The 57671-nt window shown below is 60.8% G+C and carries 33 protein-coding genes, 2 tRNA genes, 4 rRNA genes and 1 pseudogene (1 of these 40 cut by a window edge); 13 read left to right on the top strand and 27 right to left on the bottom strand.

Annotation, left to right across the window (positions count from 1 at the left end; genetic code table 11):
- The 5 genes from C4K39_RS00770 to C4K39_RS00750 all read right to left on the bottom strand — a co-directional run.
- Window positions 1–230, bottom strand: partial view of a type II toxin-antitoxin system RelE family toxin gene (locus tag C4K39_RS00770; RefSeq protein WP_124345436.1) — the 5' portion only. Its footprint begins 52 nt before the window's first position; only the first 230 of its 282 coding nucleotides appear in the window; the start codon lies at window positions 228–230; the stop codon falls past the left edge of the window.
- Window positions 220–465, bottom strand: coding sequence for a type II toxin-antitoxin system prevent-host-death family antitoxin (locus tag C4K39_RS00765; protein WP_085598199.1), 246 nt, complete (start codon window positions 463–465; stop codon window positions 220–222). The genes C4K39_RS00770 and C4K39_RS00765 overlap by 11 nt, the downstream gene beginning before the upstream one ends.
- Window positions 466–526: 61 nt before the next feature.
- The gene (locus tag C4K39_RS00760) at window positions 527–775 is read right to left on the bottom strand and encodes a DUF2789 domain-containing protein (RefSeq protein ID WP_124345435.1); all 249 of its coding nucleotides are present in this window, start codon (window positions 773–775) and stop codon (window positions 527–529) included.
- Window positions 776–789: 14 nt separating this feature from the next.
- Window positions 790–1251, bottom strand: a complete 462-nt coding sequence (locus tag C4K39_RS00755; RefSeq protein ID WP_068576252.1) for an aminoacyl-tRNA deacylase — start codon at window positions 1249–1251, stop codon at window positions 790–792.
- A 148-nt stretch (window positions 1252–1399) separates the two neighbouring features.
- Window positions 1400–2983, bottom strand: coding sequence for a glycosyltransferase family 39 protein (locus C4K39_RS00750; protein ID WP_124345434.1), 1584 nt, complete (start codon window positions 2981–2983; stop codon window positions 1400–1402).
- Window positions 2984–3247: 264 nt separating this feature from the next.
- Here C4K39_RS00750 and C4K39_RS00745 point away from each other — a divergent pair, with 264 nt between their 5' ends.
- Both C4K39_RS00745 and C4K39_RS00740 read left to right on the top strand, forming a co-directional pair.
- The gene (locus C4K39_RS00745) at window positions 3248–5464 is read left to right on the top strand and encodes a PA5441 family protein (RefSeq protein WP_124345433.1); all 2217 of its coding nucleotides are present in this window, start codon (window positions 3248–3250) and stop codon (window positions 5462–5464) included.
- Window positions 5434–6180, top strand: a complete 747-nt coding sequence (locus C4K39_RS00740) for a DUF3142 domain-containing protein (RefSeq protein WP_068576259.1) — start codon at window positions 5434–5436, stop codon at window positions 6178–6180. Before C4K39_RS00745 ends, C4K39_RS00740 begins: the two co-directional genes overlap by 31 nt.
- Before the next feature lie 47 nt (window positions 6181–6227).
- Here the strand turns inward: C4K39_RS00740 and C4K39_RS00735 are convergent, their stop codons facing one another.
- The 10 genes from C4K39_RS00735 to C4K39_RS00690 form a co-directional block, all read right to left on the bottom strand.
- Entirely contained in the window at window positions 6228–8693 is a 2466-nt protein-coding gene (locus C4K39_RS00735) for a TonB-dependent siderophore receptor (RefSeq protein WP_124345432.1), read from the bottom strand.
- 94 nt (window positions 8694–8787) lie between these two features.
- Complete coding sequence (locus C4K39_RS00730) at window positions 8788–9735, bottom strand: FecR domain-containing protein (RefSeq protein ID WP_124345431.1); 948 nt, start codon at window positions 9733–9735, stop codon at window positions 8788–8790.
- Entirely contained in the window at window positions 9732–10241 is a 510-nt protein-coding gene (locus C4K39_RS00725; RefSeq protein ID WP_068576265.1) for a sigma-70 family RNA polymerase sigma factor, read from the bottom strand. The genes C4K39_RS00730 and C4K39_RS00725 overlap by 4 nt, the downstream gene beginning before the upstream one ends.
- A gap of 71 nt (window positions 10242–10312) precedes the next feature.
- Window positions 10313–11794 (bottom strand): efflux transporter outer membrane subunit, encoded by a 1482-nt coding sequence (locus tag C4K39_RS00720; protein WP_124345430.1) that lies wholly within the window; start codon window positions 11792–11794, stop codon window positions 10313–10315.
- On the bottom strand, window positions 11791–12861 hold the full coding sequence (locus C4K39_RS00715) for an HlyD family secretion protein (RefSeq protein ID WP_068576269.1): 1071 nt from the start codon (window positions 12859–12861) through the stop codon (window positions 11791–11793). The genes C4K39_RS00720 and C4K39_RS00715 overlap by 4 nt, the downstream gene beginning before the upstream one ends.
- 26 nt (window positions 12862–12887) lie before the next feature.
- Window positions 12888–14432 carry an MFS transporter gene (locus tag C4K39_RS00710; protein WP_124345429.1) on the bottom strand — a complete coding sequence of 515 codons (1545 nt, stop codon included), beginning with the start codon at window positions 14430–14432 and terminating at the stop codon, window positions 12888–12890.
- Between the two features lie 114 nt (window positions 14433–14546).
- Complete coding sequence (locus C4K39_RS00705) at window positions 14547–15470, bottom strand: LysR family transcriptional regulator (protein WP_068576273.1); 924 nt, start codon at window positions 15468–15470, stop codon at window positions 14547–14549.
- Between the two features lie 151 nt (window positions 15471–15621).
- Complete coding sequence (locus C4K39_RS00700) at window positions 15622–16989, bottom strand: HlyD family type I secretion periplasmic adaptor subunit (protein WP_068576275.1); 1368 nt, start codon at window positions 16987–16989, stop codon at window positions 15622–15624.
- Complete coding sequence (locus C4K39_RS00695; protein WP_124345428.1) at window positions 16979–19135, bottom strand: type I secretion system permease/ATPase; 2157 nt, start codon at window positions 19133–19135, stop codon at window positions 16979–16981. Before C4K39_RS00695 ends, C4K39_RS00700 begins: the two co-directional genes overlap by 11 nt.
- 38 nt (window positions 19136–19173) lie before the next feature.
- Complete coding sequence (locus C4K39_RS00690) at window positions 19174–20526, bottom strand: TolC family outer membrane protein (protein ID WP_068576279.1); 1353 nt, start codon at window positions 20524–20526, stop codon at window positions 19174–19176.
- A 364-nt stretch (window positions 20527–20890) separates the two neighbouring features.
- Here C4K39_RS00690 and C4K39_RS00685 point away from each other — a divergent pair, with 364 nt between their 5' ends.
- Window positions 20891–35053, top strand: a complete 14163-nt coding sequence (locus tag C4K39_RS00685) for a retention module-containing protein (RefSeq protein WP_124345427.1) — start codon at window positions 20891–20893, stop codon at window positions 35051–35053.
- Between the two features lie 160 nt (window positions 35054–35213).
- The gene (locus C4K39_RS00680) at window positions 35214–35552 is read left to right on the top strand and encodes a tryptophan synthase subunit beta (protein ID WP_068575493.1); all 339 of its coding nucleotides are present in this window, start codon (window positions 35214–35216) and stop codon (window positions 35550–35552) included.
- A gap of 40 nt (window positions 35553–35592) precedes the next feature.
- On the opposite strand, the gene lapD is transcribed toward C4K39_RS00680, so the two are convergent.
- Both lapD and lapG read right to left on the bottom strand, forming a co-directional pair.
- Window positions 35593–37539, bottom strand: a complete 1947-nt coding sequence (gene lapD, locus C4K39_RS00675; protein ID WP_068575492.1) for a cyclic di-GMP receptor LapD — start codon at window positions 37537–37539, stop codon at window positions 35593–35595.
- 14 nt (window positions 37540–37553) lie between these two features.
- The gene (gene lapG / locus C4K39_RS00670; protein WP_068575491.1) at window positions 37554–38246 is read right to left on the bottom strand and encodes a cysteine protease LapG; all 693 of its coding nucleotides are present in this window, start codon (window positions 38244–38246) and stop codon (window positions 37554–37556) included.
- A gap of 286 nt (window positions 38247–38532) precedes the next feature.
- On the opposite strand from lapG, the gene C4K39_RS00665 reads away from it, so the two are divergent.
- On the top strand, window positions 38533–39297 hold the full coding sequence (locus tag C4K39_RS00665; RefSeq protein ID WP_068575490.1) for a thioesterase II family protein: 765 nt from the start codon (window positions 38533–38535) through the stop codon (window positions 39295–39297).
- Between the two features lie 69 nt (window positions 39298–39366).
- Here the strand turns inward: C4K39_RS00665 and C4K39_RS32100 are convergent, their stop codons facing one another.
- The 10 genes and pseudogenes from C4K39_RS32100 to C4K39_RS00615 all read right to left on the bottom strand — a co-directional run bounded on the left by C4K39_RS32100 (window position 39367) and on the right by C4K39_RS00615 (window position 50052).
- Window positions 39367–40152, bottom strand: coding sequence for a methyl-accepting chemotaxis protein (locus tag C4K39_RS32100; protein ID WP_416220667.1), 786 nt, complete (start codon window positions 40150–40152; stop codon window positions 39367–39369).
- 69 nt (window positions 40153–40221) lie between these two features.
- Window positions 40222–41247: pseudogene (locus C4K39_RS32095) on the bottom strand (HAMP domain-containing protein); the annotation flags it as partial.
- A gap of 331 nt (window positions 41248–41578) precedes the next feature.
- Window positions 41579–41694: ribosomal RNA gene (gene rrf, locus C4K39_RS00655) — 5S ribosomal RNA — on the bottom strand.
- A gap of 111 nt (window positions 41695–41805) precedes the next feature.
- A 5S ribosomal RNA gene (gene rrf, locus C4K39_RS00650) occupies window positions 41806–41921 on the bottom strand.
- 135 nt (window positions 41922–42056) lie between these two features.
- Window positions 42057–44948: ribosomal RNA gene (locus tag C4K39_RS00645) — 23S ribosomal RNA — on the bottom strand.
- A 219-nt stretch (window positions 44949–45167) separates the two neighbouring features.
- A tRNA-Ala gene (locus tag C4K39_RS00640) sits at window positions 45168–45243 on the bottom strand.
- Between the two features lie 10 nt (window positions 45244–45253).
- Window positions 45254–45330, bottom strand: a tRNA-Ile gene (locus tag C4K39_RS00635).
- A 123-nt stretch (window positions 45331–45453) separates the two neighbouring features.
- Window positions 45454–46990 (bottom strand): 16S ribosomal RNA (locus C4K39_RS00630).
- The 16S, 23S and 5S rRNA genes sit together here with 2 tRNA genes alongside, the layout of an rRNA operon.
- A gap of 646 nt (window positions 46991–47636) precedes the next feature.
- Window positions 47637–48857, bottom strand: coding sequence for a CaiB/BaiF CoA transferase family protein (locus C4K39_RS00620; RefSeq protein WP_124345425.1), 1221 nt, complete (start codon window positions 48855–48857; stop codon window positions 47637–47639).
- Window positions 48858–48870: 13 nt separating this feature from the next.
- Complete coding sequence (locus tag C4K39_RS00615) at window positions 48871–50052, bottom strand: acyl-CoA dehydrogenase (protein WP_068584271.1); 1182 nt, start codon at window positions 50050–50052, stop codon at window positions 48871–48873.
- Window positions 50053–50209: 157 nt separating this feature from the next.
- Here C4K39_RS00615 and C4K39_RS00610 point away from each other — a divergent pair, with 157 nt between their 5' ends.
- From C4K39_RS00610 to C4K39_RS00575, 8 genes are all read left to right on the top strand, one after another.
- Window positions 50210–51109, top strand: a complete 900-nt coding sequence (locus C4K39_RS00610; RefSeq protein WP_068584268.1) for a LysR family transcriptional regulator — start codon at window positions 50210–50212, stop codon at window positions 51107–51109.
- Window positions 51110–51556: 447 nt separating this feature from the next.
- Window positions 51557–52678 carry a Re/Si-specific NAD(P)(+) transhydrogenase subunit alpha gene (locus C4K39_RS00605; protein WP_124345424.1) on the top strand — a complete coding sequence of 374 codons (1122 nt, stop codon included), beginning with the start codon at window positions 51557–51559 and terminating at the stop codon, window positions 52676–52678.
- 15 nt (window positions 52679–52693) lie between these two features.
- A complete protein-coding gene (locus C4K39_RS00600; RefSeq protein ID WP_003233786.1) occupies window positions 52694–53014 on the top strand; it encodes an NAD(P) transhydrogenase subunit alpha part 2 in 321 nt (106 codons plus the stop codon).
- Window positions 53014–54450, top strand: coding sequence for an NAD(P)(+) transhydrogenase (Re/Si-specific) subunit beta (locus C4K39_RS00595; protein WP_068584260.1), 1437 nt, complete (start codon window positions 53014–53016; stop codon window positions 54448–54450). The genes C4K39_RS00600 and C4K39_RS00595 overlap by 1 nt, the downstream gene beginning before the upstream one ends.
- Before the next feature lie 179 nt (window positions 54451–54629).
- Window positions 54630–56123 (top strand): succinyl-CoA:acetate CoA-transferase ScpC, encoded by a 1494-nt coding sequence (gene scpC / locus C4K39_RS00590; RefSeq protein WP_068584257.1) that lies wholly within the window; start codon window positions 54630–54632, stop codon window positions 56121–56123.
- Between the two features lie 320 nt (window positions 56124–56443).
- A complete protein-coding gene (locus C4K39_RS00585) occupies window positions 56444–56659 on the top strand; it encodes a DUF1127 domain-containing protein (protein WP_068589259.1) in 216 nt (71 codons plus the stop codon).
- 278 nt (window positions 56660–56937) lie between these two features.
- Window positions 56938–57126, top strand: coding sequence for a DUF1127 domain-containing protein (locus C4K39_RS31740; protein WP_083235705.1), 189 nt, complete (start codon window positions 56938–56940; stop codon window positions 57124–57126).
- 159 nt (window positions 57127–57285) lie between these two features.
- Window positions 57286–57606 carry a DUF2388 domain-containing protein gene (locus tag C4K39_RS00575; RefSeq protein WP_068575365.1) on the top strand — a complete coding sequence of 107 codons (321 nt, stop codon included), beginning with the start codon at window positions 57286–57288 and terminating at the stop codon, window positions 57604–57606.
- Window positions 57607–57671 lie beyond the last annotated feature (65 nt).

Below are 57671 nucleotides of genomic sequence, written 5' to 3'. Positions count from 1 at the left end.
GCGACAACAGCCACCACAACGCGCTGCTCGATAACCTTATAGACCAGCCGATAACCCGAGGCCTTGAGCTTAATCTTGTAGCAGTCGGGTAAACCGTACAGGGCATCTGCTGGGACTTGGGGCATTTGCAGCCGTTGCGCGAGCTTCTTCTTGAATTGCTCGCGAAGCGTATGGCCCAGCTTGTTCCACTCCTTGAGCGCCGAAGGCAGGAACTCGAGTTTATAAGTCATCCAGACTGACCGGGACGGGAGTCTCCTGACTACGCGCCCGAACGATCTCGGCCAGTTCCAGATCGTCCAAACGCTCCATCAACGCTTCGAAAACTTCGGCAGGAATCATGTAGCCCATGACCCGGTTGTGGTTCAACACAGCCACCGGGCCACCTTGAGCGCCGTTCAATACCGCTGAAGGATTCTTCTTCAACTCAGATACGCTGACGGCTTTGTCAGCCAGGATACTTTGCATTTTCATGACCTCAATTCAGGTCATGATTCTGGTCTAAATTATCGCTCCCAACAACCACAGCTCATCCTCCTCCCCGCCCCTTCCTCAACAACACATCCAGTTGGTCCACCACCTCGGCCCAGTCGGCATCGTCGAGGATTTCATCGCGCAAGAAATCCGCCTGGCTCTTGCTCCAGAAAAACGCATCCGCCAGGTGCAGTTCCGGTTTCAGCGGGGAATGGGAGGCGATGAAACGCTCGATGCTCACCGGGTCATCGGCCAGCCCCAGTTGCTTGAACAGCGCTGGCAGGGTGTGGGTCGGTGATTCCATGGGACAACTCCTGATCAGTGACAGACTTCGCAAACCTCGGCATTGGGCACCATGCGCAGGTACTCGGCCATGCTCATGTGCACCAGGCTGTGGTGGTTGCCGGCCTCCAGGTAGATGTCCTTCTGCCGGGTCAGCAATGGGTCGATGACCACGTCCAGCCCGTAGGACTCGCCCAGGGCCGGCACCGCTCCACGCTCGCAGTCGTTGAACAGATACGCCAGGGTGCTTTCCCGGGTGACCCGCCACTGCTCGCTGCCGCGTACCTTGCCCAGGTCCAGGTGGCGGCTGGCCGGCAGCACCGCCATCAGGTAGCGGCCGTGCTGGTCGTCGAGGATCACCGACTTGGCCAGGCGCTCCGCCGGCACCCCCGCCACCCGTGCCGTTTCCAGGCTGCTGGCCGAGTGGGGATGGGTTACCAGATCGAACTGGCAATGGGCTTGTTCCAGACTGTGTTGCACGGTTCTCGCCATACGCATGATGCACCTCGTTACCCCGGTCCCCGGGGACAGGACTGTGACTCCCAGGTGCAAGTCTAGGCCGGGTACCGACAGCTGCCGGACAAACTTCCAAACGGTGGCTCCTGGCCCGGCATCGACTTATCCACAGCCTGCCGCGCGCACTCGGTCAGCGCCCCGGGCAAGCGCCGCAGGTCTCGTACAGGACCGCCTGGGTATCGCCACCGGCATGCTGGTCGAGCTTTCGCCAATGACCGGGAATCGACGGGAACTCATCCGGATCGACCCGGCTCATTACCAGCCAGACCCGACCGTTACCAAGGGGCAAGTCCTCCAGGCGGTCGAGGTAGACCCCGGCATTCTCATCGATCAAGGTGCCAAAGCCGTAGCGGTTGGGGCGGGTCGACACACCAGCCGCTGTCGGCGGCGTGTACAGCCGGGGCGCGGTATGGCTGCGGTCGTAGTAGCCCCAGGTCAGGTACCAGAACATGTCCCCCAGCACCACCTGGTCACCGTCCAGGGTGTGGTGGTTCATGTACTCGACCATGTTGTCGAACTGGTCGTCGGCGTCCACGGTGTAGTTGTTCTTCAAGCCCACCCCGAACACCGCCAGCACCACCAGCAACAAGGCCACGGCCAGGCCCTTGGAGCGCTGCGCCAGCCAGTCGATGGCCAGGGCCAGGCACAATGGCAGCCCGAGCGCAGGCACCGTCAGGTAGCGCTCGATGAACACCGGGGAAATGAACGACACCGCGAACACCAACAGCAGCGGCACGACGCTATAGACCACCAGCAAGGTCGGCAGGCGGGAGCGGCTGCGGTCGGTCCAGGCCAGGTACGCCAGCACCACCGTCAGCAACACCGGCAGGCTGACGAACAACCAGCCGGGCATGCCTTCACCATCGTCCTGGGCCAGCAGTTGCCAGATCATCGAAGGCAATGAGCGCAGGGTGACCGGCGGCTCCCAGCCGACATCACCACCCGCCTTCAACGCCTCCATATGCAACACCAGGTCCACCAGCCCCGGCAGCCAGGGCAGGAACAGCAGCACGATGGCGACGTTGGCCCACCACCAGCTCCGGCGCCGCAGGAAATGCCGCGCCGATTCATCCTGGGGCCGGGCCAGGGCCAGGTAGAGCCAGTGCGAGACCACGCAGAACGCCGTGAAGTAGTGGGTATAGAAACCGGCCGCCATCAGCACGGCGTAGATCGCCAGGTAGCGCCGGCGCTGGGGCGCGCGCACCCAGTAGACCAGCGCCAGGGTCGCTCCCAGCAGCCACACGCCCAACAGCGAATACATGCGCACTTCCTGGCTGTAACGCACCGCTGTCGGCAGCAGCGCCAGCAGCAGGCAGGCCAGCAGCGTGGCCCGCCGACCGGCCACCAGGTGCATCAACCAGGTCCCGAGGAATACCGCGAGCGCCCCAGGCAACGCACTCATCAGGCGGATCGACAGGATCGAGTCGCCGAACAGCCCTATCCAGCCATGCAGCAGAACGAAATACAGCGGCGGATGGACATCGTAGGCGGCATGCGCCCAGATGCCGGACAACGGGAACTGGGCCAACAAAACACTGGAACCCTCGTCGCCCCAGATCGCCGCCGCCGTCAGCTCATAGAAGCGCTGGGCCAGGGCCAACAGCAGCAGGGGCACCAGCCAGGGTTCGCGAAGCAATCGCGCCAGGGGCTGCGAATGCGTGACAGCCTGGCGATACAGTCCCTTGGCCGCTTGATCAGTACTCGGTACGCCCATCACCACCCTCTGCCGATAGATCTTCGCTCCCACCCGAGAGCCATGACGCGCTGATTGTAGGCCAGAACCCCCGCGGCTTGTCCGGGACTTATGGTTGCGCGCCCGTCGATAAATCACCCGCCTTCGCTACGCGCACATCCACGCTGTCGATCGGCGCACAACAGATCCGGGCAGATCGCCATATAATCCGCGCATCGGGCCGTCCACCTCACTCATCAACAGCTGAAGGCTTGTCCTGATGGCCTCCTGAATTAGGGACAATTCATGCGCATCGCACTCCTCTCATCGCTGATCCTGGCCACTCTCTGCACCAGCCAGGCCCAGGCCAGCTCCGACGACTTCTGTGCACCGACCTGGAAGCTCTACTCCCACCGACTGGACGGCTGCAGCAACCTGCCCTTCCTCAGCCCAGGTAACGACAGCCGGATCAACCTGCGCCTGTTGATGGCCGACCAGGGCAGCCTGGCGCTGGTGCCCCGTGCGCTGACCAAAGATGACCTGAGCCTGGGTTTCGGCCCCGTGCCCTTCCCGACATACCGCTTGCGGCCACTGGACCCGGCGGACGAGCACGACGGCGACAGCGCCAAGGCAAGCCTGTCTCCCGCTGCCACCGAGCTCAACAGCCGGCTGCAGGCCCTGGGCATCTCCCGCGACAACCAGAAGACCGCCGGAGACAACTTCATCGAGGGCGAAGGCAGCCGCTGCCGCAGCAACTCGGACGCCAGCGCCCTGGCCTTCGTCGCTCAACTGGACAACCCGCAACTGAGTCCCGCTGACCGCCAGGCCCTGGCCCAGGCCCGGATCAAACTGCTGGGAGCCTGTTCCTGGGAAGCCAACCCGCTGACCGACCTTCTGCCGGCAAACCTGGCTTCTGCCCCGGCTCGCGACCTGGCCAGCTATCTGCAGGCCAGCGTCCAGTTCTATGACGGTCACTTCGATGACGCGACCAGGGGCTTCACCAGCCTCAAGGACAACGCCCTGCCCTGGCTGGCCGAGACGGCCACCTACATGCTGGCGCGCACCGCTCTCAACCAGGCCCAGCAGAGCGCCCTGGACGAATGGGGCACGGTCAACCTCAAGCTTGTGGATAAGTCGGCGCTGCAACAAGCCGGGGCAGGCTTCGATGCCTACCTGAAAACTTATCCACAAGGGCTCTATGCCGTGTCCGCCAAGGGGCTGATCCGCCGTGTGCACTGGCTGCAAGGCGATACCCGGACCCTGGCCGATGACTACGGCCAGCAACTGACCCGGAGATCGGACAACTCCGACGACAAGCGCCAGGACGACCTGGTGGCGGAGATCGACTACAAGCTGCTGGACAATCCCGACGCCGATATCCGGGTCCCACTGCTGCTGGCGGTCCGGGACCTGATGGACATGCGCAAAGATCCATCGTCCAGGCTGACCCGCGAAGCCTTAACGCAACACAAGGCCCTGTTCAGCGAGCAACCGGCCTTGTACGACTATCTGCAAGCGGCCTTCATCTTGTTTGTCGAGCAGCAGCCAGCAACAGCGCTCAAGCAATTGCCGACGCAGATTCCAGCCCAACTGGACTACCTGGCCTTCAGCCAACAGACCCTGCGCGGCCTGGCCATGCAGGCCCAGCAAGACTGGAAGGGCGCAACGCAGCTGTGGCTGCAACTGCTACCCCTGGCCAAGCAACCGTTGCAACGCGAACAACTGGAGCTGGCCCTGGCCTACACCTACGAACGCAGCGGCCAACTGGCCAAGGTGTTCGCCGCCGACTCGCCGATCGAGTCCGCCCAGGTGCGCGCCATCCTCCTGCGCCACGTGGCCTCGCCCGAGCTACTGCGCCAGCAAGCTCGCCAGGCCGATTCGCTCGAGGAACGCAACACCGCGTACTTCGTCCTGCTGTACAAGAGCCTGACCCGTGGCCGGTACGCCGCCTTCACCGAAGACTTGCACAGCGTCAACCAGGGCCTGGATACGAGCCAGGGCAAGGGCGTCCTGTCCAACGACAACATCGGCAACTACCTGGGCTACATCTACGCCGACGGCCCTTCGCTGCAGGTGTTCAACTGGAATGGCCAGGGCGAGGCGGGCGAGAGCGCCAACTACACATGCCCGGGCATTGCCGAAACCGCAGCGACCTTGCAGAAGAACCCCAAGTCCCCGTCGGGCCTGTTGTGCCTGGCGGAATTCATACGGCTGAACAACTTCGACCAGATGCCCCTGGATACCAAGCCCGAGGCCGATCGGCTGGGCGGCACCCCGGACCAGTTCCCGGGCAGTACCTACTCGCGACTCGACAGCTACCAGCAAGTGATCGACAACCCCAAGGCCAGCCGCGATGAACGGGCCTTCGCCCTGTACCGGGGGATCTACTGCTACGCCTCCTCGGGCAACAATCGTTGTGGCGGCAAGGGTGTCGAGCCGGATGTGCGCAAGGCCTGGTTCCGCCAGCTGAAGACCAAGCTGGGGGACACTCAATGGGCCCAGTCGCTGCGTTACTACTGGTGAGGAACTACCTGGGCTGCTGCCTGCTGCCGCTCTGGCTGTGCTGGGCATTCCCGGCAGCCGCCGCCGTAGACGCGACCGACCACGATGCCTTCTGGCTATGGAGCGGGGTCAGGACTCAACCGGTATTGGCCCAGGCCAAGGTCCTGTACATCCTCCAGGGCCAGGTCAGTCGCTCGCGGCGCCACCCTGGACGTGGCGTCGAGCTGATCGCCCAGGGCCTGCCGGTGTCGCGCCTGAGCCAGGACCAGGTCTGGGTGGTCTATCGCGCCCATACCCTGGCCTGGCCGGAAACGATCTACAGCCAGTTGCTCGGCCAGGTGCAACGCTGGCAAGACAGCGGCACCCAGGTGGTGGGCGTGCAGATCGACTTCGACAGCAGCACCGGCGAACTGGAGCGCTACGGGCACTTCCTGAGCGACCTGCGCCAGCGCCTGCCCTCGCGATACCGCTTGAGCATCACCGGCCTGATGGACTGGAGCAGCAACGGCGACCCGCAAGCCATCAGCCAGCTCAAGGGCGTGGTGGACGAGGTGGTGGTGCAGACTTACCAGGGCCGCTACAGCATTCCCAACTATGCCTCCTATCTGCCGCGCCTGGATCGCATGGGCCTGCCCTACAAGGTCGGCCTGATCCAGGGTGGCGACTGGCAAGAGCCCCAGGCGCTGCGCGACAGCCCCTGGTTCAGGGGATACGTGGTGTTCCTGCAGAATCCATGAGCCAGCAGGCCCCTCGTCGAGAGGCCAATGCCTGGCCTCATGGCCTTTTACCAGTCGTAGGTCAGGCTCGAGACCATGGTGCGCCCCTCACCGTAGTAGCAGTCCCAGTCGCTGGTGCAATTGGCCACGTAGGTCTTGTCGGTGACGTTCTTCACGTTCAGCGCCAGCTTCACGCCCTTCCACTGCAGGGGTGATTTCTCCAGGTCATAGGACAGGCTGGCATCGAACACGGTGTAGGAAGGAATTTGGAACGCCCCTTCGTAATCGGTGCCATAGCTGCTTTTGACGTAGCGCGTCCCCACGCCCGCCCCGAGACCCGCCAGGGGCGTGTCACCGAGCAGGGTGTAGTTGAGCCACAGCGAGGCGGTCAAAGGAGGCATGCCCGCCGGGTGCCGCCCTTCGCGCCCATCATTGTCCTTGGTGTACTTGATGTCGTTGCGTGACGCCGAGGCGGTGATATCCAGCGACTCGCTGAGGCTGGCCTTGGCTTCGAACTCGATGCCCCGGGAGCGAATCGAGCCGGTCTGGACATTGAACCCGGGGTTGGCCAGGTCGACGCTGAGCATGTTCTCCTGGTCCAGCTGATAGACCGACACTTGCACGAAGCTGTCCTGGCCCGGCGGCTGGTACTTGATACCCACCTCGTACTGCTTGCCGTTGGACGGTTCGAACACGCTGTTATGCACATCGGTGCCGCTCAATGGCAGGAAGGATTCCGAGTAGCTGACAAAGGGCGCCAGGCCATTGTCGAACAGGTACACCAACCCGGCACGGCCAGTGAAGGCCTGGTCCCTGGCATTGGTATGGCTACCACCGAGCGGCGCCTTGTTGTCGGTCTCAGCCCAATCCTTGCGACCGCCCAGCACCAGCACCCATTTCTCGTACTTGATCTGGTCCTGCAGGTACAGGCCGGTCTGGATGATGGTGTTGTCCCACTGGTAAGGACGCGCGAAATTCAGCGACTGCCCATAGGTGGGCGTGAAGAGGTCGATGATCGGCGGGTTGAAGTCGTACTTGCCATCGAACTTCGAGTTGGAATGGTAGTAGTCCAGGCCCATCACCAGGGTATGGCGCAAAGGCCCGGTATCGAATTCGGCCTGGGCGATGCTGTCCACGCCGTAGACCTTGTTGTGCTGCTTCCAGTCCACTCCGTAGCGGGTGCTGTAGCGCTGGTCGTCGAGCCCGGTCCTGGGGTTGGTGACGAACCTGTAGCCATGCAGCGGGGCACGATAATGGTCATCCACATCGGCATAGCGAGCGTTCTGCTTGAGGGTCCAGACGTCGTTCAAGCGATGGGAAAATTCATAGCCCAATACATACTGCTGGCGGTCATAGGCATTGACCCCAGGCTCGCCAAGGAACAGGTCGCGATCGATCTTGCCATTGGGGTTGCGAAACACCGTGCCGACGCTCGGCAGGCCCTGGGCCTCGGGTACGTCGTTGTCCTTCTGGAACTGGGCGAACAGCGTCAGCTGGGTATCGTCGTCAGGCCGCCAGGTCAGGCTGGGAGCGATGAACTGGCGCTGCTGCTGGACGTAGTCGATTTCCGCCTGGCTGTCGTTGGCCAGACCGGTCAGGCGATAGAGGAACTGCCCCTGCTCATCCAGCGGGCCGCCCAGGTCCAGGGCGATGCTCTTGTGGTCGTAGCTGCCGGCCTCCAGGACCAACTGATGCAGAGGCGTGGCAGTGGGTCGCTTGCTGACCATGTTGACGATACCGCCTGGCTGGTTCTGCCCGTACAGCACCGAAGCCGGTCCCTTGAGCACCTCGATGCGCTCCAGGGAGTACGGCTCGATCTGCAGGGCGCCGCCGGTACTGCCACCGCCATAGGGCAGGTGCAGGCCGTCCAGGTACATGGGGATAGGAGCGAAGCCCCGGGAGGTGGGTTCGTCGAAGATTTTCACCCGATCGGCGAAACCGCCACCGGTCATGCCTGGCGTGTACAGCAGCGCCTCGGTCACGCTGTGGGCGCCGCGGACCTTGATTTCCTTGGCGCCGACCACGTTGATGGTCTGCGGGATCTCCACCAGTGCCGAATCGGTCTTGCTGCCCGTGGCGCTGCGCTTGGCCACCAGCCCCGGCACCGCGCCCCAGGCATCCTCATCGAATTGGGTAGCGCCTACCCGCGTGGGAGACAGTTGCAGCCCCCCATCCTGGGGCAAAGGTTGCAGGCTCCAGCTGGAACCGCTCTGCACCGCCTGCAAGCCACTCCCGGCCAGCAACGCTTGCAAGCCCTGGGCGACCTCGTAGCGGCCCTGCAGGCCAGCACTGTGCTTGCCGGCGGTCAGGCTCGCATCCACCGACAGGAGGATTCCCGAGGCGCTGGCAAAACTGTTCAGTACCTGGTCGAGACTGCCTGCAGCGATCTGATAATCACGCGCCTGGCTGTGGCTGGCGCTATCGGCCAGGGCCAGGCCTGGCATCACCGGAGCGATGGCCAGCAGGGCGATGAGGGCTCGGCGTCGGGCAGCAGGGCCCGGGGTCAAGATGGATGCGACGGTCTGGTAAGGCATTCCTGAACTCCCCATGAGAATGCGTCTTGATCGGTTTCATGGGGTATCCCGGACAGCTCGAGAATATCGACAACCACCAGCACAACTTTTTTCTTCAGGCGCGCGGCTTGAGGGTCACCCAGTAGCGGGTCACCCTGTGCACCTGCACTGGCAACGATCGCTCCAGGGCTGCGAGCACTTCGTCGCTGTCCGCCAGGGGAAAGACACCTGTGAGCAGCAAGCCGGCCACTTGCTCGTCGCAGCGCAGTATCCCCGGGCGATACCGCGCCAGCTCGGCCACGAACTGCCCCAGCGGTTGGCGCTCGGCCACCAGGCGGCCCTGGCTCCAGCTGCTGGCATTGAGTTGCGCCGGCTGCCTGGCCGAGACCTGGTTGGCGCGGAACCACAGGCGTTCACCGGCATTGAGTTGCAACGCCGGGGCGTGCCTGGGGCTGACACGCAACGCCCCCTCGTACAGGTCGATGCGGGTGCCACCGTCCAGCTCGCGGACGGCAAAGCGCGTGCCCAGGGCCTGGATGTCGCCTGCGGGGGTTTCGACGATCAGCGGCCTCGGGTCGTGGCCGCTGGTCAACAGGATTTCTCCCTGGACCAGGCGGATACGTCTTTCGCTGGCACTGAACAGGACATCGACGGCACTGGCGCTGTTGAGCTCCAGGAGACTGCCATCGTCCAGGGTCAGGTGGCGGATCTCGCCAGTGGCGGTACGTTGTCCAGCGAAGGCCACACGCCAGGGCTGGCTGCCTTGCACCAGGTAACCGCTGCCACCGGCCACCAATAGCAGGCCAAGCACCTTGAGCGCCGCGCGGCGCTGGTGGTCCACGGGCTGGGCCAGCAGCACATGAGAACTATGCTCCGGCACGCTGCCCAGGGTCCGTTGCAATTGCTGCAGGCGCTGCCAGGCCCGGCGATGCTCAGAATCGGCTTGCTGCCAGGCAGCAAAGGCCTCGCGCTGCGCTGCATCGAGCTCGCCGTTCCAATGCAGCATCAGCCACTCACTGGCCTGCTCGACCACCGCAGGATCGATCGGTGCCTGGTCCTTCATTCTTCGTAGAGCACCTGATAACAGGCCTGGATCGCCCGGATCATGTACTTCTGCACCGAGCTGACGGACACCTCCAGGCGCTCGGCGATCTGGGCGTACCCCAGCCCTTCGAACTGCGACATGACAAAGGCCTGGCGGACCTTGTCAGGCATCCGATCGAGCATGGCGTCGATCTGCATCAGGGTTTCAAGAATCAGCGCGCGGCTTTCCAGCGAAGGTGTCTGCGGTTCCGGCAGGTGGGCGATGCTTTCCAGGTAGGCACGCTCGATGCGCATGCGGCGCCATTGATCGATCACCAGGTTGCGCGCGATCTGCGCCAGGTAGCTGCGACCCTCCTGGTGACCTGGAAGACGCCCGGAAAGCAAAAGGCGCAGGAAAGTATCCTGCGCCACGTCGGCTGCATGCTCGCGATCGCCCAGGCGCTTGCGCAACCAACCCTGCAACCAGCCGTGATGATCCTGATACAGGCGATGGACCTGCGCTTTGCCGTCAGTCGTTGCATCCATGAATGGAACCGCGCACATGATTGAGAGCAATTATCATTACACTTTTTGCAACATCCAGGCAAAGCGCGTTTTCACCGGGCCGGGGCAGACGCCTGGAGTGGATACACCGACTCCCAGCCACCGCCCAGTGCCTTGTACAGGCCGACCATGGCCAGGGACACTCCGGCCGAGCTTTCCACCCATTGCTCCTGGGTGGCCAGCAAGGCGCCCTGCACGGTCAGGACGTTGACGAAGTCCACCACCCCCTCGACGTACTGCTGCTGCGCGGTACGCAGGGCAATCTGGTTCTGCCGCACCGCCTCGGCGAGGCTGTCGCGCCGCAGCTGGCTGGCGTTGTAGCGGGTCAGTTGGTCGTCGATCTCATGCCAGGCCCGCAGTACGGTCTGCTGATAGGCCACACCCGCCTCCTGTTGCTGGGCTTCACGCAGCTCAAGCATGCCGCGCAAGCGACCACCGTCGAACAGCGGCAGGCTGAACTGCGGGCCGATGGCGTACTGCCGGGAGTTCCAGGAACCAAAGTCCGCCAGTTGCAAAGCCTGGGAGCCGAAGTTGCCGGACAAGGTGATGCGCGGATAGAAATCCCCCTTGGCCACACCGATGCTGGCCGTTGCCGCATGCAGGCGCGCCTCGGCCTGGCGGATGTCCGGGCGGCGCTCGGCCAACTGCGACGGCAGGCCGATGGCCAGTCGGACCGGCGCTTGCGGTACGGGGGCATCGCTGGCCAGCTCCTTCTGCAAGGCCTGGGGTGGCTCGCCCAGGAGCAGGCTCAGGGCATTGATCAACTGCGCCTGGCGCTGTTGCAACTCCGGCAGGCGGGCTTCGATGGTGGCGACCTGGGCCGCGGCTTCGGCCACATCCAGGTCGGTGGCCACGCCATCGGCCAGGCGCAATTGCGAAAGCTTCAGGCTGTGGCGCGCGACCTCCAGGTTCTGTTCGGTAACGGCCCGGGTGCTCTGCACGCCCCGCAACTGGATATAGTCCTGGGCGGTTTCGGCCAGCACCGACAGCAGCACTGCGCGCCGGTCGTTCTCGGCCACTTCCAGGTTGGCGTCGGCGGCTTCGGTCTCGCGCCGCACCCGGCCCCAGAAATCCAGCTCCCAGGAGGCCGAGAACCCGGCCTCCCAGAGGTTGAAGTCGGCCTTGCCCTGATGCCCGGAAGGGTCGTTGAGGCCCTGGCTACTGTTGCGCTTGCGCCCGTAGCCACCGTTGGCCGAAGTACCGGGGTAGCGCTGGGCGGTGATCACCTGGCGCGCCGCCCGGCTCTGTTGCAGGCGGCTGGTAGCCAACTGCAGGTCGAGGTTATCGGTCAGTACCCGGCGGCTCAGGGCCGACAATTGTGGATCATTGAACGCTTCCCACCAGCGCTCTTGCAGGGCCCCTTCCGCCGCCTGGCTGGCAGCCGCCTGGGCCGGGACGGGCCAGGCCTGGAGCTGGGTGGCCTGGGGGCGCTGGAAGTCCGGGCCGACATTGCACGCGGCCAGCGACAAGAAACTCACCGCCAGCAGCGGCAGGCCTGCACGCCAGGCCAATGACTGCTCTTGTGGGCGACTCATCGCTGGGTCACCTCGCGGGCACTGGTGGCGGAGCTGCGGGTATCGACGCTGGCTTCCACCGACATCCCCACCCGCAGGCGCTCGGCCATGGGCTGGTTGGGCTCCAGGAGGATCTTCACCGGGATGCGCTGCACCACCTTGGTGAAGTTGCCCGTGGCGTTGTCCGGCTTCACTGCGGCGAAGGTCACGCCGGTGGCCGGGGCCAGGCTTTCGACACGGCCATGCAGGGTCTCGCCGCCGAGGCTGTCGACACGCACCTCGACCACCTGCCCGGCGTGCATGGCGGTGAGCTGGGTTTCCTGGAAGTTGGCCACCACATAGGCCTGTTGCAGCGGCACCACGGCGAGGATCTTGCTGCCGGGGGTGACGTAGGCACCGACCCGCACCGCGCGCTCGCCGACCATGCCATCGACTGGCGCGACGATACGGGTGTAGGACAGCTCGTAGCTGGCCATTTCCAGCGCGGCCTGGGCCCGCTTCAGGCCACCTTCGGCGGCATCGCGCTGGGCGGTGAGGATCTCCACCTGCTTGCGTTCCGCCGCCAGGGCCGCGGTGGTCGTCGCCAGCCGGGCACTGGCCTGGTCGATGCGGGTACGTGCTTGCTGGGCGTTCTGCACGGTGCCGGCGCCGACCCCGGCCAGGTGGTTGTAGCGGTTGAGTTCATGCTGGGCGAAATCCATCTCGGCCCGGGCGGCCACCACCGCGGCCTGGGCCTGGGCGATCACCGAACTCTGGCGGTCCAGGGTCGCCCGGGCGTTCTGCAGCTGCGCCTTGGCCACCAGGGTCTCGGCGTCCGCCGCCTGCGCCGCGGCCCGCAGGTCGCGATCATCGATCAGCGCCAGCAGTTGCCCGGCCTTGACCTGCTGGTTATCTTCCACCAGCACCTCCTTGATGAACCCCGCCACGCGGGGCGCCACCAGGGTGTAGTCGGCGGCGATGAAGGCATCGTTGGTGCTCTGTTCGCTGGAGCGGCCGAACAGCCCCGGCGCCACCAGGTAGGCCAGCACGCCGAGGGCCGCTACCGCCGCCACCGCGACGGCGATCTTGTCTTTGCTTGCAATAGTCATGGGAATTCTTCCGTATCGATCAGCGTTCAAACAGGCGCCCGCGGTGGATAGATCCGCGTCGGCAACCAGAAAATCAGCAGGATCAGCGCAGCGGCCACCCCTGCCATGCAGAAATAGAGGTCGGCTGAGGTTAGGACCACCGCCTGCTGGTGCAGGCGCGCGGCCAGGCCGGGCACCCGGTCGTCCACCAGGGGCGAGTTGCCCAGGCTGTCCACCAGCATGGTGGAGTGCAGGTGCAGGCGGTGGGTGGTCAGTACATCCAGCACGCCGGTAGCAATCACTGCCGCCAGGCCTTTCACGGTGTTGAACCAGGACGACGCGAATGGCCCTTCTACCGGCGCGATACTGCCGGTGGAGAGCATCAGCAACGGCAGCACCGCCATCGGCTGGCCGAAGATCTGCAGCAATTGCAGTACGTAGAAATCATCACGGATCCACACCGAAGTCAGGTGCGTCCCCCCCAGGCAGGACAAGGTCAGCATGCCCAGGCCGATCCCCAGCACCCAGCGGCAGTCGACCCAGCGCAGGTTGCACAGGGCCGCCACCAGCGGCAGGGCGATCAGCTGTGGCAGGGCCATCACCAGCATCACCGGCGCCGTCTGCAACGGCCGGTAGCCCTGGACCTGGGCCAGGTAGGAGGACGGAATGATGATCACGGCGGTAAGCACCACCAACACCCCAGCCAGGGTCACCAGGGAGAACGACAGGTTGCGGATACCGAGCATCTGCAGCTTGAAGAAGGGAATCGGCTGCGACCACTCGTTGATCATGAACAGCACCAGCAGGATCAGGCCGCCACCCAGCAGCACGGTGATCAGAGGCGACTCGAACCAGTCCAGGCGGTTGCCCTGCAGGATGCCGATCACCAGCATGCAGATCGCCGGGAAACCCAGCAGCAGGCCACGCCAGTTGAACTGCTTGAAACGCTCCAGGCGCAGCGGGTCCTGGGGCAGGCCATAGGCGACGGCAGCCATGGCCAGCAAGCAGGGTGCCACGATCTGCCAGAACGCCCAGCGCCAGCCTACGTACTCGGTCCAGAACGCCGCCAGGGGCGTGCCCAGGCTCGGGCCGAAAGTGGCGGTCAGGGCGTAGCCGGCCAAGCCATAGAGCTTGATATTCGCCGGCAGGAAACGCAGGGCCACGGTCATCAGCATCGGTGGCAGGGCACCACCGGCCAGGCCTTGCAGGGTGCGCAGCAACAACAGGCTTTCGTAGTTCGGGGCGAAGGGACACAGGATCCCCAGCAGGGTGAACATCGCGATGGCGCACAGGGTGAAGCGTCGCAGGGAGAAGGTCACCGAACACCAGGGGGCGAATGCCATGGCCGCCACCGAGGTAGCGGTGTAGCAGGCCACCAGCCAGGTGCCCTCGTCGTAGCCGATGAACAGCGCACCACGGATATCCGCCAGGGCGATCTTGGTCACCATCTCATTGAGACCGGAGACCAGCACCGCCAGCAACACACCCACCAGGCCGATGACGATCCGCAGCCCGAAGGTTTGCGCAGGCATGGCTGCCGGCTTGCTGGCGGCTTCGACCGAAGCAGGCGCAGCGACAGCGAGGGAACTCATGGACGTACCGCTCCAGTTAAAGAAACACCAGAGCAGTTTAAGAACAGGTGATGCTGACGAAAACTGACTTATTGGAACTTAATAAATGCACCAGACGCAATTATCGATCTCCAGTTACGTCGGTGGCTGGGCTTCCGTCCAGGTTTCCAGGCAGCAAGTACGCACCACCTCACGAAACCATTTGTGTGCCTGGTCCTGGTCATAGCGCGGGTGCCAGGCCTGGGTCAGGATCAAGGTCGGCAGGGAGATGGGCAGCACGAAGGAGCGCAGGCGCAGTCCCAGGCGCCGGACGCTGAACTGGGACTCCTTGGGCACCGGCAGGATCAGGTCCGAGTCCGGCAGCATGAACATCGCGGCATGGAAGCCCGGGGCGATCATCGGCACACGGCGCTTGAGACCCTGTTCGGCCAGCGCCGTGTCGATCGGACCGCGGGCGATACCACGGCGGGACATGCTGATGTGGGGATAGGCGGCAAAGCGTTCGGCGGTGATCTCTTCGGCCAGCAGCGGATGATCTTCGCGTACCAGGCCCACAAAGTTGGTGGTGAACAGGTTCTGCACCTTCACCTCCGGGCTCAGGGGCCGGGTGTTACTGATGCGCAGATCGATCCGCCCTTCGCGCAGGGCTTCATCGTCACCATCGCCCTCGGGGACGAAGCGCAGCTCGCATAACGGCGCCTGGCGCTCCAGGGTGTCGATCAGGCGGCCGCCGTAGACACCGACGAAGAAGTCGTTGGCGCGCACGTTGAAACGCCGCTGCAACGACGACAGGTCGATCCGGTCCGCGGAACGGAACACCATGGCCGCCTGCTCCACCAGGTCACGCACCTGGCCCTGCAACTCCAGGGCCTTGGGGGTGGGCACCAGACCACGCCCCGCGCGCACCAGCACCGGATCGCCGAGGGCGTCGCGAATTCGCGTCAGGGTGCGGCTCATGGCCGCCGGGCTGAGATTCATGCGGCGCGCGGCGCCCACTACGCTGCCCTCATCCAGCAGGACATCGAGGGCTAACAGCAGGTTCATGTCCGGGAGTTGCATAGCAAGCACTCATCACCGATCGATAGTGATCAGGATGCAATGCTAGCAGGGTTGCCCGGGGCAATCGTGAGGGAAATCAACAAGCACGCCCGGCCACACGCGCAAGCAGCGTGTGGCCGGGGTGCAGTGAGTGCGAAGGTGAACGCGACGATCAGCGCTCGTGCAGGGCTTCGGCGCGGGCGCGGATGATGGGTTTGAGCAGGTAGCTGAGGATGCTCTTCTTGCCGGTGATGATGTCCACGGAAGCCACCATCCCGGGGATGATCAGCAGTGGCTTGTCATCGGTGCCCAGGTGGCTACGCTCGGTGCGCAGCTTGATCATGTAGTAGGTGGTCTTCTTGTCTTCGTCGGTGATGGTGTCCGCACCGATCTGTTCCAGGCGGGCCTTGAGGCCGCCGTAGATGGTGTAGTCATAGGCACTGAACTTGACGATCGCCTCCTGCCCCGGGTGCAGGAAGGCGATGTCCTGGGGACGAATCTTGGCTTCGACCAACAGGGTGTCGTCCAGCGGGACGATTTCCACCATGTCGCTGCCCGGCTGGATCACACCGCCGATGGTGTTGACCATCAATTGCTTGACGATGCCGCGCACCGGCGTGGTGACCAGGGTCCGGCTGACGCGGTCTTCCAGGGCCTTGCCAGTGGCACTGGCCTTGTTCAGTTCGGTACGGGCCTCATTGAGCTGGGTCAGGGCCTCGCTGCGGAATTTGCCGCGGGTTTCATCGATCTTGCGTTGCACTTCCTTGATGGCCGACTCGGCGCGGGGAATCGCCAGCGTCGTGGCATCCAGCTGGCCGCGGGTCTCGACCTCGGCACGCTTGAGCCGCAGCACTTCCACCGGCGATACCGCCCCTTGGGCCACCAGCGGCTCGGACATGTTGATTTCCTGGCGTTGCAAGCCCAGTTGCTGGCGGTACTGCGCCTGCTTGGAATTGAACTCGCGCAGTTCCTGCTGCTTCTGGATCAGTTGCTCCTGCAGGCCACCGATCTCGTCGTGCAACTGCTGGCGGCGGCTTTCATACAGCGATCGCTCGCTGGCGGCCTGGCCGGGCGCATCGCGCAGCGCATCCTCGGAAAAGCTCAACGGCCGCTCTTCAACTTCGGCACTCAAGCGCTCGACTCGCAGCAGCATGGACAGGCGCACGGTCTCGGTCTCGCCGACATTGGACTGGAAGCGCGTGTCGTCCAGTCGGATCAGCGGCGCACCGGCCTCCACCACCTGGCCTTCCTTGACGTACAGCTCGGCAACGATCCCACCTTCCAGGTTCTGGATCTTCTGCACCTTGGACGATGGAATGGCCTTGCCCTCGCCCTTGGTCACCTCATCGATCACGGCGAAGTTGGCCCATAGCACCATGAACAGGAAGAACGCGATGATGCCCCAGATGGTCAGGCGGATAACCCGCGGCGCATCTTCGATCAGGGCCTTGTTGACCTCCGGCAGCGGTTGCCCCTGGAGGGAATCGGTACCTTTGAAATAACGGCGGATCGAGTCCTTGAATCCCGACTTAAGCAACACTGATCTGCCCCTTCTTCAACGCTTCCATGACCACAGCTTTCGGGCCATCGGCCAGGATCTGCCCACGATCCACCACCAGCAGCCGGTCGACCAGCGACAACAGCGACGCCCGGTGGGTGACCAGGACCACGGTCTTGCTCTGCACGACGGCTTCCAGGCGCTTCTTCAGGCGCTCCTCGCCAGTGTTGTCCATGGCGCTGGTGGGTTCGTCGAGCAGCAGGATCTGCGGATTGAGCAACAAGGCGCGGGCCAGGGCGACGTTCTGGCGCTGGCCGCCGGACAGGTTCTGCCCGCGCTCGCCGACCTGCAGTTCGTAGCCTTGCGGGTGCAGCCGGGCGAATTCATGGACCCCCGCCAGTTCGGCGGCTTGCAGCACCAGCTCGTCCTCGACGTAGCGGGCACCTGAGGTCAGGTTGTCACGCAGGGTACCGGCCAGCAATTGGATGTCCTGGGGCACATAGCCGATGTTGTGGCGCAGCTCGCTGACGTCGATCTGGCGGATATCCACGCCGTCTACCAGCAGGGCCCCCGAGTCCGGCTGGTAGAGCCCCACCAGCAACTTGGCCAGGGAACTCTTGCCCGAACCGCTGCGCCCGATGATGCCGACCTTTTCGCCCGGCTTGATCACCAGGTTGATGTTCTTCAGCGCGGGGTTCTGCTGGCCCGGGTAGGTGAAGCTCAACTGCCGGCACTCGATGGCGCCCTGCAGCACGCTGCGGCTCAACGGGCGCTCGTCGAAATTGCGCTCCTGGGGCAGCTCCATCATCTGGTCTACCGAAGTCATGGTGACGCGAGCCTGCTGGTAGCGGGTCAGCAGGCCGGACAATGAGGCGAGCGGGCTCAGAGCCCGGCCGCTGAGCATGTAGCAGGCGATCAGGCCACCCATGCTGAGGTTGCCGTCGATGATCTGGTACACGCCGAAGATGATCATCACCACCCCGGCCAACTGCTGGATCAGCAGGGTGATGTTCATCGCCAGGCTGGACAGCATCTTCACTCGCAGCTCGAGGCGGCTGAGGGTGCCGATGGTCTGTTCCCACTGGTACTGGCGCTCGCTCTCGGCGTTGTTGACCTTGACCGCATCCAGCCCGGCCAGGGTCTCGATCAGGCTCGACTGGCGCTCGGCGCCCAGGGCCATGGTCTTCTCCATGGTCGCCACCAGCGGTTTCTGCAGGGCGTAGCCGATCCCCAGGGCGAGCGGGAACGCCAGCACCGGGATCCACACCAGGTGTCCGCCAAGGATGGCGATCACCAGGAAGATCAGCAGGGTGAACGGCAGGTCGATGAGGCTGGTGAGGGTCAGCGAAGCGAGGAAGTCCCGCAGGCTCTGGAACTCATGGATGTTCTGGGCAAAGCTGCCGACCCGAGGCGGGCGGTACTTCATGGCCATGCCGACGATGCGTTCGAACAGCGTGGCGGAGATGATCAGGTCGGTCTTTTTCCCGGCAAGGTCCAGGCACAGGCTGCGCAGGCCCTTGAGGATCAGGTCGAAGACGTAGGCGCCGATGATGCCAATGGATAGCACCCACAGGGTCGAGGTGGCCTGGTTGGGGACGACCCGGTCGTAGACGTTCATCACGAACAGCGGCGCGGCCATGGCGATGATGTTGATCAACAGGCTCGCGGCAATGGCATCGGCATACAGCCAGCGCGAGCGCTTGAGGGTATCGCGAAACCAGGAGCGGGCCCGGGGAATCAGCGAGCCGTGGTTGACGTCGAACTTGTGCTGGGGCTGGGCGAAGAACACCTGCCCGCTGTAGTCGTCGGCCAACAGTTGCCGGCTGACACAGACTTCGCCGCCGTCGCTCTCGCTGAGCAGCAGTCGTGCCTGGTCATCCCCCTGCCAGCCCAACAGTACGGCGCTACGCCCATCCTTGAGCAACAGCAAGGCAGGCATGGCGATCGCCGGGATCTGTTCGAGCTGGCGCCGCAGGACGCGGCCCTGAAGCCCCGCCCGGGCCGCTGCGCGAGGCAGCAGCGCGGCACTCAGGCGCTGGGATGGCAATGGCAGACCGGTGGTCAGCATCGCCGCGCTGGCAGGCTTCTGGTGAAGGAAGCAGAGGGTCAGCAAACCATCCAATAAAGGGTCGTCATGCATGCCGCGTGGATCATTATTGAGTTGCACTCGACTGACTTCTGATTCCACGCTCGACACTCTATGACTGGCTATTGGATGAAATTAGCTCAATTCATCCCAGGCAGCTGGACCTTGGGCTTCACGTCGTTCTGTACGACGGAGGCCATCGGAGCGACCACTCCCTGGCTCTTGAGCAACTCGCCCATGGTCGCCTTGATTCGATACTGAGTAAATAACTGAATGTTCTTGATCTCCGCCAAGCGACGGGAAGCGGTGAACAATTCGTTTTCACTGTCGAGCAGGTCCAGCAGGGTACGCTCGCCCAGGCTGAACTGTTTCTGGTAGGCAGTGCGCACGGCAGTACTGCGGTCGACATATTCCTGGGCGATCGGTACCTGGGAATTGGCGTTGTTCATGGCGTTCCAGGCCAGGCCCAGTTCTTCGTTCAGCACTCGCAGGGCGTTGTTGCGGATGTCCAGGGCCTGGTTCGATTGGTAGGCCTTGGACTCCAGGTCGGCCTTGTTGCTGCCGCCGGCGAACAGGTTGAAGCGCATGCGCAACATGGCCTGCCACTCGTTGTTATGACCGTTCTGGCCATCCAGGTCGTTATCGGCGGTACGCCCAAGCTCCGCATCGAAGCGTGGGTAGAAGGCCGACTTGGCTGCTTCGTACTGTTTCTCGGCAGCCACGATATCGGACTCGGCGGAGCGCAGGATCGGGCTGTTCTCCAGCATCTGGCGCCGGGCTTCATCGAGATTGGCCGGCATCATCGCCATGAAGCTGGCTGGGCGCTCCAACTGGTCCGGCAGTTGCCCGACGGCGCTGAGGTAGTTGGTCTGGGAGTCGGCCAGGTTGGTCTGCTCGGTGATCAGGTTGTTACGGGCCTGTGCCAGGCGCGCCTCAGCCTGATCGAGGTCGGCACCACTGCCTACGCCACGCTGGGTGCGCAACTTGATCTGGTCGTAGATGCGCTCGTGATTGCGCAGGTTGTCTTCGGCCAGTTGCACGAATTGACGACGGGTCAGCACATCCAGGTACACCTGGGCCACGGTCAGGCCGGTGCGTTCGGAGGTACCCAACAGGGAATACGCCCGGGAGTTAACGGTGGCTTGTTGACGCCCAACCTCACTGGAGGTTGCAAAACCGTCAAAAACCATCTGTTGGAGACGTAAACTTGACTCTCCGCGAGTCATGGTCTCCCAGTGATTGCTACCGCTTCCCGCACGAGTCGTGGGGTTATCGGTGCCTTCACGGCCATAACCGGCCAACATGTCGACTCGTGGCAAGTAGCCACCTTTCGCCGCCTTCAGTTGATAGTCAGCAGCCAGACGGCTGTTCACACCGGCTTGGATTTCCGGGTGCACATCCAGTGCTTTCTGCATGGCTTCAGGAAGTGTTTGAGCCTGCACGAAGCTGGCTGCAAGAGCGAAGGGCAAGGCCTTGAACAGGTGAAAACGCATGGTAAGAAGTTCCCTCGGACAGCATGTCCAGTATCACGTCAGAATGTGGCACCACATCGAATGACTACAACCACAACGACCGTCCGTCGGAAAGTTCAAACTAAGAACTGGTTCACATACTTCAAGTCAGGTTACCGCGTGAATATCAATGTGACATTAATTCAGCGATTGTTTAGGATGGCACCCATAAGGTCAATAGTTTGGCATAAAGTTAATCTCGAAGAAATATAGCCAAATTTTTGACAAAGCATTCTGTCAATTAGCCGTTCCCCCATTACATAGCAATGTACGTCCAGACTGAGTTGCGGCCAGCGCCCAAGCCGGTACATGGAAGTCGACTGAGCGGTACACCGGAGAGTCCCCAATGAGCAGTGTTGTTGCCATCGTCAAAAGCATTGTCGGTCAAGTTTTCGTGGTATCCCCGGAAGGGATCCGACGCATACTCATCGAAGGCGATCGCCTGTTCGTGGGTGATCAGGTGGACACCGGCACGGCCGGGGCCGTCAGCCTGGAACTGACCGATGGACGCACACTCGACCTGGGCCGCGACACCCAATGGAGCGGTGCCGCACCCGACTCCGGTAGCGACCTGGCCCAAGCCGCTGCCCAGGCCGCGCCTTCGGTTGCCGAGCTGCAGCAAGCCATCGCTGCCGGCGTCGACCCGACCACCGACCTGGAAGCCACTGCCGCCGGCCCGACCGCAACAGGCCCTGGAGGCGCCGCGGGTGGCGGTCACAGCTTCGTCCAGCTGGAAGAAACCGCTGGCCGGGTCGACCCCACCATCGGCTTCCCAACTGCCGGCCTGGGGCGCACCACTTCGGCCCTGGACAATACATTCGGCGGCCAGGACAACAATGGCCTGACCAACAACGGCAACGGCAGCGATAGCCTGCGGCCGTCCACCCTCACCCTGAGTGCGACCCCAAGCATTACCGAGGCAGGCGGCACGCTGGTGTACACCGCCACCCTGACCCAGGCGCCACTGACCGACCTGACCGTGACCCTGTCCAATGGCGCGGTAATCGTGATCAACGCCGGCCAGCTGACGGGCACCGTGCAGGTGCCCATGGCGCCGCAGGACAACGTCTATATCGATCCGGGCCAGATCAGCGTCAACGTAACCGGCACCACGGGCGGCAGCGGCCTGATCGTCACCGTCGACCCGAACCCGGCGGTGACCCAGATCACCGATACCATCGACACCACCACTGTCACCCTGACCGCCGATAGCAGCGTCAGCGAAGGCGGGCAGATCACCTACACCGCCACCCTGACCAACCCGGCACAGACACCGGTGACCATCACCTTGTCCAACGGTTCGGTGATCACCATCGAGGCGGGCAAGTCCAGCGGCTCGGTAGACGTAGCGGCACCAGCCAACGACGTCTACAAGAATGGCAGTACGGTAGAAGTCGGTATCACCAAGGCCGACGGCGGCAACTTCGAAAACCTGGTCGCCAACCCGGGCAAGGCGGTAACCACCGTTACCGATACCATCGACGATACCGGCTTGAGCCTGACCGCTACCGGTACCGTGGCCGAAGGCGGCACCATCGTTTATACCGCGACCCTGACCAACCCGGCGGGCACGCCCCTGACCGTGACCCTGTCCAACGGCGCGGTGATCACCATTGCCGCCGGTGCCAGCACCGGCAGCATCAGCGTACCGGCACCCGCCGATGACGTTTACAAGGATGCGGGCAAGGTCGAGGTGAGCATCACCAAGACCGAGGGTGGCAACTTCGAGAACCTGGTGCCGAACACCACGCCGGCCGTCACGGACGTCACCGACACCATCGACACCTCCACCATCAGCCTGACCGCGACCCCAAGCGTCGCCGAGGGCGGTACCGTGGTGTATACCGCATCGGTCACCGCCCCCGTCACCGGGTCGCCTGTCGTGGTGACCCTGTCCAACGGCCAGACCATCACCATTGCGGTCGGCGAGTCTTCCGGCTCGGTCAACTTCACCGCGCCTAACGATGCCCTGGCCGGCGGCAGCTCCCTGAGCACCAGCATTACCAAGGCTGAAGGTGGCAACTACGAAAAACTCGAGGTCAATGGCAACCCTGCACAAACCACGGTTACCGATACCATCGATGATACTGGCCTGACCCTGTCCGCCACCGGCTCCGTGGCAGAAGGTGGCCAGATCAGCTACACCGCTACCCTGACCAACCCGGCGGGTACTCCCGTTACCGTGACTCTGTCCAACGGCGCCGTCATCACCATCGAAGCAGGCAAAACCTCCGGCACCGTGACCGTTCCGGCTCCGGCTGACGACGTTTATAAAGATGCCGGTAAGGTTGAAGTCACCATTACCAAGACCGAAGGCGGCAACTTCGAAAACCTGGTGACCAACCCAGCACCTGCCGTTACTGATGTGACTGACACCATCGATGACTCGACCGTGTCATTGAAGGCCACGCCTTCGGCAGCCGAAGGTGGGCAGATCACTTACACCGTGACCGTCACCGCTCCAGTGACTGGCTCACCTGTGGTCGTCACCCTGGCCAATGGCGAGAAGATCACCATTCCAGTCGGCGAAACCACCGCCTCGATCAACGTCACTGCACCGAACGATGCGTTGGTCGGCCACAGCTCCGTCACCAACTCCATCACCGATGTGAGCGGCGGCAACTACGAGAACCTCGTAGCGGACAAAACTCCCGTCAACACCAATGTCACTGATACCGTCGACGATACCGGCCTGAGTCTCAGCGCTACTGGCACCGTAGCTGAAGGTGGCCAGATCACTTACACCGCGACACTGACTAATGCTGCGGGCACCCCGGTGACTGTGACTCTGTCCAACGGCGCCGTGATCACCATCGAAGCCGGTAAAACCACCGGTACCGTGACCGTTCCAGCTCCGGCTGACGACGTTTATAAAGATGCCGGCAAGGTTGAAGTCACCATTACCAAGACCGAAGGCGGCAACTTCGAAAACCTGGTGACCAACCCAGCGCCAGCCGTTACTAACGTCACTGACACCATCGATGACTCGACCGTGTCCTTGAAGGCCACGCCTTCGGCAGCCGAAGGCGGGCAGATCACCTACACCGTGACCGTCACCGCTCCAGTGACGGGTTCGCCTGTGGTCGTCACCCTGGCCAATGGCGAGAAGATCACCATCCCAGTCGGCGAAACCACCGCCTCGATCAACGTCACCGCACCGAACGATGCCCTGGTAGGCCACAGCTCCGTCACCAACTCCATCACCGATGTGAGTGGCGGTAATTACGAGAACCTCGTAGCGGACAAAACTCCCGTCAACACCAATGTCACTGATACCGTCGACGATACCGGCCTGAGTCTCAGCGCTACTGGCACCGTAGCTGAAGGTGGCCAGATCACTTACACCGCGACACTGACTAATGCTGCGGGCACCCCGGTCACCGTGACTCTGTCCAACGGCGCCGTGATCACCATCGAAGCCGGTAAAACCACCGGTACCGTGACCGTTCCAGCTCCGGCTGACGACGTTTATAAAGATGCCGGCAAGGTTGAAGTCACCATTACCAAGACCGAAGGCGGTAACTTCGAGAACCTGGTGACCAACCCAGCACCTGCCGTTACTGATGTGACTGACACCATCGATGATTCGACCGTGTCGCTCAAAGCGACTCCGTCGGCAGCCGAAGGTGGACAGATCACCTACACCGTGACTGTCACTGCCCCTGTGACAGGCTCTCCAGTCGTGGTGACCTTGGCCAACGGTGAAAAAATCACCATCCCGGTTGGTGAAACCACTGCTTCGATCAACACCACCGCACCAAACGATGCCCTGGTTGGCCACACTTCGGTGACCAACTCCATTACCGATGTGAGTGGCGGTAACTACGAGAACCTCGTAGCGGACAAAACTCCCGTCAACACCAATGTCACCGACACCGTTGATGACACCGGCTTGACCCTGTCCGCCACGGGCACCGTGGCAGAAGGCGGTTCCATTGTTTACACCGCCACCCTGACCAATGCCGCTGGTACGCCAGTGACTGTGACCTTGAGTAATGGTGCAGTCATCACCATCGAAGCAGGCAAAACCTCCGGCACCGTGACCGTCCCTGCTCCGGCTGACGATGTCTACAAAGATGCCGGTAAGGTTGAAGCCACCATCACCAAGGCTGAAGGCGGCAATTTCGAAAACCTGGTGACCAACCCAGCACCTGCCGTTACTAACGTCACTGACACCATCGATGACTCGACTGTGTCGCTCAAAGCAACCCCATCGGCGGCTGAAGGCGGGCAGATCACCTATACCGTGACCGTCACCGCTCCAGTGACTGGCTCGCCGGTTGTAGTGACCCTGGCTAATGGCGAGAAGATCACCATCCCGGTTGGTGAAACCACCGCCTCGATCAACGTCACCGCACCGAACGATGCGTTGGTCGGCCACAGCTCCGTCACCAATTCGATCACTGATGTGAGCGGTGGCAATTACGAAAACCTCGTAGCCGATAAAACGCCGGTCAACACCAATGTCACCGACACCGTTGATGACACCGGCTTGAGCTTGTCCGCTACCGGCACCGTGGCTGAGGGTGGCCAAATCACCTACACCGCGACCTTGACCAACGCCGCTGGTACGCCAGTGACTGTGACCTTGAGTAATGGTGCAGTCATCACCATCGAAGCAGGCAAAACCACCGGTACCGTTACGGTTCCAGCGCCAGCAGACGACGTCTACAAAGATGCCGGTAAAGTTGAAGCGACTATCACCAAGGCTGAAGGCGGTAACTTCGAGAACTTGGTGACTAACCCTGCACCAGCCGTTACTAACGTCACCGACACCATCGACGACTCGACTGTGTCGCTCAAAGCAACCCCATCGGCGGCTGAAGGCGGGCAGATCACCTACACCGTGACCGTCACCGCTCCAGTGACTGGCTCACCGGTTGTAGTGACCCTGGCCAATGGCGAGAAGATCACCATCCCAGTCGGCGAAACCACTGCCTCGATCAACGTCACCGCACCGAACGATGCCCTGGTAGGCCACAGCTCCGTCACCAACTCCATCACTGATGTGAGCGGTGGCAACTACGAGAACCTCGTAGCCGATAAGACTCCGGTTAACACCAACGTCACCGACACCGTCGATGACACTGGCCTGAGCCTCAGCGCTACTGGCACCGTGGCTGAGGGTGGCCAGATCACCTACACCGCTACCCTGACCAACGCCGCCGGTAGCCCGGTCACCGTAACGCTGTCCAACGGTGCTGTAATCACCATCGAAGCGGGCAAGACTACCGGTACTGTCACTGTTCCTGCGCCTGCCGATGATGTGTACAAGGATGCCGGCAAGGTCGAAGCGACCATCACCAAAGCCGAAGGTGGCAACTTCGAAAATCTGGTAACCAATCCAGCGCCAGCTGTCACCAACGTCACTGACACCATCGACGACTCCACCGTGTCGCTCAAAGCAACCCCATCGGCGGCTGAAGGCGGGCAGATCACCTATACCGTGACCGTCACCGCTCCAGTGACTGGCTCGCCGGTTGTAGTGACCCTGGCTAATGGCGAGAAGATCACGATCCCAGTCGGCGAAACCACTGCTTCGATCAACATTACTGCTCCAAACGATGCCCTGGTTGGCCACACTTCGGTGACCAATTCCATTACCGATGTGAGTGGCGGTAACTACGAGAACCTCGTAGCGGACAAAACTCCCGTCAACACCAATGTCACCGACACCGTTGACGATACCGGCCTGAGCCTCAGCGCTACTGGTACTGTGGCTGAAGGTGGTTCCATTGTTTATACCGCCACCCTGACCAACGCTGCCGGTACTCCGGTCACCGTGACCCTGTCTAACGGCGCAGTCATCACCATCGAAGCCGGTAAAACCACCGGTACCGTTACGGTTCCAGCGCCAGCAGACGACGTCTACAAAGATGCCGGTAAAGTTGAAGCGACTATCACCAAGGCTGAAGGCGGTAACTTCGAGAACTTGGTGACTAACCCTGCACCAGCCGTTACTGATGTGACTGACACCATCGACGACTCGACTGTGTCGCTCAAAGCAACCCCATCGGCAGCTGAAGGCGGGCAGATCACCTACACCGTGACCGTCACCGCTCCAGTGACTGGCTCGCCGGTTGTAGTGACCCTGGCTAATGGCGAGAAGATCACCATCCCGGTTGGTGAAACTACTGCTTCGATCAACATCACCGCACCGAACGATGCGTTGGTCGGCCACAGCTCCGTCACCAACTCCATCACCGATGTGAGCGGTGGCAACTACGAGAACCTCGTAGCTGATAAGACACCAGTCAATACCAATGTGACCGATACCGTCGATGACACTGGCCTGAGCCTCTCCGCCACTGGAACTGTGGCAGAAGGCGGTTCCATTGTTTACACCGCCACCCTGACCAACGCTGCCGGCACCCCGGTCACCGTGACGCTGTCAAACGGCGCCGTAATCACCATCGAAGCCGGTAAAACCTCTGGCACCGTGACCGTTCCAGCTCCGGCTGACGATGTCTACAAAGATGCCGGCAAAGTCGAAGCGACCATCACCAAGGCTGAAGGCGGCAATTTCGAAAACCTGGTGACCAACCCAGCGCCTGCCGTTACTGATGTGACTGACACCATCGACGACTCCACCGTGTCGTTGAAAGCAACCCCTTCGGCAGCCGAAGGTGGGCAGATCACCTATACCGTGACTGTCACAGCCCCTGTGACTGGCTCGCCTGTGGTCGTCACTCTGGCCAACGGTGAAAAAATCACCATCCCGGTTGGTGAAACCACTGCTTCGATCAACATCACCGCACCGAACGATGCCCTGGTTGGCCACAGCTCCGTCACCAACTCCATCACTGATGTGAGCGGCGGCAACTACGAGAACCTTGTAGCCGACAAGACACCAGTCAATACCAACGTCACCGACACCGTCGATGACACTGGCCTGAGCTTGAGTGCTACTGGAACTGTGGCTGAAGGTGGCTCCATTGTTTACACCGCCACCCTGACCAACGCTGCCGGTACTCCGGTCACCGTGACTCTGTCCAACGGCGCCGTGATCACCATCGAAGCCGGTAAAACCTCCGGCACCGTTACGGTTCCAGCGCCAGCAGACGACGTTTATAAAGACGCCGGCAAGGTTGAAGCCACCATTACCAAGGCTGAAGGCGGTAACTTCGAAAATCTGGTAACCAATCCAGCGCCAGCTGTCACCAACGTCACTGACACCATCGACGACTCCACCGTGTCGCTCAAAGCAACCCCATCGGCGGCTGAAGGCGGGCAGATCACCTATACCGTGACCGTCACCGCTCCAGTGACTGGCTCGCCGGTTGTAGTGACCCTGGCTAATGGCGAGAAGATCACGATCCCAGTCGGCGAAACCACCGCCTCGATCAACATCACCGCACCAAACGATGCACTGGTCGGCCACAGCTCCGTCACCAACTCCATTACCGATGTGAGCGGCGGCAACTACGAGAACCTCGTAGCGGACAAAACTCCCGTCAACACCAATGTGACCGATACCGTCGACGATACAGGCCTGAGCCTCAGCGCTACTGGTACCGTGGCTGAGGGTGGTCAGATCATCTACACCGCGACCTTGACCAACGCTGCGGGTACTCCGGTCACCGTGACCCTGTCTAACGGCGCAGTCATCAGCATTGAGGCGGGTAAAACCTCCGGTACTGTCACTGTTCCGGCTCCAGCAGACGACGTCTACAAAGACGCCGGTAAGGTTGAAGCGACCATCACCAAGGCTGAAGGTGGCAACTTCGAGAACCTGGTGACCAACCCGGCACCAGCGGTCACCAACGTCACCGACACCATCGATGACTCGACTGTGTCGCTCAAAGCAACTCCGTCGGCGGCTGAAGGCGGCCAGATCACCTACACCGTGACCGTCACCGCTCCAGTGACGGGTTCGCCTGTGGTCGTCACCCTGGCCAATGGCGAGAAGATCACCATCCCAGTCGGCGAAACCACTGCTTCGATCAACATCACCGCACCAAACGATGCCCTGGTTGGCCACACTTCGGTGACCAACTCCATTACCGATGTAAGTGGCGGTAACTACGAGAACCTGGTCGCCGATAAGACTCCGGTTAACACCAACGTCACCGACACTGTCGATGACACTGGCCTAAGCCTCAGCGCTACTGGCACCGTGGCTGAGGGTGGCCAGATCACCTACACCGCTACCCTGACCAACGCCGCCGGTACCCCGGTCACCGTGACTCTGTCCAATGGCGCGGTGATCACCATCGAAGCCGGTAAAACCACCGGTACCGTCACCGTCCCAGCTCCGGCTGACGACGTTTATAAAGACGCCGGTAAGGTTGAAGCCACCATCACCAAGGCTGAAGGCGGTAACTTCGAGAACCTGGTGACTAACCCTGCGCCAGCGGTCACCAACGTCACCGATACCATCGACGACTCGACTGTGTCGTTGAAAGCAACCCCATCGGCAGCCGAAGGCGGACAGATCACCTATACCGTGACTGTCACCGCTCCAGTGACTGGCTCACCGGTTGTAGTCACCCTGGCCAATGGCGAGAAGATCACCATCCCGGTCGGTGAAACCACCGCCTCGATCAACGTCACTGCTCCAAACGATGCACTGGTTGGTCACTCCTCCGTCACCAACTCCATCACCGATGTGAGCGGTGGCAACTACGAGAACCTCGTAGCGGACAAAACTCCAGTCAACACCAATGTCACCGATACCGTTGATGACACTGGTTTGAGCCTGTCTGCCACGGGCACCGTGGCTGAAGGTGGCCAGATCACCTACACCGCGACCTTGACCAACGCTGCTGGTACTCCGGTGACCGTGACCCTGAGCAACGGCGCCGTAATCACCATCGAAGCGGGCAAGACTACCGGTACTGTCACTGTTCCTGCGCCTGCCGATGATGTGTACAAGGATGCCGGCAAGGTCGAAGCGACCATCACCAAGGCTGAAGGCGGCAATTTCGAAAACCTGGTGACCAACCCAGCGCCTGCCGTTACTGATGTGACTGACACCATCGATGACTCGACCGTGTCCTTGAAGGCCACGCCTTCGGCAGCCGAAGGCGGGCAGATCACCTACACCGTGACTGTCACTGCCCCAGTCACCGGCTCGCCTGTGGTCGTTACCCTGGCCAACGGTGAAAAAATCACCATTCCGGTTGGTGAAACCACTGCTTCGATCAACGTCACTGCTCCAAACGACGTACTGGTTGGCCACTCCGCCGTGACCAACTCCATCACCAACGTCAGCGGCGGTAACTACGAAAACCTGGTCGCTGATAAAACACCGGTCAGCACCACCGTGACCGACACCATCGACACCACCAACCTGTCGCTGACGGCCACACCGTCCGTGGCCGAAGGTGGCCAGATCACCTACACCGCCACCCTGAGCAACGCTGCCGGCACTCCCGTCACCGTGACTCTGAGCAACGGTGCCGTGATCACGATCGGTGCCGGCAAGACCACAGGTACCGTGACCGTCGCCGCCCCTGCGGACGATGTGTACAAGGATGCGGGCAAGGTCGAAGCCACCATCACCAAGGCTGAAGGTGGCAACTTCGAGAAGCTGGTACCGAGCACGACGCCAGCCGTGACCGATGTCACCGATACCATCGACGACTCGACCGTATCGTTGAAGGCGACCCCATCGGCGGCTGAAGGCGGCCAGATCACCTACACCGCCACCGTCACCGCTCCAGTGACTGGCTCGCCTGTGGTCGTCACCCTGGCTAACGGTGAAAAAATCACCATTCCAGTCGGCGAAACCACTGCCTCGATCAACACCACCGCTCCAAACGACGTACTGGTTGGCCACTCCGCCGTGACCAACTCCATCACCAACGTCAGCGGCGGTAACTACGAAAACCTGGTCGCGGATAAAACACCGGTCAGCACCACCGTGACCGACACCATCGACACCACCAACCTGTCGCTGACGGCCACACCGTCCGTGGCCGAAGGTGGCCAGATCACCTACACCGCCACCCTGAGCAACGCTGCCGGTACTCCGGTGACCGTGACCCTGAGCAACGGCGCAGTGATCACTATCGGTGCCGGCAAGACCACCGGCACTGTCACCGTTCCGGCTCCGGCTGACGACGTCTATAAAGATGCCGGCAAGGTCGAAGCGACCATCACCAAAGCCGAAGGCGGCAACTTCGAGAAGCTGGTCCCAAGCACCACGCCAGCCGTGACCGATGTCACCGATACCATCGATACCTCCACCGTGACCCTCAAGGCCACGTCTTCGGCGGCCGAAGGCGGAACCATCACCTACACCGCCACCGTGACCGCGCCGGTCACCGGTTCGCCGGTGACCGTCACCCTGGCCAATGGCGAGAAGATCACCATCCCGGTTGGCGAAAGCACTGGCTCGGTGAGTATCACGGCCCCGAACGATGCCCTGATCGGCCATAGCTCCGTGACCAACTCGATCACCGACGTCAGCGGCGGTAACTACGAGAAACTCGTAGGGGACAAGACTCCGGTCAATACCACCGTGACCGATACCGTCGACACCACGACCCTCAGCCTCAGCGCTACCGGCACCGTGGCCGAGGGCGGCTCGATCGTCTACACCGCCACCTTGAGCAACGCCGCCGGCACGCCGGTGACCGTGACCCTGAACAACGGCGCCGTCATCACCATCGCCGCGGGCAAGACCACCGGCACCGTGACCGTCGCCGCGCCAGCCGATGACGTGTACATCGACGCCGGCAAGGTCAACGCCAGCATCAGCGGCGCTACCGGTGGCAACTTCGAGAAGCTGGTCACCGATACCACTCCGGCCGTGACCAACGTCACCGATACCATCGACACCACGTCTGTCAGCATCACCGGCAGCGCTTCGGTCGTCGAGGGCCAGACGGCCACCTACACCGTGAGCCTGACGCACCCGGCGCAGACCGAAGTCACCCTGAAGATCAGCTACAGCGGTACGGCCACAGACGGTTCGGACTTCACGGGCGTCTACACCGTGAAGATCCCGGCCGGCGCCAGCAGTGCCACCTTCAACGTGGCGACCATCGACGACAAGATCACCGAAAGCACGGAAAACTTCGTGGTCAAGATCGACTCGGCCAGCGGTGGCAACTTCGAGAAACTGGTGGTCAGCGACACCAATGGCAGTGTGAACACCTCGATCATCGACAACGACGCACCGCCGGTCATCGACCTGGATGCCAACAACTCCAGCGGCGCCACCGGTGCCGACTACAAGGTCACCTTCACCGAGGGTACTGCCGGTCCTGGCGTGTCGATTGCCGATACCGACCTGAGCATCACCGACCCGGACAGCACCATGCTCACCGGCGCCACTATCGTGCTGACCAACCGTCAGCCTGGCGACTCGCTGAACCTGGGCAATAGCGTCAACGGCATCAGCATCAACGCCAACAGCAAGGATGGTTCGATCACGCTGACCCTGTCGGGCAAGGCGACCCTGGCCGACTACATGCAGCAGATCAAGAACATCACCTTCACCAACAACAGTGAAGACCCGAGCACCACGCCACGGGTCATCACCGTGACCGTGACCGACGGCGACCACTACTCCAACGTCGCCACCACCACCGTCAACGTGGTGGCGGTCAACGATGCCCCTGTGGCCACCGGCGGTGCCGTGACCGGTACCGAGGACACGCCTCTGGCCCTGAGCTGGAGCAACTTCGGCGTCAGCGACGTCGACAGCCCGGCATCGAGCCTGGGGGTGAAGATCACCCAGCTGCCTGGCGAGGGCAAGTTGCAGTACCTGGACGGTGCGACCTGGAAGGATGTGGCCAACAACCAGACCTTCAGCAAAGCCGATATCGACGCTGGCAAGCTGCGCTTCATGCCTGACGCCAACGCTTCCGGTATCGATGGCTACGGCGGCACCGGCGTGGGTAACAAGCAGGCGGACTACGCGCAGATCAAGTTCCAGCCAACCGATGGCCAGGCCCTGGGCAACACCGGCACGGTCAAGGTCGACATCGCACCAGTGGCGGATGCGCCGAGCCTGGGTGTGGATAACAACAATGTGAACTCCATCGGTCTGCTCAAAGAGACCTGGAGCAGCCTCAATGGCCTGGGAACCAACGGCAACGGCATTACCGGCGACGCGCTCAAGGCGGTGTTCGACAACTCCGGCAAACCGACCAGCAGCACGACGGTGACCAATGCCCAGTCCGATGCCAACGTCACAGGCGGCAGCGGTTCGAAAACGTCCGGCCTGATCTACCTGGAGGCCGGCAAGACCTACAGCTTCAGCGGTACCGGCGACGACAGCCTGCTGATCACCATTGGCGGCAAGAACGTGGCGACCGCTGTCTGGGGCTCGGGTGGCGGTATCAGCGGCTCGTTCACCCCGACCACCAGCGGCTACTACACCCTGGACATCTACCATGCCAACCAGAGCGGCCCGGGGAGCTATGACGTCAACCTGTCGGTCAATGGCGGTGCACCAGTCGACCTGAGCAACACCAATATCCCGATGTACCCTAACGAAACCGCGCTGAACAATGCCGGCGTCACCCTTTCCGAGCTGCACGGCAGCAACGGCGAGGGCTACTACGATGGCTACAAGCTCAATGAAGGCGCCGAAGGTGGCACCGTCAAGCTGGTGAAGATCAGCACCGCACTGACCGATACCGACGGCTCGGAAACCCTGAGCGTGAAGATCGGCGGCATCCCGGCCGGCTCGGTACTCAGCGATGGCGCCGGACACACCTTCACCGCCACGGCAACCAACGGCGAGGCCAACGTCACCGGCTGGAACCTGGGCAGCCTGACGGTCACTCCGCCGCCTTACTACAACGGCACGTTCAACCTCAACGTGACCTCGACCTCCACCGAGTCCCTGGGCGGTTCTGCCAGCACTTCGGCGCAGATCCCGGTCAAGGTCTACCCGGCCGTCTACAACACCGTAGTCGGCACCTCCGGCGACGATACCGTCAACGGTACCGACGGCAACGATATCGTGGTCGCCGACATCGGCGGCCTGACCGTGGTCCCGGGCACCAACTACAACATCGCCTTCATGGTGGACACCTCGGGCAGCATGAGCAGCTCGTCCATCAACGCGGCCAAGGATTCCCTGACCTCGGTGTTCAACACCCTGAAGAACAGCATTGGCGGCGCCGGTTCGGGCACGGTGAACATCTTCCTCGCGGACTTCAGCTCTCAGGTCAACAAGGCAGTATCGGTGAACCTCAACGACCCGAACGCCCTGAACCAGCTCAAGGCCGTACTGGACTCGATGAGGTCCGACGGCGGTACCAACTATGAAGACGTGTTCAAGACCACGGCCAACTTCTTCCAGAGCAACCAGGCCACCAGCAACACCAATGCCAAGAACCTGACGTACTTCATCACCGACGGTAAGCCGACCTTCTACCAGGCTGGCGAGCAGACCAACCCGACGCTCTACAGTGGCGGTCCGAGGCTCGATGACTTGATCAACGTCAATAACTACAAGCTGGGCGACACGATCAATACCACCTACCTGGACAACACCCACGCCTACAGCGTGAGCAGCAACGGTACGCTGACCCTGCAGACCTACAACAGTTGGAGCGGCTACTGGAACGCCTCGACCCTGGGCACCCTGCACGCCCAGGGCGACGGCACCTACGAGTTGTCGTACCGTGCTGGTTCAGGTGGCAGCACCGACTGGAACACCACCAACAACTCCAATTCCGGCTTCGCGTTGTTGAGCAAGCTGTCGGAAGTGGAGGCCATCGGCCTGAACAACGGGGTCAGCCTCAATGACCTCAAGCCATACGACACCGATGGCAAGCCGCAGACCAACATCGATCCGAAGGACCTGGCCAACTCGATCATCGGCCATACCGAGGCCACCATGCCGGGGTCGGACACCATCAATGGCGGCAATGGCAACGACATCCTGTTCGGCGACCTGGTGAGCTTCAACGGCGTGGCCGGCGAGGGTTACCAGGCCATGCAGGCCTATGTGGCCAAGCAGACCGGCGTCGATGTCAGCAAGGTCAGCGCCAGCAACGTGCACCAGTACATCACCGAGCACTACACCGAGTTCGATGTGTCTGGCAGCCACGATGGCAACGACACGCTGCTGGGTGGTGCCGGCAATGACATTCTCTTCGGCCAGGGTGGCAACGATCTCCTGGACGGCGGCAAGGGCAATGACATCCTGCTGGGCGGTACCGGTAACGACACCTTGATCGGCGGCCAGGGCAACGACATCCTGATCGGCGGTTCGGGAGCCGATACCTTCGTCTGGAAGGCCGGCGATATCGGTAACGACGTGATCAAGGACTTCAAGGCCAGCGAAGGGGACCGTATCGACCTGCGGGACCTGCTGCAGGGCGAAAGCGCCAGTACCATCGACAACTTCCTCAAGATCACCACCGTGGACGGGGTCTCGACCCTGCAGGTCAGCTCCGAAGGCAAGCTCAATGCCGCCGGCGGCCTGGCCAATGCCGACGTGACGATCAAGCTGGAAGGCAACAACTGGTCCAATACCAGCATCAATTCGTTGATTGCCGGTAGCGACCCGACCATCAAGATCGATCACAACAACAGCTGATCGGCGCCCGGCAGCCACCCCTTGCGGGAGGCTGCCGGGTTTCGCTGCACAGCACGCGTCGTGACGATTGCCTCGGCACACCGCATACTCGCGCCATGGGAGCCACGCCGGCCTGTGCTGTCGACGGCCGACGCTGAAAAAAATGCCTGAGGGATATGCCATGTTCTACGTGCAACGCGATGCACAGGGCCAACTGGTTCGCGTGGAGGCTGCGGCGTTTGCCGAAGCCACCGAGACGCTGCCCGCCGATCACCATGAGATCCAGACCTGGTACGCCAACGAGGCAGTGGAAATCAGCCTCAAGCAGCTCAAGCACAGTGACCTGGAAATGGTTCGGGTGCTGGACGACCTGATTCAGGTTCTGACCAGCAAGGGCGTGATCCGCATTACCGATCTGCCGGAGGCGGCCCAGGCCAAGCTGCTGGACCGTAGTAACGCCCGTGAGACATTGGGCGGCTTGAGCCGGTTGATCAATGACGATGAAACCGGACTGATCTGACCTCCCATGGCCGGTATGCCGGCCATGGGGCGATCAGTTTTCAACGCCAGGGAGCGGGTTCGCCGAACAGCTGCCCCTGTACCCCGAACAATCCCATCTCACGAATCACCTGCAACTCGCCCTGGGTCTCGACCCGCTCGGCGATGAGTGGCAGGTCGATACTGTGGGCGGCGCGCTGGATGGCTTCGATAAACAGGCGCTTGTCACTTTCCTGGTCGATGGCACGGATGTAACTGCCGTCGATCTTCAGATAGGCCAGGCCAAGGCGCGCCAGGTTGCCGATCATGCTGAAGCGACCACCGAAGCGCTGCAGGCTGAGGGAGAAGCCCAAGCTGCGCAACTGGCGGGTCAGCTGTTCCAGGCGCGCCTGGTCCGGCAGTTGTTCTTCACCGATCTCCAGGGTCAGGCGCGATCCAAGGTCCGAATGCTGGCGCAACAGCTCGAACACCCGGTTCATGGTCTGCGGGTCACCCAGGGTTGCGGCCGACAGGTTCAACGCCAGCGACTCGGAGTGTCCAGCCAAGTGCCCAAGCACCTGTTCGAGCATCAGCAGGTCCAGGCGCGAGGTCCAGCCAAAGCGCTCCAGCCAGGGTAGGAAGCGCCCTGCAGGAATGGTCTGCCCCTGCTCATCCAACAGCCGCGACAGCACCTTGTTGTGCAGCACCACCGACGTATCCTGCGCCGCCACTACAGGCTGGAAATACAGCTGGAAGCGTCGTTGCGACAGGGCCTGGTCCAGCAACCGGTGCCAGGCGTGGTGGTCGTCCCCCACCTGGGCACTGGCGTGCTGGTCCAGGCAGGCCCAGCTGGCATCCCCCTGGGCTTCGGCCTGGGCCAGGGCCTGGTCACCCAGGCTGAGCACGGCTTGTGGCGAGTCGCCATGGGCAAAGGCCGCCAAGCCGATCGATGCGACCGAAGCCACATCGGTGGCCCCGGTGGCGTGCAGGTTGCCCAGGGCACTGTCCAGGTTCTGGGCCAGCTGGATGGCTTCCTCACGCACCAGCCCGGGAGCCAGGACTGCGAACTCGCCACCACGGACCCGGGTCACCAGGTTATGGGTCTCAGGATACTTGTCGCATTCACGCAGCAGCTGCTCGCCCACTGCCTGTAACAGCTGGTCGGTACGCTGGCCACCAAGACGCTGGTTCAGGCCTGCCAGGTCCTTGACCCGCAATAGCAGCAGGTAGCCGGAGCTGGCCTGCTCCGGATTGCTGACCCGCGCGTTGAGCTGCATCTCGAAATACCGCCGGTTGGCCAACCCGGTCAGGCTGTCCTGGTAGGACTCGGCACGCAGCTTTTCGCTGCGCTCGGCCTGCTCCTGGAACAGTGCCTTGAGCTTCTCCACCATCTGGTTCATGGCCTGCACGACCCGGCGTAATTCGGGAGTACGTGGCAATTCGGGCAGGCTGAGGAACTCGCGGCGCGCGATGGCATGGGACTGCTTGACCATGTAGTCCAGCGGCTTGAGCTGGCGGCGCAGCAACAGCGCGCCGAGCACCGCACTCACCGCGCCACAGATCAGCAGCCAGCCCAGGCTGCCCAGGGCGCTCTGCCAGAGCTTGGCCACGGCGAACATCGGATGACTGATGACCTCGACCCGCGCCGCCTGCTCCCAGCCACGGCTGACAAGGGCGTCGCCGCCAGCTGGCTCCAGGCCGATGAGGTTGACGAACCACTGCGGCACGTTGCTCACCTCAGGGACCCCACTACGCTCGACGATGGTCTTGTCGGTGGCCAGGTCGACCACACGAATGCTGGCGTAGTAGCCGCTGTCGAAGATCGAGCTGACCATCAGCTCGACCATCGCCGGGTCATCGATGCTCGGGGTCAGCGACAAGGCCAATGCGGTGGCGGCGTCCTGGGCATGGGAGCGCAGTTGATTGACGTACTGGGTACGCGAACTTTCCAGGCTGACCATGAAGCTGCCGCTGAAGGCCACGACCAGGAACACGCAGATTGCGATCAGCAGTTGTTTGAACAAAGACATCTGAGCTCGTGCTCCTAGTTAGTCGTTTCGACCGGAAATCCTTCGGCCTGCATTTTTTTCAACACATCCTGCCAGCGGGACAGGCGCTTGGTATCACTGACGCGTTTGTTGCCCTTGGCGCCTGGAAGCCAGAGCCCTTCGGCATTGAAGGAGTAGACCGGCAACAGGTCGGTACGCTCGCTGGCTGGACGAATCGCGTCTTCCAGGCTGTCGAGCACCAGGGGCATGGCATCCGGGGTGGAATAGTAGGTCAGGACCATGTGTGCACGATTCTGGCGCAACGCCTTGACGTAGGTAATGCGCAATTTGTCGCTGGAAACACCGAGGTGGCGGAGGCTGAAATACTTGGCGATGGCGTAGTCCTCGCAATCGCCCGCGCCCTTCCACAGGGCTTCGATCGGTGTTTCCCAGTAATCCACCTGGTGCCATAGGTCGATGTCTTCTACGTAGCGCATGTTCTTGTTGAAGAACAGGTTGACCACCTTGAGCTGCTCACGCTCCTGAACCTGCTTCTGGGTGGCCAGGAGACGCTGCCAGGCATCGATACGTTGCTGGCCTTCGCCCAGGGGGCCGTAAAGCGCGGTGGCTCGTCGGCTGATCAGGGAGAAGTCCCAATCGGCCTGCAAGGTGCCCAGCAGCACACCGGCCAGCAGCAGTGCCGCGCCAAGCCAGCGCAAGGTCCGAAAGAGAGCTAAACGTACCGCCAATGGGATGAGTCCATGGGAGCTGTCGTAAATCGGCTGATGGTGAAGGCTGGCCCGACAAAAAACAATGGCACCTTACAATCACTGCCCGGCAAAATGACGGCCTGCACCGAACGCTCAGAGCATAGTTCCAAGCACCAGGCGTCGTGAAAATCTGTTCCTGGGCTGCGTGCATTCATCGCCTGCAACCAGTATTTTGAATACCCCTGGCAGATTGGGACCTTGTGGACCAACCTGCCGTGCCAACGCCGGGAGAGGATCTGCCGGCCCCCTTGCTTAAGGAAGAGCTGTGTACACCGATAACCAACATTGGACGCTGGTCGTCAATTCCGGGCAAGCCACGGGGATCCGCCTGATCTGCTTTCCACACTCAGGAGCGGCGGCAGAGCCACTGCGAATATGGTCCACCGGCCTTGCCGACCATATCGAGTTGGTGGTGATCAACCTGCCGGGACATGGCCCACGCCGCACCGAGCCCCCCTGCGATGACTGGCAGTACCTGATGGAGTCGATATCCACGGCCCTCGGATCGTGGCTGGCAGAACCCCACGCACTGTTCGGCCATGGCCTGGGAGCTTCTCTGGCGTACGAGACCGCCAAGTATGCCCAGGAACGATTCCCCCAGCAGACACGCCATCTATTCGTCTCTGGCTGCCGCAGCCCTGATACTCCTCCACCTCACCCTCTGCTGCATACCTTGCCTCCCGAGACTTTCCGGGAGGCGGTCCTGACACTGGGCGCCAGTTCCCAGGAGATGCCTCGCGGGAAACATGAGTTGCTGGAATACGAGCGCTTGCTACGCAGCGACCTGAAGCTTTTCGAGACCTGGCACGACACGGCCAGCGGCTCTCTCAAGATGCCCCTGACAGCCTTCTACGGCAGCGAGGACCCCTTGGCGACCGCCAGCCATATGCTCGCGTGGCGTGCCTTCACCAGCAGGGAGTTCGAGTTGATCGAGATTGCCGGCAGCCATTTTTTCATCAAGTCCCAACGCCAACGTTTGCTGCAAGTGATCAACACTCACCTGGGGCTGCTGGGAGAGCATCTGGCCTGATGCCCGGGCATGAAAAAGCCCGCCCTGCCATCAGGCAGGAGCGGGCTTTTGAGGTGACTCTGGATCGCCTCAGATCTTGAAGCTGTCGACCAACTGCTTCAAGCGACTGGCCTGCTGGGACAGCGCATCGCAGTCCTTCAGGGTTTCGTTGAGGTTGGCAACACCCTGCTGGTTCAGCAGGTTGATCTGGTTGATGTCGATGTTGAGGGCTTCCACCACCGCAGTCTGCTCCTCGGTTGCAGCAGCCACCGACTGGTTCATCCCATCGATCTCGCCAATGCGCTGGGTCACGCTGATCAGGCGAGCACCGGCCTGGTTGGCCACTTCGACGCTCTCTTCGCTGGACGCCTGGCTGGCGTTCATGGTCGACACCGCTTCGCGGGAGCCGATCTGCAGCGAGGTGATCATCTTGTGGATCTCTTCCGCCGACTCCTGGGTACGGTGGGCCAGGTTGCGCACCTCATCGGCCACCACGGCGAAACCACGACCTGCTTCACCAGCACGGGCCGCCTCGATGGCAGCGTTGAGCGCCAGGAGGTTGGTCTGCTGGGAGATGCCCTTGATCACATCGAGGATGTGCCCGATGTTGTCGGTGCTGGCATTCAGGGTCTCGATCTGGGTGCAGGAGAGGCTGATCTTCTGCGACAGCTCGGTCATCGCCTGGATGGTCTGCTCGACCACCTGGCGCCCATCGTCGGCCTGATCGCTGGCGCCGCTGGCGTGCTCGGAGGCGTCGGCAGCGTTACGGGCGATTTCCTGGGTGGCGGCACCCAGTTCGTTGATTGCCGCCGCTACGCTGTTGGTACGGGCGCTCTGCTCGTCGGAGCCGATGATCGAGGCGTTGGACGAGGTCATCACGCGCTGGGACAGATCGTGGACTTGGCGAGTGGCCGAGGATACTTCGGAAATCGAGGCGTGGATGCGCTCCACGAATTGGTTGAACGAGCTACCCAGTTCGCCGAACTCGTCCTTGCTCGCCACCACCAGGCGGCGGGTCAGGTCGCCCTCGCCCTGGGCAATATCCTGCATCGCACGGCCCATGGTTACCAACGGACGCATCAGGACCTGGATCAACAAGGTCAGCAGTACGGCAATCACGGCTACGGCGATGAACATCGCGATCAGTGCCGAGGTACGGAACTGGCTCAGCGGGGCATAGGCCTTGTCCTTGTCGATGGACAGGCCGATGTACCACTCGGCGTTCGGCAGGCCGGTTACCGGGGTAAAGGAGAGGATACGTTCCTGCTTGTTCAGGACCACTTCCTGGTTGCCGTTCTCGATCCGCACATGGGCGCCAGGGTAGATATCCTTGAGGTTCTTCATCACCTGGTCTTTGTCCGGGCTGACGATCACCTGGCCATCGGCGCTGACCAGGAAAGCGTGGCCGAGGCCGCCGAAATCCACCGAGTTGATGATTTTCACCAGGGTTTCCAGGCTCAGGTCGCCACCCACCACGCCCAGTAGCTCGCCCTGCTTCTTCACCGGCATGGCGATAGTCACTACCAGGCCACCGACAGCCGCCATGTAGGGCGGGGTCAGCATGGTCTTATCGGCAGCTACGGCCTGCTTGTACCAAGGACGCTGGCGAGGGTCGTAGCCGTCGGGCATCTTCGCGTCAGGGCGCTGGGTGAAGATACCGTTGGCTTGGCCAACGTAGGTGAACTGGAAGTTCGAGGTGAATGCCGGTTGGTCGACCAGGCCTGGGAAGTCGGCGTTCTGACCCTGGTGAGCAACGTTCTGCGCCAGGTTCTCGAGCACCAGGATACGCCCGCTCATCCAGTTCTGGACGCTACTGGATGTGAGTTCGCCAGCCTGTTTGATGGAGGATTCAAGGTTCTGTCGGATGGTGTTTCGCTGCAGGTAGTCGTTGTACAAAGTGAACAACGCAAAAGCCAGAACCACTACGCCGGAGGCGGCCAAAAGGATTTTATGGCTGAACTTGAGATTCATTTCATGGGACTTCTTATGCCGAAAGTGGGGATGCGTCCGGAATGCAACATTCCATTTAACAACGCAGGCGACATTCTCTGATCGCTCTGCTCTGGTGCACGCATTTCTCATCACTCTGTCGGCAAGAACTCCCGAACCCTTAGAGATTTATCTGAATTACTCAGCGGAATCGCCAAAATCCCGCTGAACGGCATTCCAGAGCAGTTGCGAGGTATTTTTCAGGAGCAGGCAGTGGCCGCTAAGCGGCTTTGAGGGCGCATGCTGATGGGTGATTTTTCCAGCGCAAAAACAAAACCCCAATTGCTTTCGCAATTGGGGTTTCGGAATTCAATCTTGACGATGACCTACTCTCACATGGGGAAACCCCACACTACCATCGGCGATGCATCGTTTCACTGCTGAGTTCGGGATGGGATCAGGTGGTTCCAATGCTCTATGGTCGTCAAGAAATTCTGTGGCCGATCCGTTGGACCTTGAGTCAAACGTGCCAGCAAAATCAGTGCTTCTACAAATAGACAAAACCCCAACTGCTTTCGCAATTGGGGTTTCGGAATTTAATCTTGACGATGACCTACTCTCACATGGGGAAACCCCACACTACCATCGGCGATGCATCGTTTCACTGCTGAGTTCGGGATGGGATCAGGTGGTTCCAATGCTCTATGGTCGTCAAGAAATTCTGTAGCTGAGCCGTTGTTTGGGCAACGTTCCAGCGAATGGGTATGTAATAGGTTTGTGTGCTGCAAACTTTCGGTTCGTGCGTCTTCACACACCGCAACTCGCTCTTAAGCAAATTGCTTGGGTGTTATATGGTCAAGCCTCACGGGCAATTAGTATTGGTTAGCTCAACGCCTCACAGCGCTTACACACCCAACCTATCAACGTCGTAGTCTTCGACGGCCCTTTAGGGGATTCAAGATCCCAGTGAGATCTCATCTTGAGGCAAGTTTCCCGCTTAGATGCTTTCAGCGGTTATCTTTTCCGAACATAGCTACCCGGCAATGCCACTGGCGTGACAACCGGAACACCAGAGGTTCGTCCACTCCGGTCCTCTCGTACTAGGAGCAGCCCCTCTCAAATCTCAAACGTCCACGGCAGATAGGGACCGAACTGTCTCACGACGTTCTAAACCCAGCTCGCGTACCACTTTAAATGGCGAACAGCCATACCCTTGGGACCGGCTTCAGCCCCAGGATGTGATGAGCCGACATCGAGGTGCCAAACACCGCCGTCGATATGAACTCTTGGGCGGTATCAGCCTGTTATCCCCGGAGTACCTTTTATCCGTTGAGCGATGGCCCTTCCATACAGAACCACCGGATCACTAAGACCTACTTTCGTACCTGCTCGACGTGTTTGTCTCGCAGTCAAGCGCGCTTTTGCCTTTATACTCTACGACCGATTTCCGACCGGTCTGAGCGCACCTTCGTACTCCTCCGTTACTCTTTAGGAGGAGACCGCCCCAGTCAAACTACCCACCATACACTGTCCTCGATCCGGATAACGGACCTGAGTTAGAACCTCAAAGTTGCCAGGGTGGTATTTCAAGGATGGCTCCACGCAGACTGGCGTCCACGCTTCAAAGCCTCCCACCTATCCTACACAAGCAAATTCAAAGTCCAGTGCAAAGCTATAGTAAAGGTTCACGGGGTCTTTCCGTCTAGCCGCGGATACACTGCATCTTCACAGCGATTTCAATTTCACTGAGTCTCGGGTGGAGACAGCGCCGCCATCGTTACGCCATTCGTGCAGGTCGGAACTTACCCGACAAGGAATTTCGCTACCTTAGGACCGTTATAGTTACGGCCGCCGTTTACCGGGGCTTCGATCAAGAGCTTCGCTTGCGCTAACCCCATCAATTAACCTTCCGGCACCGGGCAGGCGTCACACCCTATACGTCCACTTTCGTGTTTGCAGAGTGCTGTGTTTTTAATAAACAGTCGCAGCGGCCTGGTATCTTCGACCGGCATGGGCTTACGGAGCAAGTCCTTCACCCTCACCGGCGCACCTTCTCCCGAAGTTACGGTGCCATTTTGCCTAGTTCCTTCACCCGAGTTCTCTCAAGCGCCTTGGTATTCTCTACCCAACCACCTGTGTCGGTTTGGGGTACGGTTCCTAGTTATCTGAAGCTTAGAAGCTTTTCTTGGAAGCATGGCATCAACCACTTCGTCACCTAAAAGGTAACTCGTCATCAGCTCTCGGCCTTAAGATCCCGGATTTACCTAAGATCTCAGCCTACCACCTTAAACTTGGACAACCAACGCCAAGCTGGCCTAGCCTTCTCCGTCCCTCCATCGCAATAACTAGAAGTACAGGAATATTAACCTGTTTTCCATCGACTACGCTTTTCAGCCTCGCCTTAGGGACCGACTAACCCTGCGTCGATTAACGTTGCGCAGGAAACCTTGGTCTTTCGGCGTGCGAGTTTTTCACTCGCATTGTCGTTACTCATGTCAGCATTCGCACTTCTGATACCTCCAGCAAGCTTCTCAACTCACCTTCACAGGCTTACAGAACGCTCCTCTACCGCATCACTTACGTGATACCCGTAGCTTCGGTGTATGGTTTGAGCCCCGTTACATCTTCCGCGCAGGCCGACTCGACTAGTGAGCTATTACGCTTTCTTTAAAGGGTGGCTGCTTCTAAGCCAACCTCCTAGCTGTCTAAGCCTTCCCACATCGTTTCCCACTTAACCATAACTTTGGGACCTTAGCTGACGGTCTGGGTTGTTTCCCTTTTCACGACGGACGTTAGCACCCGCCGTGTGTCTCCCATGCTCGGCACTTGTAGGTATTCGGAGTTTGCATCGGTTTGGTAAGTCGGGATGACCCCCTAGCCGAAACAGTGCTCTACCCCCTACAGTGATACATGAGGCGCTACCTAAATAGCTTTCGAGGAGAACCAGCTATCTCCGAGCTTGATTAGCCTTTCACTCCGATCCACAGGTCATCCGCTAACTTTTCAACGGTAGTCGGTTCGGTCCTCCAGTCAGTGTTACCTAACCTTCAACCTGCCCATGGATAGATCGCCCGGTTTCGGGTCTATACCCAGCGACTAAACGCCCTATTAAGACTCGCTTTCGCTACGCCTCCCCTATTCGGTTAAGCTTGCCACTGAATATAAGTCGCTGACCCATTATACAAAAGGTACGCAGTCACAGAACAAAGTCTGCTCCCACTGCTTGTACGCATACGGTTTCAGGATCTATTTCACTCCCCTCTCCGGGGTTCTTTTCGCCTTTCCCTCACGGTACTAGTTCACTATCGGTCAGTCAGTAGTATTTAGCCTTGGAGGATGGTCCCCCCATATTCAGACAAGGTTTCTCGTGCCCCGTCCTACTCGATTTCACTTCTAAGATCCTTTCGCGTACAGGGCTATCACCCACTATGGCCGCACTTTCCAGAGCGTTCCGCTAAAATCAAAGAAGCTTAAGGGCTAGTCCCCGTTCGCTCGCCACTACTAAGGGAATCTCGGTTGATTTCTTTTCCTCAGGGTACTTAGATGTTTCAGTTCCCCTGGTTCGCCTCTTACACCTATGTATTCAGTGTAAGATAACCATCTTATGATGGCTGGGTTCCCCCATTCAGAGATCTCCGGATCAAAGTCTGTTTGCCGACTCCCCGAAGCTTATCGCAGGCTACCACGTCTTTCATCGCCTCTGACTGCCAAGGCATCCACCGTATGCGCTTCTTCACTTGACCATATAACCCCAAGCAATCTGGTTATACTGTGAAGACGACATTCGCCGAAAGTTTGCAATTATTCACAAACTTTACCTTAGCCTGATCCACTACCAGTGAAAGTAGTGTTCAGTCTATCTTTCTATCACATACCCAAATTTTTAAAGAACGATCTAATCAAAAGACTAGAAATCAACATTCGATTTGAATGCTCATTTCTAAGCTTTCAGAAGCAGTTTATGGTGGAGCCAAGCGGGATCGAACCGCTGACCTCCTGCGTGCAAGGCAGGCGCTCTCCCAGCTGAGCTATGGCCCCATAACAAAATTGGTGGGTCTGGGCAGATTCGAACTGCCGACCTCACCCTTATCAGGGGTGCGCTCTAACCAACTGAGCTACAGACCCAATTTCGAGCTTGTAACTGTTAGCTTGGAGCTATCAGCTTGGAGCTTAAAGCTGCTTCTATCGTCTTCTTCAATGAATCAAGCAATTCGTGTGGGAGCTTATGAAGCAGCTGATGTCGTCGATTAAGGAGGTGATCCAGCCGCAGGTTCCCCTACGGCTACCTTGTTACGACTTCACCCCAGTCATGAATCACACCGTGGTAACCGTCCTCCCGAAGGTTAGACTAGCTACTTCTGGTGCAACCCACTCCCATGGTGTGACGGGCGGTGTGTACAAGGCCCGGGAACGTATTCACCGCGACATTCTGATTCGCGATTACTAGCGATTCCGACTTCACGCAGTCGAGTTGCAGACTGCGATCCGGACTACGATCGGTTTTGTGGGATTAGCTCCACCTCGCGGCTTGGCAACCCTCTGTACCGACCATTGTAGCACGTGTGTAGCCCAGGCCGTAAGGGCCATGATGACTTGACGTCATCCCCACCTTCCTCCGGTTTGTCACCGGCAGTCTCCTTAGAGTGCCCACCATAACGTGCTGGTAACTAAGGACAAGGGTTGCGCTCGTTACGGGACTTAACCCAACATCTCACGACACGAGCTGACGACAGCCATGCAGCACCTGTGTCAGAGTTCCCGAAGGCACCAATCCATCTCTGGAAAGTTCTCTGCATGTCAAGGCCTGGTAAGGTTCTTCGCGTTGCTTCGAATTAAACCACATGCTCCACCGCTTGTGCGGGCCCCCGTCAATTCATTTGAGTTTTAACCTTGCGGCCGTACTCCCCAGGCGGTCAACTTAATGCGTTAGCTGCGCCACTAAAGTCTCAAGGACCCCAACGGCTAGTTGACATCGTTTACGGCGTGGACTACCAGGGTATCTAATCCTGTTTGCTCCCCACGCTTTCGCACCTCAGTGTCAGTATCAGTCCAGGTGGTCGCCTTCGCCACTGGTGTTCCTTCCTATATCTACGCATTTCACCGCTACACAGGAAATTCCACCACCCTCTACCATACTCTAGCTTGCCAGTTTTGGATGCAGTTCCCAGGTTGAGCCCGGGGCTTTCACATCCAACTTAACAAACCACCTACGCGCGCTTTACGCCCAGTAATTCCGATTAACGCTTGCACCCTCTGTATTACCGCGGCTGCTGGCACAGAGTTAGCCGGTGCTTATTCTGTCGGTAACGTCAAAACAGCAAGATATTAGCTTACTGCCCTTCCTCCCAACTTAAAGTGCTTTACAATCCGAAGACCTTCTTCACACACGCGGCATGGCTGGATCAGGCTTTCGCCCATTGTCCAATATTCCCCACTGCTGCCTCCCGTAGGAGTCTGGACCGTGTCTCAGTTCCAGTGTGACTGATCATCCTCTCAGACCAGTTACGGATCGTAGCCTTGGTGAGCCATTACCTCACCAACTAGCTAATCCGACCTAGGCTCATCTGATAGCGCAAGGCCCGAAGGTCCCCTGCTTTCTCCCGTAGGACGTATGCGGTATTAGCGCTCCTTTCGAAACGTTATCCCCCACTACCAGGCAGATTCCTAGGCATTACTCACCCGTCCGCCGCTGAATCCATGAGCAAGCTCACTTCATCCGCTCGACTTGCATGTGTTAGGCCTGCCGCCAGCGTTCAATCTGAGCCATGATCAAACTCTTCAGTTCAATACTGCTTGGGTTTTTAAGAAACCCTAAACTTGGCTCAGCAATCTCAAATGACTATTTGATTTCTCGAATGGTCACTTGTGATGCTGATAATCTTTTTGACTATCAGTCTAACTACACAAGCACCCACACGAATTGCTTGATTCAGTTGTTAAAGAGCGGTTGGTTAAGATCTTTCGTCTCAACCGAGGCGCGCATTCTACAGCAGCCTCATTTGCTGTCAAGTGATTTTTTTAAGAAGTTTTCAAAGTTTCCTTTGTAACTTCAACCACTTGCGCTTTCGATCTCTCGTTAGCGGGAGGCGAATTCTACAGCGTTACACGCTGCTGTCAACACCTCTTTTTAACCGCTTTCGATCGAGAGGATCGAAACGCTAACAAGGCCACTTTCGCTGCCTTATCAGCTCCTTTCGGGCTTCGATGAACTGAAGCGTGACCGCTGTCGAAATCTTGGTAACTCGTTGAATCTCAAGGAGTTTTCCGTTTCGACTGCGCCGGAAGTGGGGCGAATTATAGAGACATTAAACTCGCCGTCAACACTTATTTTCAGTTTTCCATAAATAACGCCCAGAACGCCTTAAAAGGCTGTCCCGGGCAGCGTTACATGGAACGCAAAGCGCCTCTCTCTATATATAAGAAGGAAACCCCTACAACACTCCCGACCGCTTCAAGCTATCCACGGCCTCGGCCTGCATACCCAGCACGCGCTGCAGAACCTGCTGCGTATGCTCGCCCAGCAGAGGAGGGGCCTGACGATATTCCACCGGCGTCTCGGAGAGACGAATAGGGCTGGCCACCTGGGGTACCATCCCCGCCAAGGCATGCGGCAACTCCACGGCCAGGCCACGGGACACCACCTGCGGATCGGCAAACACCTGGGACAGGTCGTTGATCGGCCCACACGGCACCCCTGCCTGCTCCAGCTGGCTGACCCACTGCGCCGTAGTCTTGAACACCGTCGCCTGGCGAATCAGCGGAATCAGCACCGCACGATTGGCCACCCGTAGCTTGTTGGTGACGAACCGAGGGTCATCCGCCCACTGCGGCTGGCCCGCCACTTCGGCAAACTTGCGAAACTGCCCATCATTACCCACGGTAAGAATGAAGTCGCCATCCGCCGTCGGAAAATCCTGGTAGGGCACTATATTAGGATGGGCATTACCCAGGCGCTTGGGCGCGACCCCCGTCGTCAGGTAATTCATCGCCTGGTTCGCCAGGCAGACCACCTGGACATCCAGCAGTGCCATGTCGATATGCTGCCCGCTGCCGCCCTGGTCCCGGTGAGCCAGGGCCGCCAGGATCGCCACCGTCGAATAGAGCCCGGTCAGGATGTCGGTCAAGGCCACACCAACCTTCACCGGCCCGGCACCTTCATCACCCTCGGGGCGACCGGTCAGGCTCATCAGCCCACCCAGCCCCTGGATCATGAAGTCATAGCCCGCCCTCTTGGCATAAGGCCCCGTCTGGCCGAACCCGGTGATCGAGCAATAGATCAGGCGCGGATTGAGCGTCTTGAGCGACTCATAGTCCAGGCCATAGGCCGCCAGGCCGCCGACCTTGAAGTTCTCGATGACAATGTCCGACTTGGCCGCCAGCTCGCGCACCAGTTGCTGGCCTTCCGGACGGGTGAAGTCGATGGTCACCGATTGCTTGTTACGGTTGGCCGACAGGTAATAGGCAGCCTCCGTAGTGTTCTCGCCATAAGCGTCCTTAAGGAAGGGCGGCCCCCAGGCGCGGGTATCGTCACCATTGCCCGGGCGCTCGACCTTGATGACCTCGGCCCCCAGGTCCGCCAGGATCTGGCCGGACCATGGCCCGGCCAGGACCCGCGATAAATCCAGTACCCGTAGATGCGATAACGCGCCCATGGCCGCTCTCCTATTAATAGAACGCCTGGATACCGGTTTGTGCACGCCCCAGGATCAGCGCATGCACGTCATGGGTGCCTTCATAGGTGTTGACCACCTCCAGGTTCACCAGGTGACGGGCGATGCCGAACTCGTCGGAGATACCGTTGCCGCCCAGCATGTCGCGGGCCATGCGGGCAATATCCAGGGACTTGCCGCAGGAGTTGCGCTTCATGATCGAAGTGATTTCCACCGCCGCGGTGCCTTCATCCTTCATCCGGCCCAGGCGCAAGCAGCCTTGCAAGGCGAGAGTGATCTCGGTCTGCATGTCCGCCAGCTTCTTCTGGATCAGCTGGGTCGCCGCCAAAGGACGGCCGAACTGCTGACGATCCAGGGTGTACTGGCGAGCGGTGTGCCAGCAGAACTCGGCGGCTCCCAGGGCGCCCCAGGAAATACCGTAGCGTGCTGAGTTCAGGCAGGTGAAAGGACCTTTCAGGCCACGCACATCAGGGAAGATGTTTTCTTCCGGAACGAACACGTTATCCATGACGATCTCGCCGGTGATCGACGCCCGCAGGCCGACCTTGCCATGGATAGCCGGGGCGCTCAGGCCCTTCCAGCCCTTCTCCAGGACAAAGCCACGGATATCGCCAGCGTCGTCCTTGGCCCAGACCACGAACACATCGGCGATCGGGCTGTTGGTGATCCACATCTTGCTGCCGGTCAGGCTGTAGCCGCCATCCACCTTGCGCGCACGGGTCACCATCGCGCCCGGATCGGAGCCATGGTTAGGCTCGGTCAGGCCGAAGCAGCCAATCCACTCACCGGAAGCCAACTTCGGCAGGTACTTCTGCTTTTGCGCCTCGGTGCCGAATTCGTTGATCGGCACCATCACCAGGGACGACTGCACGCTCATCATCGAGCGGTAACCGGAATCCACACGCTCCACTTCACGGGCGATCAGGCCGTAGCACACGTAGTTCAGGCCACTGCCGCCGTATTGCTCGGGAATGGTCGCCCCCAGCAGGCCCACTTCACCCATCTCGCGGAAGATCGCCGGATCGGTCTGCTCATGGCGGAAAGCCTCCAGGACCCGCGGCATCAGCTTGCCCTGGGCAAACTGCTCGGCGCTGTCGCGCACCATGCGCTCTTCTTCGGTCAGTTGCTGATCCAGCAGAAGGGGATCGATCCAGTTGAAGCTTGCTTTGCCGCCCATGGGAGAGTCCTCGTGAAGTAGGCCAACTATCGTGGATTGATCCTAGGCCTGGTCGTCGCCCCGGGCAAACGAGGATTTCGCATACTGTTGTGCTAATTTCTCACTTCGAAATGGCGACAAGTGCCATTTACAGCATTCATTAGTGAGATTGCCGTACATGCGCAGAAAAATCCCCAGCACCGCCGCGCTCATCAGCTTCGAAGCCGCCGCCCGTCACGAGAGCTTCACCAAGGCTGCCCTGGAGCTATCCCTGACCCAGGGCGCGGTGTGTCGACAGATCGCCAGCCTGGAGGAGTTCCTCGGCGTCGAGCTGTTCCGCCGCTCCCGACGCGGGGTCAAGCTGACCGAGGCCGGCCTGTCCTATAGCCGCCGGGTCGCCACCCAGCTGGATGCAGTGGAACGCGACACGCTATCGGTGATGGGGCAGCAGGGCGCCAACGTCATCGAACTGGCCGTGGTCCCGACCTTCGGCACCCAATGGCTGCTGCCACGCCTCAAGGACTTCCAGCAACGGCACCCGGACGTCACCGTCAACCTGACCAACCGCACCCGGCCATTCCTGTTCGCCGATACTCCCTTCGACGCTGCCATCTACTTCGGCGACGCCGATTGGTCCGGCACCCAGTCCCACCGTTTGATGGACGAACACCCCATGCCGGTATGCAGCCCGGCCATGCTGGGCGAACTTCAACAGTTATCCCCCGAAGCCATTGCCGAACTGCCCCTGCTACAGCAGACCACCCGGCCCTACGCCTGGCGCCAATGGTTCAACTCCCAGCAGTTGAACATCCCCCGCGACATGACAGGCCCACGCTACGAGCTATTCTCAATGCTTGCCCAGGCCGCCATGCACGACATGGGCATCGCCTTGATCCCGCCGTTCCTGATCCAGCGTGAACTGGCGGAGAAGCGCCTGGTGATCGCCAACCCCAAGGCCCTGTCGAGCATCAAGGCGTATTACCTGATGATTCCCGAGCGGAAGGTCGAGTCAGCCTCGCTACGGGCATTTCGCGATTGGCTGGTACACCAGGCACACAGCTATACCCTGGAAAACTAAGGCCTCCAGCCTTACTTGACCTCGTAGTCAGAAAAATCAAAGCACTACAGATATAACTATTTGTCGCATATAGACAGACTGTACCGACATCGACCAAAAACCTTCTCCAAGCAGCTAACCACGTGGGTTGTAGGGTTTATTGGCAGACAATGTATGTGCATTCATGTCACCAATGCGAAAAAACTTAAATTTACGGTAAAACCCTTGAAAGCCACGGCCTACAAGGCCTAAGCCCAGGGGGTTGCGACATTCGGTCACGGGGTGACTTGTAGTTAATTTTCCGTCACTAGTCAGAATGCCTTGAAGGCCTCAAAGTTCGCCTGCAAAATGCCGCGCCCCGCTGTGATTTCAGCGGGATCGTGCTGATCGGCCGCCCCAGCGCCCCTGCGTAGTGCGCTGGCCTTCTAAGAAAGATCGCAAGCAATAAGATCAAGCAGGAGATTTGACGTGCACATTGGTGTTCCTCTCGAAACCCAGACAGGTGAAACGCGGGTTGCTGCAACCCCGGAAACCATCAAGAAGCTGATCGGCCAGGGTCATAAAGTCACTGTGCAAAGCGGCGCCGGCATCAACGCCAGCGTTCCCGACAGTGCCTACGAAGCGGCAGGGGCGACCATTGGCAACGCCAACGATGCCTTTGGCGCCGAGCTGATCCTCAAGGTAGTAGCCCCCAACGACAGCGAGCTGGCTCTGATCAAGAGCGGGACCGTCCTGGTAGGCATGCTCAACCCGTTCAGCAATGAAACCATCGCCAAGCTGGCCGAACGCGGGATCACCGCCTTCGCCCTGGAAGCTGCGCCGCGCACTTCTCGGGCCCAGAGCCTGGACGTGCTGTCGTCCCAGGCCAACATCGCCGGCTACAAGGCCGTGCTGCTGGCAGCCCACTACTACCCGCGCTTCATGCCGATGCTGATGACCGCCGCCGGTACCGTTAAGGCCGCCCGTGTGCTGATCCTCGGCGCCGGCGTGGCTGGCCTGCAAGCCATCGCCACGGCCAAGCGCCTGGGTGCGGTGATCGAGGCTTCCGACGTACGCCCGGCGGTCAAGGAGCAGATCGAATCCCTGGGTGCCAAGTTCGTCGACGTCCCTTACGAAACCGATGAAGAGCGCGAATGCGCCGAAGGCGTTGGTGGCTACGCTCGCCCGATGCCAGCCAGTTGGATGCAGCGCCAGGCCCTGGCCGTGCACGAGCGCGCCAAGCAGGCGGACGTGGTCATCACCACCGCCCTGATCCCCGGCCGCAAGGCGCCGACACTGCTGAGCGCCGATACCGTGGCCCAGATGAAGCCCGGCTCGGTGGTCATCGACCTGGCCGCCGCCCAGGGCGGCAACTGCCCGCTGACCGTGGCTGACCAGGTGGTGGTCGAGAACGGGGTGACCATCGTCGGCCCGACCAACCTCGCCGGCGCAGTAGCTGCCGACGCGTCGGCCCTGTATGCCCGCAACCTGCTGGACTTCCTGAAGCTTGTCTTCACCAAAGAAGGGCAGTTCGACGTCAACCTCGAAGACGACATCGTCGCCGCGTGCCTGATGTGCCGCGACGGCCAAGTCATCCGCAAAAACGCCTAAGCAGGGATTCAGACGATGGAAGAGCTCATCTCCCCCGGTATCTACAACCTGATCATCTTCGTGCTGGCGATCTATGTCGGTTATCACGTGGTCTGGAACGTCACACCCGCACTGCACACACCGCTGATGGCGGTGACCAACGCCATTTCCGCGATCGTCATTGTCGGCGCCATGCTGGCCGCCGCCCTGACCGTAACCCCGCTGGGCAAGACCATGGGCACCCTGGCCGTGGCCCTGGCCGCGGTTAACGTGTTCGGTGGCTTCCTGGTCACCCGCCGCATGCTGGAAATGTTCAAGAAGAAAGCGCCCAAAGCCAAAGAAGAGGTGCAGAAATAATGAGCATGAACCTGGTAACCACCCTCTACCTGATCGCCTCGGTGTGCTTCATCCAGGCGCTCAAGGGGCTTTCGCACCCGACCACGTCGCGCCGCGGCAACCTGTTCGGCATGCTGGGCATGGCCCTGGCGGTACTGACCACCGTCGGCCTGATCTACAAGCTCGGCGCCGAGCTCGCCACCGCCGGTATCGGCTATGTGATCGTCGGCCTGCTGATCGGCGGCACCGCCGGCTCGATCATGGCCAAGCGCGTCGAAATGACCAAGATGCCTGAGCTCGTGGCCTTCATGCACAGCATGATCGGCCTGGCCGCGGTGTTCATCGCCATCGCCGCCGTGGTCGAGCCGCAGTCCCTGGGCATCGTCAAGCAGCTGGGCGACTCGATCCCCACCGGCAACCGCCTGGAGCTGTTCCTCGGCGCGGCCATCGGTGCCATCACCTTCTCCGGTTCGGTGATTGCCTTTGGAAAGCTGTCGGGCAAGTACAAGTTCCGCCTGTTCCAGGGCGCACCGGTACAGTTCGCCGGCCAGCACAAGCTGAACCTGGTACTGGGCCTGGCTACCCTGGGCCTGGGCATCACCTTCATGGTCACCGGCAACCTGGGCGCCTTCGCCCTGATGCTGGCCCTGGCCTTCATCATGGGCGTGCTGATCATCATCCCTATCGGCGGCGCCGACATGCCGGTGGTGGTGTCGATGCTCAACAGCTATTCGGGCTGGGCGGCGGCGGGCATCGGCTTCTCGCTGAACAACTCGATGCTGATCATCGCCGGCTCCCTGGTGGGCTCCAGCGGCGCAATCCTCTCGTACATCATGTGCAAGGCGATGAACCGCTCGTTCTTCAACGTGCTGCTCGGCGGCTTCGGCAACAGCGCCGATGCCGGCGGTCCAGCTGGCGCCCAGGAGGCCCGCCCGGTGAAGTCCGGCTCGGCCGACGACGCGACCTTCCTGCTGACCAACGCCGACACTGTGATCATCGTGCCCGGCTACGGCCTGGCGGTGGCACGCGCCCAGCACGCGCTGAAGGAACTCACCGAGAAACTGGTCCACCGTGGCGTGACCGTGAAGTACGCGATCCACCCGGTGGCAGGGCGCATGCCTGGCCATATGAACGTGCTCCTGGCCGAGGCAGAAGTGCCCTACGACCAGGTGTTCGAGATGGAGGACATCAACTCCGAGTTCGGACAGGCCGACGTGGTGCTGGTGCTCGGCGCCAACGACGTGGTCAACCCGGCAGCGAAGAACGATCCGAAATCGCCCATCGCCGGCATGCCGATCCTGGAGGCCTTCAAGGCCAAGACCGTCATCGTCAACAAGCGCTCCATGGCCAGCGGCTATGCCGGCCTGGACAACGAACTGTTCTACCTGGACAAGACCATGATGGTCTTCGGCGACGCCAAGAAGGTCATCGAAGACATGGTCAAAGCCGTCGAATAACCCTGCTGTAGCGCAATACCCCAAACCTCAGCCTTTAGTAGGCTGGGGTTTTTTATTTATACCAGCAAGCCGACGGAAGGCTCTGGAACGGGCCCCTTCATTCGACCTTTGTCGCGGGGCGTTTTTTTTGGAAATCACTAGACTGCGCTTCTTGCTTTCGTTGCCCGAGATAACAATCCATGTACCGTGATCGTATCCGCTTGCCTTCGTTGTTGGATAAGGTGATGAGCGCTGCAGACGCTGCCGCTCTGATTGAGGACGGCATGACCGTCGGCATGAGCGGCTTCACCCGCGCCGGTGAAGCCAAGGCCGTGCCCCATGCCCTGGCCGAACGGGCCAAGGTGTCACCGCTTAAAATCAGCCTGATGACCGGCGCCAGCCTGGGCAACGACCTGGACAAGGAACTGACCGAGGCCGGCGTACTGGCCCGGCGCATGCCGTTCCAGGTGGACAGCACCCTGCGCAAGGCGATCAACGCCGGCAAAGTGATGTTCATCGACCAGCACCTGTCGGAAACCGTCGAACAACTGCGCAACCAGCAGCTCAAGCTGCCGGACATCGCCGTGATCGAGGCGGTGGCCATTACCGAGCAGGGGCACATCGTGCCGACCACCTCGGTGGGCAACTCCGCCAGCTTCGCGATCTTCGCCAAGCAAGTGATCGTTGAGATCAACATGGCGCACAACCCGAACCTGGAAGGGCTGCACGACATCTATATCCCGACCTATCGCCCAACCCGCACGCCGATCCCGCTGGTGAAGGTCGACGACCGCATCGGCAGCACCGCCATCCCGATCCCGGCGGACAAGATCGCCGCCATCGTCATCACCGACCAGTCCGACTCGCCATCCACTGTCTCGACCCCGGACAGCGAGACCCAGGGCATCGCCAACCACCTGATCGACTTCCTCAAGCGGGAAGTGGAGGCCGGGCGCATGAGCAACAAGCTCGGCCCGCTGCAGGCCGGCATCGGCAACATCGCCAACGCGGTGATGTGCGGCCTGATCGAGTCGCCCTTCGAAAACCTGACCATGTACTCCGAAGTACTGCAGGACTCGACCTTCGACCTGATCGACGCCGGCAAGCTGAGCTTCGCCTCGGGCAGCTCCATTACCCTGTCGAGCCGGCGCAACGCCGATGTGTTCGGCAACCTGGAGCGCTACAAGGACAAGCTGGTGCTGCGCCCGCAGGAGATCTCCAACCACCCCGAAGTGGTACGGCGCCTGGGCATCATCGGTATCAACACCGCGCTGGAGTTCGACATCTACGGCAACGTCAACTCCACCCACGTCTGCGGCACCAGGATGATGAACGGCATCGGCGGCTCGGGTGACTTCGCCCGTAACGCGCACCTGGCGATCTTCGTTACCAAGTCGATCGCCAAGGACGGGGCTATTTCCAGCGTGGTGCCCATGGTCAGCCATGTGGACCACACCGAGCACGACGTCGACATCCTCGTCACCGAAATCGGCCTGGCCGACCTGCGCGGCCTGGCGCCCCGGGAGCGGGCACGGGTGATCATCGACAACTGCGTGCATCCGTCCTACCGCGACGCCCTCAACGATTACTTCACCAAGGCCTGCGCCCTGGGTGGCCACACCCCGCACATCCTGCGTGAAGCCCTGAGCTGGCACATCAACCTGGAAGAAACCGGGAAGATGCTCGCCGAGTGATGGATACAGTCGGCGGCTGACGCAAGCACAGTTGCGCCAGCCCGCCGACTTCATTTCTACAGCGTTGCAAAAACTGTACTGCTGTACCGGTCTTTTCCCCGCCTGAAACCGCCACCCGCCCGCCAAAAACCCGCGAAATGCACCAAAAAGGTGCTGACAGGTACAGTTGTGCCATTTCGGAACAGTACAGCCCCTATAAACAGTTAACTGGTCATTCACAATACAGGTGAACTGTATCTACAGAGTCTTGCGCCGGAGGAGGATCATGGGCACCAGTTAAACCACTACCTGATCCCGCCACAAGCGGAAGGATGTCAACCATGGAACGTACACTCAGTTCCGAACTGTTCTTCGAAGACAAGGCTGCAAAATCCCAGGCTTCCATGCCTCTGCGTATCATCGCCAACCTGATGCTGTGGCAGCGCCGCATCTCCAGCCGCCATCAACTGGCTCGCCTGGACTCGCGTCTGCTGGCCGATGCCGGGATCAGCGAAGCACAACGCTACGAAGAGCTGAGCAAGCCGTTCTGGCGCTAACTCAGCGTCGCTGGCCCTGACCCACCGGGTCCACCGCCAGCACCCCGAATTGCATTAACAAGACCCGCCACGGGAAACCGCGGCGGGTCTTGTCGTTTCTGGCCTGAAAAACCCTGGAGCCCGGCGTACAGCCTCGGTCGATAGCGACAAGTACAGTTTTAAATAATTCAAAACTGAACCAGTACAATTTTCCCCTGGTGTACCTGTCCGCGCCTGCTGGCACTGCTCATCATGTGACCTACGGGAACAATGCCCGGCCTTTCATCGAGGATCGCATCATGAACTCATCAGTCAGGCACACCGGCCTCCAGGCCTTGCACACTTGGTTGGACGCTTTCAGGAACATGCAGGAACGAAGCAGGACCCGTCGGCTGCTGGCCCAACTGGATGAGCGACAACTGGCAGACAGCGGCATCAGTCATTGCGAAAGGGCAGCAGAACTGCGCAAACCTTTCTGGCGGACCTGAGCAGGTATGGGCGAACAGAACGGCTGAGCCTAATATCAGTCCTGACGTGGCGATTCTCGCTCGAGCTGCGTCAGAGCTATCAGACACAGCACCTCGCAGTGACTGCCCGGCGTCTCACTCAGCGCCCTTCATCTGTCTGTTCATCTACAGGAGTTATCCATGTCCCGTCTCCGCTTGCTTAGCGCTGCCGCACTGCTGGCCCTGGCCGCCAACGCCCACGCCACCAGCCTGATCGTGACCACCGATGCCATCGTCGGCGCGCTCAAGGCCACCTCCGATGCCACCTCCGACGCCACATCCTCCCTGCGCGACCACAAGATCGTCCGTGCTGCCCGGGATGACGCCGCCAGCTTCGTCGCCACCGATGGCGCCATTCGCGGCGTGAAACTGGAAAGCGCCTTCGCCCACATCCGCCAGCAGGCCCCACTGCTGCAACAGGCCACGGACGCACAACTGGCCCAGGCCATCCTGGCCATCTGAGCATCGTCGACTTCAGGTGCAGCTACGCACCTGGAGCCCTCTGCGCTGGTCCTCCGGCGGTCATT

The sequence above is a fragment of the Pseudomonas sessilinigenes genome (genome assembly GCF_003850565.1).
In the GTDB taxonomy this organism is placed as follows: Bacteria; Pseudomonadota; Gammaproteobacteria; order Pseudomonadales; family Pseudomonadaceae; genus Aquipseudomonas; species Aquipseudomonas sessilinigenes.
This window is presented reverse-complemented; position numbering and strand designations above follow the sequence as displayed.

Coding starts and splice junctions, on each gene's coding strand:
- C4K39_RS00765 (WP_085598199.1), bottom strand. CDS start 465: ATGCAAAGTATCCTGGCTGACAAAGCCGTCAGCGTATCTGAGTTGAAG.
- C4K39_RS00760 (WP_124345435.1), bottom strand. CDS start 775: ATGGAATCACCGACCCACACCCTGCCAGCGCTGTTCAAGCAACTGGGG.
- C4K39_RS00755 (WP_068576252.1), bottom strand. CDS start 1,251: ATGCGTATGGCGAGAACCGTGCAACACAGTCTGGAACAAGCCCATTGC.
- C4K39_RS00750 (WP_124345434.1), bottom strand. CDS start 2,983: ATGGGCGTACCGAGTACTGATCAAGCGGCCAAGGGACTGTATCGCCAG.
- C4K39_RS00745 (WP_124345433.1), top strand. CDS start 3,248: ATGCGCATCGCACTCCTCTCATCGCTGATCCTGGCCACTCTCTGCACC.
- C4K39_RS00740 (WP_068576259.1), top strand. CDS start 5,434: ATGGGCCCAGTCGCTGCGTTACTACTGGTGAGGAACTACCTGGGCTGC.
- C4K39_RS00735 (WP_124345432.1), bottom strand. CDS start 8,693: ATGCCTTACCAGACCGTCGCATCCATCTTGACCCCGGGCCCTGCTGCC.
- C4K39_RS00730 (WP_124345431.1), bottom strand. CDS start 9,735: ATGAAGGACCAGGCACCGATCGATCCTGCGGTGGTCGAGCAGGCCAGT.
- C4K39_RS00725 (WP_068576265.1), bottom strand. CDS start 10,241: ATGGATGCAACGACTGACGGCAAAGCGCAGGTCCATCGCCTGTATCAG.
- C4K39_RS00720 (WP_124345430.1), bottom strand. CDS start 11,794: ATGAGTCGCCCACAAGAGCAGTCATTGGCCTGGCGTGCAGGCCTGCCG.
- C4K39_RS00715 (WP_068576269.1), bottom strand. CDS start 12,861: ATGACTATTGCAAGCAAAGACAAGATCGCCGTCGCGGTGGCGGCGGTA.
- C4K39_RS00710 (WP_124345429.1), bottom strand. CDS start 14,432: ATGAGTTCCCTCGCTGTCGCTGCGCCTGCTTCGGTCGAAGCCGCCAGC.
- C4K39_RS00705 (WP_068576273.1), bottom strand. CDS start 15,470: ATGCAACTCCCGGACATGAACCTGCTGTTAGCCCTCGATGTCCTGCTG.
- C4K39_RS00690 (WP_068576279.1), bottom strand. CDS start 20,526: ATGCGTTTTCACCTGTTCAAGGCCTTGCCCTTCGCTCTTGCAGCCAGC.
- C4K39_RS00685 (WP_124345427.1), top strand. CDS start 20,891: ATGAGCAGTGTTGTTGCCATCGTCAAAAGCATTGTCGGTCAAGTTTTC.
- C4K39_RS00680 (WP_068575493.1), top strand. CDS start 35,214: ATGTTCTACGTGCAACGCGATGCACAGGGCCAACTGGTTCGCGTGGAG.
- lapD (WP_068575492.1), bottom strand. CDS start 37,539: ATGTCTTTGTTCAAACAACTGCTGATCGCAATCTGCGTGTTCCTGGTC.
- C4K39_RS32100 (WP_416220667.1), bottom strand. CDS start 40,152: ATGACCTCGTCCAACGCCTCGATCATCGGCTCCGACGAGCAGAGCGCC.
- C4K39_RS00620 (WP_124345425.1), bottom strand. CDS start 48,857: ATGGGCGCGTTATCGCATCTACGGGTACTGGATTTATCGCGGGTCCTG.
- C4K39_RS00615 (WP_068584271.1), bottom strand. CDS start 50,052: ATGGGCGGCAAAGCAAGCTTCAACTGGATCGATCCCCTTCTGCTGGAT.
- C4K39_RS00610 (WP_068584268.1), top strand. CDS start 50,210: ATGCGCAGAAAAATCCCCAGCACCGCCGCGCTCATCAGCTTCGAAGCC.
- C4K39_RS00600 (WP_003233786.1), top strand. CDS start 52,694: ATGGAAGAGCTCATCTCCCCCGGTATCTACAACCTGATCATCTTCGTG.
- C4K39_RS00595 (WP_068584260.1), top strand. CDS start 53,014: ATGAGCATGAACCTGGTAACCACCCTCTACCTGATCGCCTCGGTGTGC.
- scpC (WP_068584257.1), top strand. CDS start 54,630: ATGTACCGTGATCGTATCCGCTTGCCTTCGTTGTTGGATAAGGTGATG.
- C4K39_RS00585 (WP_068589259.1), top strand. CDS start 56,444: ATGGAACGTACACTCAGTTCCGAACTGTTCTTCGAAGACAAGGCTGCA.
- C4K39_RS31740 (WP_083235705.1), top strand. CDS start 56,938: ATGAACTCATCAGTCAGGCACACCGGCCTCCAGGCCTTGCACACTTGG.
- C4K39_RS00575 (WP_068575365.1), top strand. CDS start 57,286: ATGTCCCGTCTCCGCTTGCTTAGCGCTGCCGCACTGCTGGCCCTGGCC.